Genomic DNA, 57671 nt, shown 5'->3' with positions numbered 1-57671 from the left:
CTTGATCACCGTCTAGTGTATGGGTTCCTGTTTGAAGCTGTACCTTGCCCTTTGTATCTTTTAGAACCTGTTTAACTACATATTCATCCTTGACGTTAATAGAGACCCCGTTTAGTTCATTGACGATCTCTTTAAATGCTTTGAAATTACTTTGGATCACAAAATCAACCGGAATATCTAGTAAATCTTCGACTGTACTTAAAGTTAAATCTGCACCGCCAAATGCGTGTGCATGTGTAATTTTGTCATAGCCATGCCCTGGAATATTCACGTATGAGTCCCTTGGAATGCTTAATAATTTTACGGTTTTATTTGTACGATTGACGGTTGCTAAGACCATCGCATCGCTTCGTGCTTGTTTCACTGTTTCGCCCGGTCTGCTGTCAATACCAAGCAGCAAGACAGAAAAGCTGTCTTTCCCAGGATCGAATGCTTCAATCCGTTTGACAGATTGAGCGCCGCGATCTAAAGATACTTGTGCTTTTTTTGCAGCGCTTGTCACTTTATAGTAGGCATAGCCTGTGACAGAAGCGGTTGTCAGTAAAAGGATACCGACTATAAATAGAGTGACTTTCACCCATGGTTTTAAACGCTTTTTTCCTTTGCGTTTGCTTCTTGATTGATCCATATATTTTAAACCCTCGCTATGATTTTTATAGTAAAGATGTCCTTCTTTTTGCTTACAAACTAAAACAAATATACCTTAAAACGGGATATAGTGCGACGTTTTCTTCACTAACGCTTAATTGACGTTTCCTTATCGTAAAAAGTTTCAATGATACGCAAATGAAATATATTTGTCATAAAACATCGAAATGTTTGAAGTGACAGAAAGTGAGGAAAATGATTTTCCATAGAGAAACATACAGTACATACAGAAACAAAAGAGGGGTTATGAACATGAAAAATCGGAATGGATGGCTTTATTTTTTCGGCGCACTTGGCGGCGCCTTATATGGCTATGATACAGGTGTCATTTCTGGCGCCATCTTATTTATGAAAGAGGATTTAGGGTTAAACGCATTTACAGAGGGACTTGTTGTCAGCTCGATTTTAATCGGAGCGATGCTCGGTTCCTCTTTATCTGGAAAGCTGACAGATCAATTTGGGCGGAAAAAAGCCATCATCGCCGCAGCGATTTTATTTATTATCGGCGGATTTGGTACAGCCCTTGCTCCGAATACGGAAGTGATGGTCTTATTCCGAATTGTGCTAGGACTTGCTGTCGGGTGCTCGACCACGATTGTTCCATTATATTTATCTGAACTTGCTCCAAAGGAATCGAGAGGTGCACTGTCCTCATTAAACCAGCTCATGATCACATTTGGTATTCTTCTCGCCTATATTGTGAATTACTCTTTAGCGGATGCAGAGGCATGGCGCCTGATGCTTGGAATTGCGGTCGTGCCTTCTGTGCTTTTATTATGTGGGATTATGTTTATGCCAGAAAGCCCCCGCTGGCTGTTTGTCCATGGACAGGCAGACCGTGCGAAAGAGATATTATCTAAACTCAGAAAGAGTAAGCAAGAAGTGGAAGAAGAAATTTCAGACATTCAACAGGCGGAAAGTGAAGAAAAAGGCGGTTTTAAGGAATTATTTGAGCCATGGGTACGCCCAGCATTAATCGCTGGTGTCGGTCTTGCCTTTCTGCAGCAGTTTATCGGTACCAATACAATTATTTACTATGCACCAAAAACATTCACAAGCGTTGGCTTTGGTAATTCAGCGGCCATTTTAGGAACCGTCGGAATTGGGGCTGTGAATGTTGTCATGACGTTTGTGGCGATTAAAATCATTGACCGTGTAGGGCGTAAAGCGTTGCTCTTATTTGGGAATGCTGGCATGGTCCTTAGTTTAATAGTCCTGTCAGTGGTCAATCGATTTTTCGAGGGGTCAACAGCTGCGGGATGGACGACTATTATTTGTTTAGGGCTCTTTATCGTCATCTTTGCTGTCAGCTGGGGTCCTGTCGTTTGGGTCATGCTTCCTGAGCTGTTTCCGGTACATGTCCGAGGAATTGGTACAGGTGTCTCTACCTTCCTCCTTCATACAGGGAATTTAATCATCTCGCTTACATTCCCAACTTTACTAAGCGCGATGGGTATCAGTAATCTTTTCCTTATTTACGCGGTCATCGGCGTAGGCGCCTTCTTGTTTGTGAAATATATGGTGACTGAAACGAAAGGGAAAAGTCTTGAAGAAATTGAAGAAGATTTAAAAAAGAGGAACCGTTCCGTTACAGGTGACGAAGGAAAAACGGTGTGAACAATGACCGGCTGCCCGCATGCAGCTGGTTTTTCTTTGTTAAACAAACGTTTAATCAAGAAAGGACAATCTCTCATCTTCTGAACGTGCTGCATATGACATACATATGGAATAGGCGGGCGAAAGGTGGAAATGAGATGAAAGGGAAAACGAGCATTGTCATCCTGACATATAATGAACTGCATTTAACGAAAAAATGTATCGACAGCATCAAGCAGCATACCCGAAGTGACCAATATGAACTCATCATCGTTGATAATGCGTCAACCGACGGGACGAAGGAATATGTGAGAGAGCTGAAAGATGTGATTTTCATAGAAAATGCAGAAAATCGAGGCTTTGCAAAGGGCTGTAATCAAGGAGCAAAAAAAGCGACTGGGGATAGCATTCTCTTTTTAAATAACGACACGATCGTCACGGAAAACTGGCTTTCTCCATTAAAAGAGGCGTTATTTGCATCAGAACGTATCGGGATGGTAGGGCCAGTCTCCAATTATGTGAGCGGTCCTCAAATGGTCGAGCCAACGTATACAGATGTAAAGGAGCTTCCAGCCTTTGCGAAGAATTATACGGCTGCAAAAAAAGGTCAGAGAACTTATGTACATCGGCTTGTGGGATTTTGTCTGCTTGTGAAAAGAGAGCTCATTGAAGAGGTGGGTTTATTTGATGAGAGGTTCGTGTATGGATCTTTTGAGGATGACGACCTTTGTTTGAGATCCTTGCTGAAGGGATATCAGCTTCAAATCGTTCACGATTCATTTGTGCATCATCACGGTCATGCAACCTTTCGAGCGAATCAAGAAACGAACATCTCTACATTGTTTGCAGAGAACAGGCTTCGGTTTTTAGATAAATGGGGCATTGATCTTAATTTGATGACCCCTCATCCGTACTTTGCGGCTCTGCTGCCTGAAGATGCTGTTTGTGTACTGGATGCGGGATGCGGCGCAGGAGCAACAGGGCTTGAACTAATGAATCGGCAGTCTGTTGACATGTACGGAGTAGAGGCTGATCCATTAAAAGCAGCCATCGCAAAGGCATATTACAAAGAAGTCATCGAGGCAAAAGCAGATGAGTACCCGTGGTTAGAGAAAGAGGCTTTTTTTGATGCAATCATTTTTTCGGATGTTTTAGAGCATGTGTCAGATCCTTGGCACATCATTGAACAAGCGCACGCATCTTTAAAGCCAGGCGGTGTGATCATTTGCTGCCTGCCCAACATGATGCATGCGGAGGTGCTTTTTCCGTTAATGACAGGGGATTTTACGTATCAAGATGTAGGAATTTTAGACCGAGGTCACCTGAGGTTCTTCACACCAAATACCATGCGTGCGCTTTTCCCAGACCATTTGTTTGAACGGGTGATCGAGCAGAGGATCAATGTTCCGATTGATCAAAACGTCCAATTGTTTTTTGACGAGGTGGCAAGAGTAGGAGTGTCACTTGGCTTTCAAACAAAAGCGTTGACTGATCAAGTGACTCTATATCAGCTTTTACTTGTCGTGCGTAAAAAAGGCGGCTCCCCTTCGGGATAACCGCCTTTTTGCTTTACCATTTAAAGCTTTTTGTTGCACCTTCTGCACCAAAGTTCAAGATGCTGACTTTGACATCGTAATCAATGGCTGCTTCTTGGAAGAGCCTATCCCACTCGGTACCATGCTGATCCCAATAGTCAGGATATTTCATACGGAATTGCTGGTTAAACAATATGGGATCAACGCCCACTTCTTTTTGCACATGATGGATCGCTTTTTGAATGCGTTCTTTAATGTTATGAGCAAAGATCCGCTCAAATCGTTTGATATACTGCTCATCGAATGAGTTTTCAGGAGGATATTGATCCTCAGACAATTTTCCATTTGTTTGTACGCTAATTTTAAAGGATACCTTTCCATTTTTTAGATAGGGCTCGACCTTCGTTTTTGCTTTTTTGATTTCATACGTTATCGGATAACCTTTGTAGGTGGCAGGTACAACGCCGCCTGAAATTCGGTCCATCACCCAGTTTAAAGATTGGACATCCTTCGCAGGGATGAAACCGATCAGCTTACGTGTTTTTCCGTGAATGATGCCTGCTCCATCATAAATAAGTTCACCGTCTATCGCATCTACACTTTGCACAAGGAAACTAACGCCCATCTGAAAGTAATCAGACGCTCTGCCAATACGTGTTGGCGGTGCGATCTTTCCGTTAAAACTTCGATTTTTGGATGTTTCGAAGATATGCTCAACTGGGACCTTTTGCTGTGATTTCAATTTTTGGTTGATGACTTTTGACGCATCTCCTCGTGTCACGAGGAGATAGCTGCTGCGCCGAACCTCATCATCTCGAATAAAATGATTGAGTGTTCCTTGAATATCGTGATGCTCCGCCTGGGTTTTACCAAACAAAAAGATTTTCAGGTGATCACTATAGATCGGCGGGTCCTTCAAGGCGACATTACTGACAGCCTCCAGCACATTTTTTCCCTTCGAGACAACATTCACATAGCTGGGAGAATCGGCTTCTTGTGTTCCGCCTGTTTTCGGTACAAGGTTTTGGTAGGTCAGCTTAACGCCATCCTCGTCTTCCTCATCAATACCAACACCGCGTACAAACGATAGTTTTTCAATATCCTTTAAATCCCAGCATCCTGCTGATAGAAGAAAAAGGCAGCAGGAAAAAAAGAATAACAGTACACGCCTTCCTCTCATGCAGAACGACCTCCCCATTTTTTGCGTATCATCAGCAGAACAGCTGTAATAAAAGGAATGGCTAAAACCGCGAACAATGCGTAGCCGAGTAAAGTAGAGTAGTAAAAGACTTCATTGATATTTTTCGGAAATAAAGAGAGGGCAGAGGTAATCAAAAACAGCAGCCAAAGCAGTCTCGTTACATTGGTCGTCTTAAAGACTGTGTGGCATCCTTTAATGGCAAATTGGAAAAAGCCAAGCATGCAAATAAACTGCTGGCACGTCCAGATCGTCAGTAAAAAAATATCAAATCTTTCAATGAAGACCCCTTCAAGTTCTAGTGCTTGAATGAGTGAGACAGTGGGCCAGGTAAGGGATTTCGTTTCTCCAACGGTCATGGAACCAATCACAATAAAGAGCGTGAGAGAGTAGATAAGTGAGGTAATTCCGACCCCGATCGCAGCGGCCCATTTCGCCTTCGACCATTTGTCTTTATAAATGAGTGGTACAACAAACAAAATGACCTCAAAGCCTGTAAATTGAATAAATGTTTGAGAGAACAAATTACTGAAATCTTTAAACCCGTGCGCCATCACTGGGCGTAAGTAATCAAAGTTGAATATTTTCAAACTAAACAGCATGAGCCCAATATAAATAATCATCGTCATCGGATATATGTATGTCACCATTTTTACTATTGGAAAAATACCACTTTTCAAATGATAGATCGCCACGAGAAGAAAAATCATCACAATCACTGCCATGGGAGTTGATTCCAGCAGGAAAAACTGAACCACTTCCCCAAGGACACGCGCTTCAAAGCCGACAATGCCTAGTAAATAGGAAATTAGCATTAAATTAAAGATCGTGCCAACGATTGCCCCTGCTCCTTTTCTATTTGACTCAAAAATGGTGTCTGGTGCATTTTTTTCAGCAATCCATCCTAACAAAAAAGCAACGAAAGCAAAGATGACTCCCTGTATTAATACAATGATCCAGCCATCAGGGAATCCTGAATTGGCAGAACTGCGAGGAATGGTTAAAATTCCAGCGCCTATCATTGTAGAGCTGCACAGAATGGTGACTTGTAACAATGATAGCTTCTCAGCTCTGTACATCGTTTAATCTCCTTGTCTTTTGAGATTTTTTATTTTTGCTGTTTTCGGTCTCGATTTAAATAGCCCAATTGGTAAACGTACGTACGTATCCTTTAAATCTGAAAACGGTGAAGACAAAACAGGTGTGAAATAGTCAAAACCAAAGGTCTTTAATTGCATCAGGTGACAAAGCACAAATAAATAACACATGATTAAGCCATATAACCCAAACATCGCTGAACTGAAAATAGCCATAAACCGCAAGATGCGTAGTGGGAAACTAAAGTCATAGGATGGTGCCGTAAAGTCAGCAAGTGCAGTCAGCGACACAATAATCACCATTAAGGCACTGACGATATTGGCTTGGACAGCCGCCTGACCAATGATGACGCCGCCAATGAGCCCAATTGTCTGCCCGATGGCTCTAGGAAGCCGAAGTCCAGCTTCCCGCAGCAGCTCTATCGTAAAAGACATAAGAATCGCCTCAACAACAGGAGGGAACGGAACATTCTGCCGGCTGCCTGCGATGGTGAGTGCCATCCGTGTGGGTAATAAGCCTGGATGATAAGAGACAAGTGCAATGTAAAGCCCAGGTAAAAAAATCGTGAGCAGCACGGCGATATAACGAAGTAAACGTAAAAGAGTCGCGCTAGTCCATCTCTGATAATAATCTTCAGGTGATTGCATCAAGGCTGTAAAGGTCATCGGTAAAATGAGCGCAAAAGGAGTGCCATCGAGTAAAATTGACACTTTTCCTTCAAGCACAGATGCAATCACTCGGTCAGGACGTTCTGTATTTTGAATCTGCGGAAAAATGGAGATGTGGCTGTCCTCAATTAGCTGTTCAATATAGCCGGTTTCAGGGATGTCATCCATTTTGATTTCGGTCATACGTGATAAAACATCTTCTACTAATTTAGGGTCAACAATATCACGAACGTACACAAGGGCTGCGGACTTCTTATTGCGAGTACCTACATTTACCTTTTGAATGACAAGGTTTGGGTCGTTTGCCCGCTCACGGATCAAAGCCGTGTTTTTTTCAAGATTTTCAATAAAACCGATCCGAGGCCCTCTTACAAGGACTTCCGATTGTGGCTCTTCTACTTCTCTAAATTGAAAAAGGTTCGTTTGGAGCGCAAGTGCTTGAGCCGCGCCATCTACAAATAAAATAGCCCTGCCGTTATATAACTGCTCGATGGCAAGGTTCATATCCTCCAGCACGTCATTTTGGATGCCAAAGAACGTTTTAGACAGGGCTGGAAGCGTACTAGAATCAACCTCGGTGATAGCCAGTTCCTTTTGCATGGGTGAAATGATTTGTTTGGAAATCATCTCAAATTCTGTGAGTCCTTCAACGTACATGAGACATGCAGAGATAGCAGAAGGGCCAAATGAAAATGAGTGGAACACGATATCATCACTTTTCCCAGCAAAGCTTTTGACGCGCTTGATGACGGACGCTATATCTTGTTCAATACGACTTTTCATAATACCTCACCCTCATGTCATGTTTTTTATAGAGTGACTCGGATGGTGGAGAATTATGCAAATAGAAAAAAGAGAATCCCTGCAAATAGGAATTCTCTCGTCTGTTTATCTCGCAAGCCAGCCGCCATCAACCGCTAAAATATGACCGTTCATATAATCGGAGGCTGGTGAGCTAAGGAAAACAGCCGCACCGGCTAGATCCTCAGGCTTTCCCCAGCGCCCGGCAGGGATTCGTTTGAGAATCTCTTCATTTCGATTCTCATCGTCCCGAATGGCTTGCGTGTTATTGGTCGCAATGTAACCAGGAGCGATCGCATTCACTTGTATATGCTGGTTCGCCCATTCGTTTGCAAAAGCCTTCGTCAGCCCTGCGACTGCGTGTTTACTTGCTGTATAAGCGGGGACAAAGACGCCGCCTTGAAACGATAGAAGGGAGGCGATATTGACGATTTTCCCTTGCCCATTTTTCAGCATCTGCCGCCCAACCCTTTGGGTGAGGAAAAAGAGACTATTGATATTCACATCCATGACCGTATGCCAATCTTCCTCTGAATAATGAGCGGCCTGCTCTCTTTTAATGGTGCCAGCATTATTGATTAAAATATCGATCGTATGCTTTTGTAACATGGCATCGACAGCCTGCTTTGCAGTTTGAGGGTCGGAAAAGTCAACCTGAACCGCATGAAACGAGCGGCCCGCCTGTTCGACTAGCGCTTTCGTTTCCTCAAGCGGTGTGTGGTGGTATGTGCCAATAATATCTGCGCCTGACCTGGCAAGCGCCACAGCAATGCCCTGCCCAATGCCGGTTCCAGGACCTGTCACAAGGGCTGTTTTGCCTTCAAGAGAAAAGAGGGACGCTACATAGGATGCTATCGTCATCACATTACCTCAGCTGGTCCATTGGGACAAAGTCCATATCTTTAAACGTATAGTTCTCGCCCGCCATCGCCCAAATAAATGAATAATTCGCTGTACCCGAGCCTGAATGAATGGACCAGGCAGGAGAAATGACCGCTTCCTCATTGGCCACAACGAGGTGTCTTGTTTCAGATGGCTCCCCCATAAAATGAAAGACACGAGCATCTTCTTCGATATCAAGATATAAGTACACTTCCATACGTCGATCATGAATATGAGCGGGCATCGTATTCCACGTGTTATTGGTTTCCAGCTGAGTGATTCCCATCATGAGCTGACAGCTTTGGATGCCGTTTGCGTGGATGACTTGATACAGGTTTCGTACGTTTGAAGCAGACGCTTCCCCTAAGTGATTCGGTGTTAATTCAGCGATAGCTGCTTTTTGCGTAGGGTACGCTTGATGAGCCGTGGCGGATACAAGATAGAACTTGGCTCCCTCGCCGGATGAACTAGCAAACTGTACATCTTCGTGTCCAAGCCCAATATATAAGAAATCTTTGTGCTCCAGTACAAAGGCTTCACCATCGACAGTGACTGTTCCTTGACCGCCGACATTTACAATGCCGATTTCTCGTCTTTCAAGGAAATATTCTGTACGTAGAAAGTCGCCGGCATCTAATTTGAGCGGCTCTGTAGATGGCATGACTCCGCCAATCACCACGCGGTCCTCATGTGAATAGTAGAGCTTTAATTCACCGCTGACGAATAGTGTAGGAATATGAAAATGACGACGAAGTTCCTCTGTTGTAAAACGTTTGACCTGCTCAGGATGTACAGCATAACGATTTTCCATTTGAAATAAGCCTCCCTTTCCATCTGAAACAAAGTATGGGTATTTTATTTGGTATCGGTTTCAAGGAAAATTTTAGAGGAAAAAGAGCATGCCGTCAACCGTTATTTTGAAATCGCTTTCTTTTTGTTTATTTAAATGGTTTTTTGTCATCTCCAAGCAAAAAAATCTTCTGGAATTCAAGAAATTATGATATGCTCTTTTTAAGTTATTTGAAATCGGTTTCGAAACAAATGAGAAGACATTGATTGTGGGAGTTTTTTGAATGAAAGAGAAAAAGCAAACGAAAGTGACCATCAACGAAGTGGCCGCTTATGCAGGTGTTTCAAAATCAACTGTATCCAGATATATCAATGGCAGAACAAATGAAATTTCTACTGAAAAGGTCAAAAAAATTAAAAAAGCCATTGAGGAACTGCATTATCGTCCGAGTCAGCTCGCCCAAGGTTTGAAAGTAAGAAAAAGCAAGGTCATTGGGTTTATTGTAGCCGACATTACGAACCCATTCTCTGTAGCGACACTTCGCGGAGTCGAAGAAATTTGTGATGAATATGGATACAGCATCATGGTATGCAACACAGATAACCGACCAGAAAAAGAACGAGAAATGCTCCTCAAGCTGAATGCACATTATATTGAAGGGCTCATCATCAATACGACAGGTCACAACAATGACATTCTGCAGGATTTTAAGAAAAACGGTGTGCCGATTGTCCTTGTTGACCGGAAATTACCTGAACTAAAAGTCGACACAGTGACAACGAATAACCGTGATATCACCATCCAGTTGCTTCAACAAATGTATGAGAAAGGCTATGAGCACATCGCCTTCTTTACTGAACCGGTCGATGGAATCAGTCCTCGTGAAGAACGAAAAGAAGCATATGAACAGACAGCCATGAGTAAATATAAGAAGCCGCTCATTGCAGAAATTGATTTGAAACAAAAGGAACAACTGCGAGAAGAGCTTGTCCATTTTGTACAATCAAGCCAGCAAAAAAAAGCGATTTTAGCAGCCAATGGATTACTTATGCTGAAGCTGATCAGTGAGCTTGTAGAACTCGGGTTAAAGATTCCAGAAGATATAGGCATCGCAGGCTTTGATGATACAGAATGGTATAAGCTGATTGGGCCTGGAATCACAACGGTTGCCCAGCCATCTCATGAAATGGGGAAAGCCGCCATGCAAAAAATCAAGACTCGGCTTGAAGGGGATGAAAGTGCGCCCCAAACCATTCAGCTTGATGGAGAAATCATCGTAAGAAAATCCTTATAAACAGACAGAGAAGAGTATACATACGTGCATGCTCTCTCTTTTTCAACTAATTTGAAACCGGTACCAAGAAAGGGGAGAAATGAGTGAAAGCATTGGATGCGGTCACATTTGGGGAATCAATGGCGATGTTTTACGCAAAAGAAGCCGGAGAGCTTCATCAAGTGCATACATTTCAAAAGGCGCTTGCTGGTGCCGAAAGTAACGTGGCAGTCGGTTTGGCGAGGCTAGGTTTTGATGTGGGATGGATGAGCAAAGTCGGAGCAGATTCACTTGGCACATTTATTTTAGAAGAGCTTCAAAAAGAAGGAGTCGATACAAGTGCAGTGATCCGTTCAAATGATGGGTCTCAAACAGGGATTTTACTTAAATCCAAAGTGATGGATGGAGATCCTGACGTCACGTATTATCGCAAAGGCTCTGCTGCGAGCACAATGAGTCCTAGCGACTTTCCCGCGAATTATTTCAAACAGGCAGGACATCTCCATATGACAGGTATTCCACCTGCATTATCCAATGAAATGAGAGCGTTTTCTTTTCGTGCTCTTCAAAAGATGAAAGAAGCAGGCAAAACCATTTCATTTGATCCAAACCTTCGGCTGCAGCTATGGGAAGAGGAGGAAGATATGATCCATACAGTGAATCAGATCGCTTTTCAAGTAGATTGGTTTTTTCCGGGGCTTGCAGAAGGGCAAAGGCTCACAGGCTATCACGAGCCGGAAGAGATTGCCGATGTTTATTTGCAAAAAGGCGTCAAGCTTGTGGTCATTAAGCTCGGTGCAGAAGGTGCCTTTTATAAAAGTGCAGCCAGTCAGGGGATTGTGAGCGGCTTTTATGTGCCAAATGTCGTGGATACAGTCGGTGCCGGTGATGGGTTTGCCGTGGGGGTTATCAGCGGTTTACTGGACGGTTTATCATATGAAAAATCTGTGATAAGAGCCAATGCTGTAGGGGCTCTTGCGGTGATGTCTCCAGGCGATAAGGACGGCCTGCCTACTCGGGAAGAGCTTCAGGCCTTTATGAAAGACGCCAAACGATATCAGAGACGGGAATATATGAAGGGGGACGAAGGATATGGGAAAGTCAGCAAGTTTGAGCGTTAAAGAACATCTCGCGGCTTGTAAGCTGATCGCAGTGGTGAGAGCGGGGAGCGAAGCAGAAGGCATTCAGATCATAGAGCGTTTAAAGAAAAAGGGCGTTCGTGCCATTGAAGTGACGTATACCACGCCCAATGCGGAACGCATCATCGCATCCTTTCAGCATGAGCAAGATCTGATTGTAGGAGCGGGCACAATCACCACCCTTCAGCAGGCGCAATCAGCCATTGACGCAGGCTCGCAATTTATTGTCAGTCCAGGGTATCTCCCTGTCATTGGAGAGCATCTCTCATTTCACGACACACTCTATGTACCAGGTGTCCTCACCCCAAGTGAAATCATGCAGGCAAAAGCAGCTGGATACTGCTTGCTCAAGCTTTTTCCAAGCGGCTCCTTCGGTTTATCCTATATGAAAAACTTACAAGGCCCATTTCCAGACATTGAATTTATTCCAACGGGTGGGATTCATCCAGCTGATGTGCCAAAATGGCTGAAAGCAGGCGCAGTGGCTGTAGGGGTCGGAAGTCAGCTGGAGAGCAGTACAGCAGAAGAATTACAAGCGGTTCTTTCTTCATAAATAAGCGCTATCAAATGAACAACTGGCAGATGGATGCCGGTTGTTTGTTCGTTTATCTGACATAACAGCAGGTGAATGCTGACTCTTCACGTACAATATTTGTGAAGGAGTGATAGATGTGTACATTCAACAAGATACACTCACGGATGGACAAATAGAGCAGCTGATTACCGCTCATATAGAAGAAATGAAAGAGCATTCCCCGCCAGAAAGCATTCATGCCCTTCCGTTAGCTGATTTGAAAAAGCAAGATGTCACAGTGTGGAGTGTGCGGGATGGAGAAGAGCTTCTTGGCTGCGGAGCGTTAAAGGAGCTGTCAAGTGATCACGGCGAAATCAAATCCATGAGGACCGCAGCTCACCATATGCGAAAAGGTGTAGCAAGGTATATGCTGAACCATCTTCTCCAAGAGGCAAAAAGGCGCGGCTATTCACGTATCAGCTTAGAGACAGGTGCGATGTCTTTCTTCGAGCCAGCAAGAAAACTATATGAGAGTGTTGGGTTTTATATTTGTCCGCCTTTCGGTTCATATCACGAAGATCCAAACAGTTTATTTATGACAAAGGAATTATAGAGGTTGAGAGAGTATGCTTATAAGCAGCTCTTTTTTTATGCGCAATTTTTGAAAGGGGGAGGATGTGGTGAAAGTATCAAAGTGGATCGGGGTGGGTGCCTTTCTCACTTTTTGTGTCGTATCTGTCATTTTTTTAACATCATTAGGTCAAGATTTATTTAAAATTGAAAACGCTTCCGAAAAAGCGTCAACAACTTATCAATATCACTTTGTCCTTGTACCGGAGGAGCTTGATAACGAATATTGGCAGCTAGTACAAAAGGGAGCTGCTGATGCGGCAGCCGCTCATCACGTGTATTTAGAATATTTGGGTCCGAAGCAAGCCGATATAGACGACCATTTGAAAACCATTGATATGGCAATCGCAGGGCATGTCGATGGCATTATGACACAGGGACTTGATGCGAAAAAATACAAACCGCTTTTTCAGAAGGCGAGGGAAAAGGGCATTGATGTTGTCACCGTTGATACGGATGCAGAGGGGAGTAAGCGTCAAGTGTATGTAGGCACGGACAATTATTATTCTGGCTTTATCGCAGGACAGGCACTCATCGCAGATACAAAAGGCGAACAGTATGTAGGAATTGTCACAGGCAGGCTTGATGCCGTTCATCAAAAGCAGCGCGTCAAAGGGTTTCGAGATGCCGTCGCCGCTGAAAAACGCATTCATATTGCTGGAATAGAAGAATCAGCCATTACCAAATCAGGGGCCTCCGGTGCCGCGTATAAACTATTAAACGATCATGCGAAGCTTACCGCATTTTACGGCACGAGTGCATTAGATGGTGCAGGGATTATTCAAGCAACAGCGCAATATCAATCGTCCGCAGATATCTATGTACTCGCATTTGATACGTTGCCAGATACGATTCAGGCGCTCGATGATGGAGAGATTGATGCCGTCGTTGTTCAGCACCCTTATGAAATGGGCTATCAAGCAGTGGAATCGCTTGTGCGTTTGCAAAAAGGTGAAAAAGAAGAACCGCTTCAGTACACAGGAACGAGTGTGATTCGGCGCGAGGATCTGCCGCTGCAGCAAACAGACAGAAGGCAGGGGGTGCAGCCGTGAGAAGGATTCGAAGTAAATTGCTACTGGCATTTTTGACCCTTGTGTTCCTTGGCAATGTGGCCGCTTTTTTCGTCTATTGGAGCAGCTCGAATATCACATCAGAATATAGCAGAAGCTTTCGTTCTTTTCTCCTGCTTAATGATATATCGACAGAGGCAAAAACGATGTATGAAAAGGTCAATGCGTATGCGATTGAAAAGGATCAGCAGTTTGCCAAAGAATATCTAGCTTCAAAACAAAAAATGAAATCCTACGACCAGGCATTGCGAAAAGATGCCGGGCTTCATGCGGCCATTCCTTCTATCGAAAAATACCAATATATGATGCGGACGCTCATCAATGAAAGTGATGCGACCATGACACATGTAAAAGAAGGGAAAATCAAAGAATATGCAGCAAGTGTGAAGGAAGTAAGAACCGTCTCCTCCTACATACAAGAGCAAACGATGACCCTGCTTGATGATGAATTGTCTGAGTATCAAGTACTCTATCAATCTCTGCAAAAAAGACACCAAACCTATGCGCTCTTTACCCTATGTTTGTTTACGCTGTCCATTGGGGTCGCCTTATGGATGGCGTATATGATTGCTGGCGGGATATCAAGACCGATCGTCCATCTCTCTCGAAGCGTAAAGGAAGTATCAGAAGGAAACTTTGATGGAGCGAACTTGCATGTCACCTCAAAGGATGAAATTTCTGTATTAAATGAGGCTTTTCAGCGAATGCGACAAGAGATGAAAATGATGATTGAAGAGATGAAACAAAAGGCAGCCTTAGATCAAAAAATCAAAGACATGAAGCTGAAAACGCTGCAAAACCAAATGAACCCACATTTTTTATTTAATACCTTAAACATCGTCTCACGCATGGCTTACTTAGAATCAGCGGATGCCACATCGAGGTTGATCCAATCTGTTTCCACTCTCATGCGTTATTCGCTGTCAGCTCTCAGTGCATCCGTTACGCTCGAACAAGAAGTAAAAGTGGTCAAAGAATATTTTCATATACAAGAAACGAGATTTGCCGATCGTATCACATGCAAAACGATCATAGATGAATCGTGTTTATCTGTACATATCCCAAGTCTCACCTTACAGCCGCTTGTTGAAAATGCCTTTATTCATGGCGTCGAACCAAAGGAGGAAAACGGGCTTGTCGAACTCTCGATCTATCAAGAAGGCGGCTATGTGATGATTCGGATTCGGGACAATGGGATGGGAATCAACGAACAAGAGAAAAGGAGATTGCTATCAGAAAAAGAAGAGGAAGATCCAAACATCTTGAGTAAAGGGCACTCGACAGGGATCGGTCTTCAAAATGTGATGTCAAGGCTGCATTTGTTTTATGGGGTAAAAGATGTCCTGCAAATTGACTCAAAGCCAAACGAAGGCACCACCATTCAATTGGCTATTCCGATGAAGGAGGGACCATCATGCTGAACGTGCTGATTGTGGATGATGAAAAAATAGAACGGCTAGCGATGCGGAAGTTCATGACGGATTGGCTTCCAGAGTGTCATATCGCAGGAGAAGCTGAAAATGGAAAGAAAGCGGTTGAATTCGTGCGAACTGAGCCCGTTCATCTTGTGCTCATGGATATTCAGATGCCGGGAATGGATGGACTCACAGCGATCAAGCAAATCAAAGCGAGCAGCCCTCATACAAAATTTATTATGCTGACAGCCTACGATACGTTTGATTATGCCAAGCAAGCGATGCAAGAAGGGGTGAAGCAATACCTCGTCAAACCGGCTGACAAAGATGAAACCATCGCCGCCATTCGCACGGTTGCGGCAGAAATTCAGCAGGAGTCGTCTGAGCGGCAGGCGATGGCGGCCGGTCAGCAGTCAAATTGGCTCGAAGCTCATGTCATAAACGGTCAATCCTATACCTCAACGGAGTTTCAACAACTGTTTCATGAATTCGAAGCAGGTCTTGTCATCGCTGTACAGCGGACAATCGGGGATCAGCTGTTGATTGATTTACAGACATCTTCCCTTTTTCATACGGTGCCGATTCAGGTGAGTGGTGAGCTGTTTACATGTCTTATTTATCGTCACCAAGCGCCTGGTCAGTTAAAGGCAGATGTCCTGCAGGCGATTCGAACTGCCACAACAAGCGATCAGCCTTCACCTGTCGTTGGCATAGGACACCCGGTCTCAAATCCGCTTTATCTTCAGAAAAGTGCAGCAGAGGCGAAGCTTGCCTATTATCAGCGGAAAAAGAGCCCCGGCGTTGTTCGTTATGGTTTTTACCAAACAGAAGAACAGTCTCATCCATTGATCCATCTGCCTGAGCTTGCAGACGATATGATGCAGGCAATGGAAGAAGGGAGAAGAGAGGATGCGCTCGCTTTATTCGATGCCTTTGAGCTAGAGGGGGCGACCCTGTCACAACTAAAAGAGCTGCTGATTTTATTTAAATCACGGCTCCGAACAGACTGGCCAATATTAACGATCAGCACCGCTGCTGAATGCCGTCAGTGCTGTGAATATTTATTTGACGTGTACGAAGCAAGAAACCAGACTGTGAATGATATCGAGCGGGCAAAGCGCTACATCAAAACGCATTTTTGTGAACAGATCACGCTGGAGCAGACTGCCGCCTATGTTGATTTAAGTCCAACCTATTTCACAAAACGGTTTAAAGACGAGACAGGGCTGACATTTAAAGAATATGTGACCACCTGCCGGCTGGATAAAATCAAAAAGCTTCTCAAAGACAGCTCGCTTAGTTTAAAAGAAATTACCTATCAGGCAGGATATACAGACCCCAATTACGTCAGCCGTGTGTTTAAGAAGATGGTGGGTTGTTCACCGAAGGAATATCGAAAAAAGACCGTAAAAAAATGAAGAATTTCATAAAAAAGTGAAGAAGTTTGCCTAAAAAAAAGAAAGGATCTGCCATTATACTTATTGTGATAACGCTTACAAAATGAGGATGGGGGATCAATCATGAAGGTTAAATTAGGCTTTACGCTGTTAGTACTCTGTATGCTTATCGTCACTGCCTGTAGTTCATCGACGAGCTCAGATGCGAAAAAAGAGGGCGGAGCAGAGAAGCTCGACATTTTCTCTTGGTGGACTGGAGCAGGTGAGGAGGACGGACTGAAAGCACTCATTCAATTGTTTGAAGAGAAAAATAAAGACATCCCAATTGAAAATGCAGCCGTCGCAGGTGGTGCTGGTACAAATGCAAAGGCTGTTCTGACTAGCCGGATGCAAGGAAATGACCCGCCAGCTACATTCCAAGTACATGGCGGAGCGGAGCTGAATGAGAGCTGGGTCGCAGCAGGCAAAATGGAGCCTCTGGATGATCTATATGAAAAAGAAGGCTGGAAGGACAAATTTCCAGAATCACTCATCGACCTTGTCAGCAAAGATGGGAAAATCTATTCAGTACCAGTGAATATTCACAGGGGCAATGTGCTTTGGTATAACAAGAAGGTATTTGACGATGCAGGCTTAGAGCCACCAACGACCTTTGATGAATTTTTCAAAACAGCAGATGCATTAAAGAAAAAAGGCATTACACCGCTCGCACTTGGGGATAAAGAGCCTTGGGCAGCAACACATTTGTTTGAGAGTGTGCTGCTCGGCGTTTTAGGCGCTGACGGTTATCAAAAGCTTTGGGCTGGCGACATGAAAATGGATGACGCAAAAGTGAAGGAAGCGGCAGACATCTTTGGACGTATGCTTGAATACGTCAATGATGACCACAGCTCACGTAACTGGCAGGATGCCTCGCAGCTCGTAGCAAAAGGAGACGCTGCAATGAATGTCATGGGCGACTGGGCGAAGGGGTACTTTGTGAATGATCTGGATCTGAAGGTGAATAAAGACTTTGGATACGTGGCGACTCCTGGCACAGAGGGAAGCTTTATGGTGATCACCGATACATTTGGACTGCCAAAGGGCGTGAAACAGCCAGAAAACGTGAAGAAATTCTTATCTGTCTTAGGATCTGTGGAAGGACAGGATGCATTTAATCCGCTGAAGGGATCGATTCCAGCACGTGTGGATGCAGATGTTTCTAAATATGATGAATACGGAAAATCGGCGATGAAGGCATTTAAAGAATCAAAGCTGGCGCCGTCTCTCGCACATGGTTCAGCTGCTGAAGAAGGGTTTGTGACAAAAGCGAATCAAGCCGTCAATATCTTCGTCACACAAAAAGACAGCAGCCAGTTTGTTTCATCTTTAAAAGATTCAATGAAATAAAGACGAGGAGGCGGCGACTAAGCACCGCCTCTTTTTTAAAAAGGAGTGTAGCTTCATGCGTATGGATACATCGCCGATCACAAAAGCAGCAACACCCAAAGTCAAACATGTGCGGAAAAAATGGAGTGGGGATCAGCTGCTTGCGCTTCTATTTTTAGCCCCGTCGGCTATTTTATTATTCATCTTTGTTTACGGCTTTATTGGCTGGACTGGGTATGTGTCATTATCAAATTGGACCTCGCTTGTTCCTGATTTCTCTTTCGCAGGTCTTCAAAACTATATCATGCTGTTTCAAGATTTCCGCTTTCAGTCAGATCTTCGAAACACGGTCTTTTTCACTCTATTCTTTATTGGAGCCGTTATTGCCTCTGGGCTCGCACTTGCGATTTTACTAGATCAGAAGATCAAGGGTGAATCTCTATTTCGGAATTTATTTTTCTTTCCAATGGCCCTTTCCTTCGTTGTGACAGGGGTCGTCTGGCAATGGATTTTAAACCCGTCCACAGGGGTGAATCTATTTTTAAAGACGCTTGGTATCCAGCCTAAGTGGTACACGGATACGAACATTTTAGCTGGATTTGTCTGGGGGAAAATTGAGTTTGGTGTCCCTGCAGCAATGATTTCAGTTGTGATTGCAGCTGTTTGGCAGATGACTGGATTTTCTTTAGCAATGTATTTGGCGGGTTTGAGAGGCATTCCAGAGGAAGTAAGAGAGGCTGCTAGAATGGATGGCGCAACCGAGTGGCAGATTTACTGGAAGATTATTTTCCCTCTATTAAAACCGATAACTGCAAGTGTCATTATCATCATGGCTCATATTTCATTAAAGATTTTCGATTTGATTTACTCGATGACAGGACCGGGTGCAAACTTTGTCACAGATGTTCCGGGCGTTTACATGTTTGAAATGACCTTTAGAGGAAACCATTATGCAGGCGGTGCCGCCATCGCGATTGTGATGCTGATCTCTGTTGCGGTCTTTATCGTGCCATATCTCCTGTCGAGCCGGAAGGGGGCGTCATCATGACAGCTAGATGGTTTGTCCGTCCAGTCCTTTATGCATTATTGATTTTGTGCAGTCTGTTTTTTCTAATGCCAGTCTATGTCATGCTCGTCACAAGCTTGAAGCCATTAGGTGAAGTGACCCTTGAGAAAATGTGGGCGCTGCCGTCAACACTCGATTTTTCAAGCTATCAAATCGCATTTGAAAAGCTAGCGCCCAATTTAATGAATTCTCTTTATCTAGTCATTCCGGCTACCTTATTGTCAGCTGTCTTAGGGGCGATGAATGGCTATGTCCTATCAAAATGGCGTTTCAAAGGATCAGAAGTGGTCTTTACGCTGATGCTGTTTGGAATGTTTATTCCATATCAAAGTATCCTCATTCCACTCATTCAATTTTTACGCGAAGTCGGATTGTATAATTCGATTCCAGGTTTGGTGCTTGTCCATGTCGTATATGGACTCCCAATCACAACGCTCATGTTTAGAAACTTCTATGTGAGCATTCCTGATGAAATGATTGAATCGGCAAAAATGGACGGTGCAGGGTTTATCGGGATTTTCAGACATATGATTCTTCCGCTTTCGATCACAGGATTTGTTGTAGTCGCCATTTGGCAGTTCACAAATGTGTGGAATGAGTTCTTATTTGCAGTCACGATGACCACTGCGGAGCATCAGCCAGTGATGGTTGCCTTGCAAAATCTATCGGGCAGTCAAATTGTGCAATGGAACGTCCAAATGGCAGGGGCAATATTGGCCGCATTGCCGACACTCTTGGTCTATATTCTGCTCGGAAAATACTTTGTCAAAGGGCTTCTCGCAGGCTCTGTCAAAGGATGAAACATTTTAGTGTTATCGTTTTCATTTGGTGTACTGAAAGGATTGACTTCTCTTTAGATAGCGTCATAATAAAAGTTGAGACTTGCTAGTTTTCATCAAGCTTGGCAAGGATTATCAAAGGGTAGCAAAGGGAGGAGTCATCCTGAATGAAGCAGTCACCAATTTTTTTACTGCCTGAATTGAAGGAGAGAATATGGGGAGGTACAGCCTTAAGAGATCAATTTGGCTATGATATTCCTTCTGATCAAACGGGAGAATGCTGGGCAATTTCTGCTCATCCAAACGGACCAAGTGTCGTGCAAGACGGTCCATATAAAGGGAAAACGCTGATCGAACTATGGGACAATCACAGAGAATTGTTCGGGGGAATAGAAGGCGATCGATTCCCGCTGTTAACCAAAATTTTAGATGCAAACCAGGACTTATCCGTTCAAGTTCATCCAGATGATGATTATGCGGAAAGACATGAAAATGGCGAGCTTGGAAAAACAGAGTGCTGGTATATCATTGACTGCAAAGAAGGAGCAGAAATGATCTATGGGCACAATGCAAGAACAAGAACTGAGCTTGTGACCATGATGAACAGTGGAGATTGGGAAGGTCTTTTGCGTCGTGTGAAGATTAAGCCTGGTGATTTTTATTATGTGCCAAGCGGTACCATTCATGCGCTTTGCGAAGGAACGCTTGTCCTCGAAACGCAGCAAAGCTCAGATACCACCTATCGGGTATATGATTATGAACGAAAAGATCAGAATGGCAATGAACGTGAACTTCATTTTGCGCAAGCCATTGATGTCACAACGGTTCCCCATGTAGACGGGTATGCAGATGAATCAGTTGAAACACGCCGTGGGCTGACCATTCGAACGTTTGTTGAAGCAGAGTATTTCTCTGTGTATAAATGGGAAATTGATCAAGCAGTGGAGCTTTCGCAAGATTATTCATTTTTGCTGTGCAGTGTAATTAGCGGGGAAGGGGCTTTAACGCATGATGGACATACATATCCACTGCCTAAAGGAGCTCATTTTATCCTGCCAGCTGAAACAGGAAGCTTCTCAATTGAAGGAACTTGTGAGCTGATTGTATCGCATATATAAAGAAAAAGAGGACTTCGAAGGGGTCCTCTATTTTTCTATTGCATAAATAACTTGAAAGAGTACTTGTTTTTGTCGATAAAGAGATTAGTAGACTATTATGCAAAGTAAGAGAGGGACAGTGAACGTGAAAAAAACCATCAAGATTATGTTACTCGCAGCTGCCTTTGGTATGACAATACAGACGGGCAAAGAAGCGCAAGCAGCCTCCTATGTCGATCAATCCATTTATACGATGAGCACCTCAAAAGTATTTACAACAGAATCAGAAGTGAAAAAAGCAGTGGAAACATTGAAGAAGGACAAAAAGTGGACAGCCACTTATCAAACCTCAGGAAACACGTCGACCTATCAGCTCACTGCCTCAGGATATGTGTCACAAGCAGCAGCGAGTGCAAGTGCAGCTGCATTAAAAAAAGAGACGGGTATGAGCGGTACGGTGTCCCCAGTGGGTGACCGCCTTCCATTACAAAAGGTCGTATCTGACCCCGTCAATGATGAAGCTCAGGCGAAAAAGCTCTCACTCGAGCTAACGAAAACATCAGGACTCAATAGCACCTATGAAGTTATCAATCAAAGCAGACCTTCTTATCAGGTCATTTCAGGGACCATTGATTCTGAAACGAAAGTCAAAAATATTCAAACCGAATTACAAAAGCAGGCCGGTGTCACTAGTACATACCAAACTGAAAACAAAGCAGGCACTGTGTATCAGCTGATTTCAGGCGGTATCGTTGGGCAAAGTAAGGCGAATACGATCTTGCAAGGCTTTCAAAAAGAGTCTGGTTTAAAAGCAGTGCTTCAAACGGTGACAGCAGGCAAGCCATATTACATCGTCACATCAGCTGCACAAGCGAACCAGTCAAAAGCACAGACGCTTCTTACCCAGCTCCAAAGAGAAGCAAAGATCAGCGGGAAGATTCAAAAGACAGGCGCTTTAAAAAATGTGTATCGCTTGGAATCAGGCTATTTCAAAGACAACAAACAAGCATCCTCAGCTGCGGCCCAGATTAAGAAACAAACCGGCGCTACAGGGACTGTGCAGCGAGTGGGAAAAACAAAAAATTATATCGTGAAGCTCAATCAACTGAACGATACAGCATACGGAAAAACGGTGGCCTTTTTCAAGAAAAAGAAATGGCGCTACACATCGCAAAAGATCTCTTCTACACAGCCATATCAAGTAGTGACTGGAAACCTATTAGGAGATGATCAAGCGAAAAAAGCAGCAGCTTTCTTCCAAAAGAAAAAGGTATCAGCAACAACGAAAAAAACAGGTAAAGCATCTGACAGCACGTATCGACTTGTCGTCAATCAATCAGCGGAGCAAGCCAAAATAAATAAAGGTGCCGCATATTTAAAAACGCAGAAAGTGACAAGCAGCATTACAACTGGTAAGGGCCAAGCTGTCAGCAAAACGTATAGTCTCAAGACAACACCTGTATATGAGCAAAGTAAAGTCAAGCAGGCTCAAGAGATTATCAAGAAAAATGGCGTTGCCAGCAGTACAAAAACGTTGACAGAAGCGGTTAAACAATACCGGATCACGACAGAGCCGACGGTGAATCAGACTAAACTGAATCAAGCGCTAAGCTATTTAACGAAACAAAAAATGAAAGCAGCTACTCAAAAAACAGGGACAACTGATTATGGTCAATATCAGATCAAAACAGGTGCCATCTCAACAGCTGCATTGCGCGATCAAGGCATGGCATTTTTCAAAAAACGGAATGAACCAGCTGCCTATCAAACAACAACGAAACCAACCTACAAAATCAACATTACGCAGCAATTCACAGGATTACCAACTGTAAATGCAGCGATTGCTTTTGTGAAAAGTCAATATGGCTGGACAGCTACAGCCGTAAAAATCAAAAATGGCCCAATGGTCATGCAAACGAACTACAACCTCACTGTCAATGAGATGGTGAACAAGCAAATGAAGGTGTCACCACAGACAGATGGTGCAGCCTATGTCTATGCACCATATGTTGACACGGCGACGTCAACTGTGAATACGGACGGCTTAAATGTTCGTTCGACACCTGATTCGAGCTCTGCGAGCAACATCGTGGCGCAGCTGAATAAAGGAGCAAAAGTGAAACAGCTTGGGAAAGAAGGAAACTGGATCAAGATCAGCCTTGGCTGGAGAAATGCAAGTTCAGCAGAGGTGCAGAAATATGTAGACCCAGCCAATATTGCTGAGGGCACTCAATCTTATTTTCAATTTCTGAAACTCTCTGAAGCTGCGAATCTCAATCCGGCAGAAGTCAATTCAAAGATTCTAGCAGGCAAAGGGATTCTTGCAGGTAAAGGACAAGCCTTTATTACGGCAGCGAAAACGTATCATATCAACGAAATTTATCTCATTTCTCACGCGTTGCTTGAAACAGGTAACGGAGGTTCCATTTTAGCGAATGGTACGATGTTTAATGGAAAGAAAGTATATAATATGTATGGCATTGGCGCATACGACAGCAATCCGAATTACCTCGGTGCAAAATATGCGTATGAACAGCAATGGTTCACGCCAGAGGCAGCCATTATTGGCGGGGCAAAATTCATTGGCAACAGCTATATCAATCACGCCACATACAAACAAGATACGATTTATAAAATGCGCTGGTCTAGTTCAGCGACTCATCAATATGCAACAGATATTGGCTGGGCATATAAGCAAGTCACTCGTATGTATAGCTTGTATAACTTACTTGATAACTATACGCTCTATTACGATATCCCGGTTTATAACAAATAAAAAAACGTCCGTGCTTCCTAATGAGAAGCCGGACGTTTTTTGTGTAAGAGCTGCTGTTCAATAAAGAATAAGAGCTGCTCACTGGACCTTCCCTTTGAATATTGATTCCATTCCTCGGCGAAGGTTTTAATTCGTTTTAGTTGATCTGATTCATGAAGTAGCTCCTTCAAGAGCATGCTTTGAGTGATACAAGCCTTCCCAGGAATGATGTCCTCATACCGATCGACTAAGCCGCGTTTCTCTCGATAAGTGTCTAAGTCATAAGTGAAGAACAAAACAGGCTTTTCAAGCAGTGCATATTCAAACACAATCGATGAGTAATCTGTGATCAGGACATCGCATGCACAAAGCAATGGATAAAGCGGCTGATCGGACACATCAAATATCCATTCATCGTCTGTTTCCGCCTTCGCTAAATGTTTGACTGCAGGATGAAGCTTGACGAGCAGAATATAATCTCCGTTTAGCTCTGTTTGTAATTGCTCCTTTGAAAAAGGCAGGACAAGACTGTCCATTGCAAAGTCTCGATAGGTCGGTGCATAAAGCAGGATCTTTTTCCCTTTAGGAAAATCATTCGGCTTCAAGGAAGACGGGCGCTGGTCATAGTACACATCCGTCATCGGTACACCTGTTGGTAAAAAACGTTCATCATTCACCCCAAACGAAGACTTAAAAATCTCGCGCATATGATCTGAGCCTGTAACGATATAATCGAAAGACGCATAGACTCGTTTGAACCGTTTGATGTCACGAGGACTTCGTTCCGAATTTGAAGCATCTTCAAGACCGAATTTTTTCAACGCCCCATTGGCATGCCATACTTGAATACAGGTGGTAGAAGGACGTTTTTTGAGTACGCTTGTCATGAGAAAGTAATTATCTGTCACGACAACCTTGCTTTTAAACATCGTATAAATACATTGAATGAGATGGAGAGGATTTTTTTCATGAAAATAGCGAAATGACAGATGAGACTCGTCCTTTTCTATCGCAGAAGCATGCTTCGTATAGAGGACAGTAAGCTTCATCGTCATGTTCGCCTGTTGTTGATAAGTATCAATAAGAGCAGCTACATTCTCTTGAAATGAAACAAGCAGCGTCACCTGGTTTTCCCGTGGTTTCACGCCGCTCATCAGCCATCCAATAAAAGAAACGAAAGCTGCATAGCTTGAAATGATCATTGAGCGTATATTTATCATTGGTCAGTCTCTCACAGCTGCTTCGTCTGATCCTTTACTTGCTCAGGATAGTAACGTTTTTTCCCTTTGTTTTCTTTCAATACGGCAAAAGCGTATTTAGGAATATTCAACATTCGTTTCCATCTCCATGGATTCACAATAAGTCTGTACAGCCATTCTGTATTTGTTTTAATCATCCAGCGTGGTGCACGCTTCACTGTTCCGCTAAATACATCAAAGCTTCCGCCTAAACCGATGCAAACAGCCTGCGGGAATAAATGACGGTATTCATAAATAAAGTTCTCCTGATTTGGATAACCTAAAGCAACGAACACCATATCTGCTTTCGAGCGAGCGATTTGTTTTGCTACGAAACGTTTATCGGCTTGATAACCGTCACAGCTTCCTGCAATGACCACATTTGGATATTCCGTATCAATTCGCTGTTTAACAGCCTCAAGCACTTCTTTTTTCGCCCCATATAAAAAGATACTTTTAGACTGCTTGTTTGCTAGATCAAGCATAGACATGAAGACATCAAAGCCAGCAATTCTTGACTTCAGCGGACTTTGTGTCAAACGTGACATTAAGACGACGCCTACACCATCCGGCAGCACATAATCCGCAGAAGAGACAACTTGATGATACGTCTGATCCTTCATAACAGCATAGCCAATCTCTGGATTGACAGTCGCAATCATGGCGCCTCTTCTTTGAGAAATATGATGGTGATTCATATAGCTAATAAATTCATCTAGGTCGCCATTTACATAAGAAAGGTTAGAGACCACTTCTGTTTGCATTGTTTAGACCTCCTTTTTCATCTTGTTATCTATGAACGTTCATTGTAAATTCATTCTTCGTCTACTCATCATTTTATCACAGATGCTCCATGAAATATTAACAATAACTTTACAAACCTTTAAATTTCATGACATTTTCATCAATTCATAAGGAGGCTGCTGCGAAAAACATTGATTCTTCGGACTTTCGCTTCTGCGCCCAATAAATTGGAAATAGTTTGTCTTTACATCTGCTTAACGTTTGATGGGCGCTGTGATATAATGAGGTTCCGAAGAGCGAAAAAATACGAACGAAGATCATAGGATTACGGATAAACGTTACTGCATGAAAGCAGTTGAATAAGGAATGAAGAAAGGAGTTCATGTTTGCGATGAAGAAAGTTATTACTTACGGTACATTTGATTTATTACACTGGGGGCATATTAAGCTGCTCGAACGTGCAAAGCAGCTTGGAGATTACTTAGTGGTGGCCATTTCGACAGATGAGTTTAACTTACAAAAATCAAAAAAGGCTTATCATAGCTACGAGCATCGAAAGCTCATTCTTGAAACGATTCGTTATGTAGACGAAGTCATTCCGGAAAACAGCTGGGATCAAAAAGTCCGTGACGTGCAAGAGCACGATATTGATGTGTTTGTCATGGGAGATGACTGGGAAGGTAAATTCGATTTCTTAAAAGAGCATTGCGAAGTCGTGTACTTGAAAAGAACAGAAGGCATCTCGACAACACAAATTAAGGAAGAAATTGCTGGACTTTAATAGATCAAAAAAAGTACTTCTTATCTTTTGGTGAGAAGTGCTTTTTCATGTAAAATACAATGAGCAAGTTATCATTATTTTTAAGGAGAGCTTCCTTTGTTTCAAAATTGGATGAAGAAAAAAGTTGAACACACATTGGATCAACCTGAACAACATGAAACAATGACATCAGTTGACATGCCTGATATGGACTACTACTTTATCATGGGTGATGTACCAAAACAGGATGAGCACTTAACGAAGTCTTTAAAAGCGAGATTAAAGCCATTGGCTGACAAACATAAACGTAATGCCATTTTAACTTTGAATTATGATGCAAATGTGAAAGAACATATTCATAGCTTGGAGGAGACCCTTCTGCACCAAGTTGACATCTTGAATGTATTTGAGCACTATATTCTACCGGAAAGCGGAAGTAAAAGGCGTTACTCGGAATTTATCATCGGTACATCTTTTCAATCGATCAATGAAGCAGTGATGCCGGCAGAAGAATCAACAGTGCAGGTGACGAGATATGAACTGCCATCTTCCCCTATTTGTTATATTGATCAATATAATGAAGAGCAGGAATTAGTAAAGAGGGAAGAGTACAATTGGCAGGGCGTTTTGTGCAGAGTACAAAGCTTTGTTCCTCATACAGGTGCCCTATACTTGGAAGAACTAATCAATGACGATGGCAATATCTATATGGAGATCATCTACCCTGGAGATACAAAAAAGAATCCAGTTCGGCATATTAATTGGTATAAAAAAACAGGAATTCAAACTTTTACAAAGAAGACAGATATAAAGCAACGATGGTTATCTAGTATTCAAACACAAAATGACCGTTTGAAACTGATGATTACAGAAGACCGGGATCAAGACCGTCACCTGTTTAAAATCGATCAGCCCGAAACAACGTATTATGCTGCATTTGTACATGACGCACATTATGAAGAAGATCCGCATCAACTCAATTCTCAATATGAAGAATTATTTAAACAAATAAGAAAACAGCAAGTGGATGCCGTCTTCTTTGGAGATACTAAGCATAAGGTAGATGTTGAGAAGGTATTGGGAGAACAAGCCTATTTTTATCTTGTGCCTTCTGATGAAATGTCTCTTTGGAATACAAGGCTACATCATATGCTCGAAAATCGTGAGCGTAAAGATGAACTGAGAAGGATCGTGGACCGCATGAAATGGGTTTTGCGTGATCTAAGCGCTGAACATCATGTTCTTCATCTTCAGCTTAAGCTGAAGGACGAAATGAGTCATGCAGATCATGTGCAAATCGATTTCGCAGGATATGATCGAGTGAATGGAGCTGAAATCATATCTCAAACAATCGATGAAAACCATCAAGTCAGCTTCCCAATTGGGCATTTTCAAACAAAGAAAAACATTGAAACCAATCAAACAAAATACGTTGATTTTTACATTCGTTTTAAAAAAGAAGAACTTCAGGAAGTTTTGCAGCGTCTAGAAGTAGAGGAAGAGCTGCTCACCAATAAACCATCGTCAATCGATGGGTGGTCGTATCAAACGAAACAAGGAAACTATTCTTGGAAAGTAAAATAATGTGACAACACAACGGTAAGATTTCTGAACAGAGGAGATTAACGATTAATGATTGAAGAGGGAATTCATAAGAAGAGTGTCGTTGAAGGGTTAAAAAATCATCATGAGAAACTAGAAATGCTTATTCGCATCGACGATGACATGCCATTAACAGATAGAGAATTTTATTTGTTTATGAGGGAAAGGGTATCAAAACAAGAGCTTTTCCTTCCGCTTGTTCATCAAGAAGACAATCTATTTAAATTGGTATTGAGTGAACCATCGCTTCCGCTTGCATTAGAGCAGGGTCAGACATACAACCTGTATGTGACAGACTATCTGAGTGCAAACAAAGAAGAGGATGAGGACGAGCTTGAGGACTCAGCCTATGATTCTGATTCAGAAGAAGAGGAAGAAGAACTAAAAGAAACGGATCATGCCGAAGTAGAAGAGAAGACGCCATACTATAAACGCCGTTTAAAAATGGAAATAGAGAAGCCAGAGCTGACTTATTTAGAAAATAAAGACGCGATGCTGTATGTCATCCCGTATCGTACGGATAAAGGAAATGCATCGTTTAAAATCAAGCGTGAGCTAAAGGTTGTGAAATTCAATCATATCGAGCTCAGCAAAGAATGTACGTTATCTTTATCTGGTTATGCAGGCGTTCTCAGTGCAGAGCATCCTTATGAAATCAAGGAAGTAAAGCTTCTAGTGAAGAGAAATGGCGAAGAGCCAATTGAGCATCGCTTTCCGGTAAATATGACCCCAATAAAAGATGAAGTGGTCAAATACCGTGATGATCAACAGGTACCTCAGCTTTATCAATTTCTAGCAGAAGTTCCTTTAGAGGAATTGACCTATTCGTTAAACAAACGTTTTGTATATCGTTTCTATTTTGAATTTATTTGCGATGTAGGTGGAGTAGAGGAGACTTTAACGACCACTTCTTTAGTCCTTGGAGATCGCTCAAACAAACTCAAAGGGCTTGTTCAAATTCATAAAAGAAATGATGTACCGATTCGATATGAGGTGTATCGAAAGAAAAAAAGACAAACGCTTGGCATTCGAATTAATGATTATACAATGAAAACACGTGCGAAGTACTATGTCAAAAGCAAGTGGAAGAAGTTCAAAAAGCAAATCGGTAAAATCAAAAAAGTCCGTAACCGTCTTGTAACAAGGACCTTTAAAACGACCTTTCAGCTGGCGAGCAAGCTGTCTGTGAAAAAGAAAACCGTTATGTTTGAAAGCTTTAATGGAAAACAATTTAGCTGTAACCCACGTGGGATCTATGAGTATATGAAAGAAAATCATCCTGAATATACGTTGATCTGGAGCGTGAAAAAAGGGCACGAAGCACCGTTTAAGGAAAAGGATATTTACTATATCAATCGTCTGTCATTGAAATGGATTTTTGCGATGGCAAGAGCTGAGTATTGGGTCGTCAACAGCCGTTTGCCGCTGTGGATTCCAAAACCAGAGCATACAACATACTTGCAGACATGGCACGGTACGCCGTTAAAACGACTGGCGATGGATATGGACGAGGTGCATATGCCTGGAACAAACACGAAAAAATACAAAAAGAATTTCACGAAGGAAGCGTCGAATTGGGATTATCTCATTTCACCAAATGCTTACTCGACTGAAATCTTCACACGTGCCTTCCAATTTCAAAAGACCATGATTGAGTCAGGATATCCGAGAAATGACTTCCTTCACAATCAAAACAATGAAGAAACGATGAGAGCACTCAAACAAAAGATGAACCTGCCGCTTGATAAAAAATTGATCTTATACGCTCCGACATGGAGAGACGATCAATTTTATAAAAAAGGGCAGTACAAATTTGATTTAGACCTTGATTTGCATGAGCTGAGAGCCGCTATCGGAGATGAATATATTATCATTCTGCGTATGCACTATCTAGTCGCTGAAAACTTTGATTTAGGACCATATGAAGGCTTTGCCTATGACTTCTCTCATTACGAAGATATTAGGGATCTTTATATGATTTCTGATCTGCTCATCACTGACTACTCATCTGTATTCTTTGATTATGCAAACCTTAAACGTCCGATGCTATTCTATGTGCCAGACATCGAAACATATCGTGACAAGCTGAGAGGCTTCTACTTCGACTTTGAACAGGAAGCACCTGGACCTCTTGTGAAAGAAACAGCCAGCGTCATTGACTGGGTAAGAGAAACAGAACAGCCAACCTTTACTTTGCCAGCTTCATTCGCACCGTTTTATGAGAAATTCTGTTACTTAGAGAGTGGGGAGTCTTCGAAGCGTGTGGTGGAAGTGGTGTTTTCTGAAAAATAGTTTAAAAAGTACCGTTCTTCACCTTTGAACGGTACTTTTTTGTGTTTTTTATTCCAATGTACACATATTTAAAAGTTATGGTAAAAATAAAAAAACATAGAATTTTAACAGTAAACATGCTAAATTTAGATAAGATTATCCGGTAATGTAAATTTGCTGAAAATAATATAGAGGTGCTTCAATGTACAAACTTTATCATAATTTTTTAGAAATTCTTAATTTAGATGAACACAAGTTAGTTATATATATTGATAACATAGAGAAGTTGTGCACTTTTGAATTTAAAGAGCTAAATGTAAATGAGTCAAAGTGGATTTGTGAAATTGATGTAAAGGATCAGATGATTTTTGAATCCACAATAGACAATTCTAATGAAATGATCTATCTCTATGCAAAGGAGCATAACCTGTATATTGTCAAAGAATGCTCAGACATGATCCAGCCGGATCAAATACTCCCTATTGAAATTAACAATCAATTTGCTGATATTTATGTCAAGCAATTAGGGTTAGATCGCTACGGCTTATACAGCGGCGAAAAGGAATTGTTATTATTTTCAGGGCTGCTGAATGTAGATGAAATCAATTGCAATTATAAAATAGATTTGCCCATCGAAGAGGCAGATAGACGATTTGAGGATATCTCCTTTATTCAATACAGTGCTTTCCACTTTGTGATTACCTATGATTGTCAGAATAAAGAACTAAATGTAAGGAAAATTTTGTTTGATGTGATGCAGGAACATAAAGATATTGAAGTGATTGTGAATAATCGTAATCAAATCAAAATTTTAAATAAAGTGACGGATCAAAAGAAAATCGTCAACTTTAGACTCGTTCCTAGATATCAGCCGCTAAAAGTTTTTGGTAAAGATACCTTAGACCAGTTCAAAGATGACAATATTCTTAATATCTTGGTGATTAATAAGCAAAGATATTACATCTATGTCAGAACGAATGGCGTATACTTAGTGAGAGGAAACCCATATCTCGTTACTAAACATACATCGAGATTACGCATCTTTAGTTTGTTTAATAGTTTTTATGTTTTTGGAAGATTGACGCATTATGCGTATAATTCAGACCAAAAATATGAATATCTTTACATTAGAAACTCTGAACATCAGCTGGCAAAATTTATAAGACCATTTAGAAAAATTAAATTCTTGAAAAGATATGGTTTCTTTAAAATTTCGTTAAATGATCTTGATTTAGACAGCAGAATCCACAATAACTTGTTCGTAGGAAATGATCACCGAATTATCCATAGTTTAAGGTTGAAAAAGAGGGATAAGAAGGTCAAAACATATATCACGAAAAAGAATGGGGACAAGCTGCAAGTCCTAAGAACCAATCTATTTGGAAATGTGACATCAACCATTATTCCTTATTCACAGGAATATTCTTTATTTAGTAAAGTGAAAATAAAAATAGCGAGTATCCTATCATCATTCTATAAAGACAAAAAGTATCGTGTGAATTTGTTTTTTGAGAAAAAGAGTGATAAAGCAGATGAATCAGCTATTAGAGTGTATGACTATGTACAGGAAAATTGTCAAACAGACTCAAAAAATTACTTTATTCTTAATAAGAAATCAAACGCATATCCAGCATTGAAAGCGAAATATGGAAAGGGTATCATACCGAAATATAGTCTCAGACATTATTTAAGTATATTTAATGCCAGTTATTTTATATCAAGTGAATTATCTAACCATGTTCTGAATGATAGGTTGTATATTGACCATCTCAGAGAGAGAATCATGAGTGTCCCACTCGTCTTTTTACAGCATGGCATTATGTTTGCTAAACCGGTTGATAATCCAATGGCCTTTGGATTCCATAAAGACAAGAATCAATACAATATTTATAAATCAGTCATCAGCTCTGAATTAGAGGCCGGTGAATTTTATAAAATGAACTATGATCGTGAGGATTTGATTTTGACAGGTCTGGCAACCTTTGATCATGCCAAATTAGTAGAAGGTGCAGATAAGATCGCCTTTATGCCAACTTACCGATATTGGGAAGAGGGACTTATTTATACGAATAGAATTGAAGAAACATCTTACTATAGAGTTCTAATTAAAATCATCAAAAGCTTTGAAGAAGCAGGTCTTCTTGATCGTCTGTTAATTGTACCGCATAACAAATTTTCACAGTACGTTTATCAAAATCTGCCTCAGTATAAACATATTATTTCTGATAACCCATCGGAAGCGCTAAAAGTGTCAAAAGTGTTTATTACTGATTATTCATCTGCTATTTATGATGCACAATATAGAGGTGCCTACCCTATTTTTTATTGGGAAGAAAAAGATTACTTGATTAGACAGTATAAGGCGATTCCTCCTGTAAACGATGAAAATGCACCAGGACCGATAGCATATAATACACAAGAGCTGATTCGAATCGTGAAACATGCGATCGATTGTCAGTATGTTGTGGAAGATGAATATAAAGAAAAATACCTGAAAATCAACAGCTTTAACGATAATCAGAATACGAAAAGAATTACGGATTTCTTAAAAGAACACCAAATTATCTAATATGTGAGGACCCTCTGAATCAACGATTGAAAGGATTCAGGGGGTTTTTGTCTTCTAGTTTGACGTGCATGACTTTTGTTATAAGATGAAATGTGTATCGTTATCTGTTACAATTATGAGCGGTGCTTTTTAAAAAAGTAATCCCAAAAACTTATATCTAAGGAAGATTAGAATGAACGCAATGTTGACGATATTAAAGGAGCAAATCAGCTCATTTCCGCTGATTATGCGACTTGCTGTTTATGAAACAAAATCAAAATATCAGATGAATTATTTAGGTGTTTTATGGCAGTTTTTAAATCCATTGATTCAAATGCTGGCTTACTGGTTTGTTTTTGGTCTGGGAATTCGCGGAGGACAGCCAATTGTCATTGGAGGGATGGAAGTTCCGTTTATCATTTGGATGCTGGCTGGATTAATCCCTTGGTTCTTCATTAGTCCGACGATACTTGATGGATCAAACAGTGTGTTTAAACGTATTAATATGGTATCGAAAATGAATTTCCCGATTAGTGCGCTGCCGTCTGTAGTGATTATGTCCAACTTGTTCAGCTACTTTGTCATGATGGGTGTCTATCTGATTGTGCTGATTTCCTATGGCATATATCCTGATGCGCATTGGCTACAATATATATACTATCTTATTTGTATGATCGCGTTTATGTTTTCGTTTAGTTTGTTTAATTCCACGATTAGCGTACTCGTGAGAGACTATCAATTTCTTTTACAATCAGTGACACGTTTACTTTTCTTTTTGCTGCCGATTTTTTGGAATATCTCAGAGAAGCTCACTGGAGACAAAGCATGGATCGGGGATATACTAAAATTGAATCCTCTTTTCTACATTATTGATGGTTTTAGAAATAGCTTGTTAAAGGGAGAATGGTTCTTCCATGATGTGAAATATACGCTTTACTTTTGGCTGATCACGCTACTTCTTTTAACAGTCGGTTCATTGCTTCATATGAAATTTAGGGATAAATTTGTCGATTTTCTTTAAAAAGTAAGGAGATTATACGATGAAACTAAAGGTTTCGTTTCGAAACGTATCCAAGCAATACGTCCTATATAAAAAGCAGTCAGATAAGATTAAAGGGCTGTTTTTTCCTAATAAAAATGAAAAAGGTTTCTTTGCTGTTCGTGATGTGTCCTTTGATGTATATGAAGGCGAGACGATTGGTTTTGTAGGGATCAACGGATCTGGAAAATCAACGATTTCGAATCTTCTTGCGAAAATCATTCCACCGACAAGTGGTGAAGTTGATATGGACGGTCAGCCTTCGTTAATTGCCATTGCGGCAGGGCTAAACAACCAATTAAGCGGGAAAGACAACATTCGCCTCAAGTGCTTGATGATGGGGCTGACGAATAAAGAGATAGACGAACTATATGAAAAAATCGTAGAGTTTGCGGATATTGGTGACTTTATTGATCAGCCTGTGAAAAGCTATTCAAGCGGAATGAAGTCACGTCTTGGCTTCGCCATTTCAGCGCATATCGATCCAGATATCTTGATTATTGATGAAGCGTTGTCTGTTGGTGACCAAACCTTCTATCAAAAATGCGTGGATCGAATCACAGAATTTAAAGAACAAGGGAAGACGATCTTTTTTGTCAGCCATTCCATTAGCCAAATTCAAAAAATCTGTGACCGAGTGGCTTGGATGCATTATGGTGAGCTTCGTATGTTTGATGAGACGAAGAAGGTTGTGAAAGAGTATAAGGAGTTTGTTGAATGGTTTAACAAGCTTTCTAAAAAAGAAAAAAAAGAATATCAATTGAAACACAAAGAAGGTCGCAAAGGTGTACAAAAAAAGACAGAGAAGGTGTCTCGATATGATGAGAACGGAAAACGACGTTCCTTTTTTGGACCAGCCTTTCAAGTGACGATAATAGCTGTTTTAACGATTTTACTTGCCTTATCGATGTTTTCGGATCGTCCACTTCGTACACTGGCGACGTTTGGCGCCATCCCAGCAGATAAGACAGAATCGCCTCAGTCAAAGAACCAGCTAACAAAAGGGGCGCCTGATATGAAAAAGGTGGATCGACAGACGCTTGTCACGGCAGATCCACTCACGGTGTACAAAGATCAAGCCATGAAAAAGAAGGCAGGTGTCACTTTGCCATTCGGGCAAGAGATACAAGCTGTCGCTGAAAATAAACAAACCGTTCAAATCAAAACAGCATCAGAGACGTATTTTGTCAAACCTGAAGGGCTTCAACCTGCAGAGGAATTAAAGTCTTTATCCATTGGACCTGGACAGTTCAACTCGTATGTATCGCCCGCATCTGCTGGCTCGTATGAGTATTTACTTTCTTTCCTTGGAAAAGAGGAATCTGTGCTTAAGCAAAAAATGCAAACGCTGAGCTCGATCAAAAGTGATCAAGGCGGTACGATTGAGCGATTGACCACAGAGAAAACTGACTATGTCATTCAAAATGGTCAAGCAAATGCTATTGTCTTTCATGAGGTGATGCCGATCTCTCCTTCGACACTTGGACTGACAGAACAGAAGGTTTGGATGAATGAGAAACAAACGAAATTCGCAGTAAAGGGCGAAAGCAATCTGTTTGTCATTGATAATGAACAGCATACACTGACGATTTCAGTGATGAAATAAAAAGCTGCCGATTCCGACAGCTTCAGCGTGTAGACAAACCCTCGCATTCGTTGTCAGGTCTGCGCGCTGGTGCTCACGAATATTCAATTCGCTCCGCGCCAGTGCTCGCCCTTCCTAGACTTCAAAGGTTTTCTATCACGCTGAAAAGAAGACAAAGTGCTAAAATAAAAATCATTTTAGCACTTTGTCAACAATCTAAAGCTGCCGATTCCGGCAGCTTTTTTTAATTCGCTTCTTCTTTTTCGAGAAGCTGTTTCATAAATGGAATGAGTTTCTTTTTCAGATCCTCATCTTGAAGGGCAAACTCGAGAGTCGTCTCGATGAAGCCTTGCTTCTCACCAACATCGTATCGTTTTCCTTCAAAATCATAGGCGAATACACGCTGGATATCATTCAGCTTTTGGATGGCATCTGTCAGTTGAATTTCCCCGCCTGCACCAATTTCTTGCTGATCAAGGTACATAAAGATCTCTGGCGTGAAAATGTATCGTCCTAAGATGGCTAGATTGGATGGTGCTGTACCTTGCGGTGGCTTTTCCACAAAGTTTTTCACTTGATAGCGGCGTCCTTCTTGTGTAAGAGGGTCGATGATCCCGTAGCGATGCGTATCGCTGTCTGCTACCTGCTGAACACCAATCACAGATGAAAGGGTCTTTTCGTATTCATCCATCAGCTGGCGAAGCCCTGGTGTTTCCGCTTGAACAATATCATCACCTAATAAAACGGCGAATGGCTCATCACCGATAAAGTTGCGTGCGCACCAAACAGCGTGTCCAAGTCCTTTAGGTTCCTTTTGACGTATGTAATGAATGTCAGCAATGTTAGAGGATTTTCTCACCTTCTCTAGAAGCTCGCTCTTCCCTTTTTCCTCTAGGTTGCGCTCTAGCTCTGGTGCAAAATCAAAATGATCCTCAATGGCTCTTTTTCCTTTTCCAGTGACGATAATAATGTCTTCAATTCCTGATTCAACAGCTTCTTCAATAATATATTGAATAGTTGGTTTATCAACGATTGGCAGCATTTCTTTAGGCATAGCTTTTGTTGCAGGGAGGAAACGTGTCCCAAGACCTGCAGCTGGTATAATGGCTTTACGTACTTTTTTCAATGAACTTTGCACCTTCCTTACATAGATAACCGATTTAATCACTCAATGTTTGTTCGTGGTCGTCTGTTTAAAGTGTAACTTACAAATCATAGGAAAGACAAATGATTTCACTAAAATGAATTTTAGATAATTCATATTTTATATGTTAAATGTAAAGGAAAGAGAAATTTAACGTTAATTCAATGTAAATTTCTTTTTTTATACCATTAAATTTATCCTCCAAATTGTGTATAATTGAAAGTACTATACTAGGAAAGAGGATTAAACAAGTGAAAAAACTAAATGTAATGACTATTTTCGGTACTAGACCTGAAGCGATCAAAATGGCACCACTTGTCCTTGAATTAAATAAACATCCACTGATAAATTCGATTGTCACTGTGACAGCCCAGCACAGAGAAATGCTTGATCAAGTTCTTGAGGCTTTTTCAATTACGCCAGATCATGATTTAAACATCATGAAGCAGCGCCAGACATTATCTGAAATCACATCAAATGCACTGTTAAAGCTAGACCAATTATTCCAAGAAGAAAAACCTGATATTGTCCTTGTCCATGGGGATACTACAACAACCTTTGCAGGAAGCTTGGCAGCATTTTATCACCAAATTTCAGTTGGGCACGTCGAAGCAGGATTGAGAACACACAATAAGTATTCGCCGTTCCCAGAGGAATTGAACCGTCAAATGACAGGCACTATTGCCGATATTCATTTCTCTCCTACAGAGGAAGCGAAGCAGAATCTTTTAATTGAAAATAAAAAAGAAGAGACCATTTGTGTGACAGGGAATACAGCGATTGATGCCCTGCAAACTACAGTTACTGAGCATTATCAGCACCCTATTTTAGAGAAAATAGGCACGGATAAAATGATTTTGTTAACGGCCCACCGCAGAGAGAATCTCGGCCAGCCGATGAAAAATATGTTTAGAGCCATTAGACGTGTTGTAGAAGAGTTTGAAGATGTTCAGGTCGTTTATCCTGTTCATTTAAACCCTGCCGTACGTGATGCAGCTCAGACAGAATTTAGCGGTCTCGATCGTGTACACTTAATTGAACCGCTTGAAGTCGTTGATTTCCATAACTTTGCTGCCGCTTCGCACTTTATCTTAACGGATTCTGGCGGTGTACAAGAGGAGGCGCCTTCTCTAGGGAAGCCAGTTTTAGTGCTCCGTGATACAACAGAACGTCCAGAAGGCGTGAAAGCAGGCACACTTAAGCTTGCAGGTACGGATGAAGAGACCATTTACAAAATGGCTAAAGAGCTGCTAGTAGATCAGAAGGAGTATGACAGCATGTCGAAGGCGTCTAACCCTTATGGTGACGGACAAGCATCGAGACGAATTGTCGAGGAGCTCCTCCATCGATTTGGATTAAGTGAAGAAAAACCTGCCCCATTTAAATCATAAAAAAAGAAGACAAAGAGCTAAAATAAAAACCATTTTAGCCCTTTGTCAACAATCTGAGACTACATTTATGTAGTCTTCTTTTTTTACTGCTCCAAACTGTCCTTCAATTCCTTCTTCACTTTAGCCAAACTGCTATCATCAAGCTGATAATAATAGATATTATTGATGCGTGCTCCCGTTCCTTTCAGCTCGTGCTGCTTCACACGCTGTCTTGCGTCACGGTAGTCATTCATCATCGTCCACATATCATCAAATGACATATTAGTCTTCATATTGTTTTCCACGACTTTGAACATATCGCCGAACTTCGTAATAGATGAAATGTTTGCCCCTTTAGCAATGATGCCTTCAATGACTTGACGCTGCCTTTGCTGACGTCCGAAGTCACCCTTTGGATCTTGTTTTCTCATTCTTGTGTAGGCGAGGGCTTGATCGCCATTTAGATTAATTTCTCCTGTACCAAATGAATGACCATCATAGCTGAAAGCAAATGTGCTGTTCACTGTAATGCCGCCAAGTGTATCGACAATATCCTTAAAGCTTTCCATATTGACTTTCACGAAGTAATCAACAGGTACATCAAGCAATTCCTCTACAGTATCAGCTGCCATTTGTGTGCCGCCGAATGCATAGGAGTGGTTGATTTTATCCATTGTGCCTTTTCCGACAATTTTCGTATACGTATCACGCGGGATACTCACCATCTCAGTCGTTTTGGTTTTTGGGTTAACGGTCATGTATATTAATGTATCCGCACGGCCGCGGTCATTTTTTCTTTCATCAACACCCATGACTAAAATAGAAATCGGGTCTTTCTTATTTAAATCGACATCTTTGTCACGCTTATCTGACTTCTTTAAATTCTCCTGAATGCCTGCCACGGTTGATGCTGCTGTATTCCAAAGATGATATGCATATCCGCCAGTTGCTAATACGAATAAGCCAATAATCGATAAAACAATCCAAAGAACCTTTTTCTTCTTTCGTTTTCTTTCAGCTCTCATAATGTCCCTCACCTTTTCTATGATTCTTCCATGATTATAGGTTTACGAATCTTGATAAACAAGTTATTTTTTTACTCTGAACCTAGATATAGACGTTGTAACAAAAAAAAGGTTTCAAAAAACCTTAAATTTACCTTAAAATATTAAGTTATAAGACGATACAAAGACATGAGGTGAAAAAAATGAAGAAAATCGTCGTTTTACCGTTCTTAATACTACTACTTGGTATCGTGCTCACAGCATGTGGAACGGCTGAGCAGTCCTCGGGAGAAAACAACACAAGCAGTTCAACTCCTCAGGTGCTGGAAGAAAAAGCTGAATTTATTGGAATGGCTGATGCACATACAGTCGAAGTGAAAAAAGTGAATACGACCTTAAGCTATGAATTTACGGATAATTTTAAAGATGTGTTAAATGAATTCAAACCAGGAGACAAAGTAGAAATCTCTTACTTTATCAATGACAGTGGTCAAAAGGAAATTCAAAAGATTGAAAAACAGAAGTAAAAAAGATGGGCGGGATGAAAAAAATTGAAGAAAACAGGCTTTACACTTATTGTTCTCATGACAATGACTCTACTAATCGCACCCTTTCAGTCTGCCATGGCTAGCTCGACAATTTCAGTGAAATTGTCTAATTATATCGGAAATAAAAAAACGATGGATCTATCCACAGCTGGAGAATACAAGCTGTCAGGATCGAATGTGGCTGTCACGAAAAGATATGATGGCAAAAATCGATACGAAGTTGCCAATAGCATCGCATCTGCCGGCTGGAAGAATCCATCAACAGTTGTCATTGTGAGCCGTGATGCATTTGATCATGCCATTTCTGTATCACCGTTAGCTTACAAACTAGGCGCACCCATTTTGTATACAAACATTGAAAAACTAACAAAAACAACTGAAAATCAGCTGAAGAAAATGAAGCCGGATAACATCCTGATCGTTGGTAACACGAAAAGTATTTCAACAGCTGCTGAGAAATCTATTAAAAAGTATGGGAAAGTCAGACGCATTAGTGGAAAAGACAAGTTTGAAATCTCCCAAAAAATTGCTAAAGAAATGGGTAACTATAAGCAAGCTGTCGTTGTCGGTGGAAACTCATTTATGAATGGGATTGCGATTGCATCCTATGCATCGAGAAAGGGATACCCAATCCTTTTAACAAAAAAAGATTCCATTCCGTCTTACAAGCTGCCAAGCAAAGTCATCATCATCGGTAGTACGAAAAGTACGGGACAAAAAGTAGAGAATCAAATTAAAAAAACGTCACAGGTAACAAGAATCAGTGGTGCCAATCGCTATGAACTCTCTGTGAATATAATGAAGAAATTAAATATCAATGCAGATAAAGTTTATTTGGCAAAAGCCTCTAGCTATATTTATGCTATGCCGCTGTCTCAATTGGCTGCAAAGTCTAATAGTACTGTTGTGTATGTGAAACCGGATTCTGTCACAGCGTCACTAAAAAAACTGCTGAAAGAAAAGGGTACATATGCTTATCACCTTGCTGGTAGCACAAGTGCGATTAAAGATAGCTTGAAGAACTCATTAGCCAAACAAGTCTATCTGAAAAAAAATCAAAACTACCCATTGAATATTTCTAACGGAAAAATTTCATTAAAAGGCATAAAGACGTATAACAATGTAAGAGTTGTTCCTGAGAAATATTCAACGAAAAATATCCTTCAAATTGCAGGGAAGCCTTACCTAGGCAGCGTCAACTTTGCAATTGAATCAGGTTATATCAGGCCGACTCTCGAAAATATTCCATTTGAAGACTATCTAAAAGGCGTGGTACCAAATGAAATGCCTGCAAGCTGGCATGTTGAAGCGCTAAAAGCACAGGCAGTGGCCGCTAGAACGTATTCAGTGAAAAGTATTGGAAAAGTCGTACCTGATACAACTGCCTTCCAAGTATATGGAGGATATAACTGGTACACAAATTCGACAAAAGCTGTCGATGCCACAAAAGGGAAAGTACTGAAATACAACAATCAGCTCATTTCAGCCACCTATTATTCTAGTAATGGCGGATATACAGAGGCAAGTGAAGAAGTGTGGGCAAATGCACTGCCGTACTTAGTGGCCAAAAAGGATACAAAAGATCCGATCAATGCATGGACATTAAAACTCTCTAAAAAACAGCTAGGCACAACATTGACTGCTAGTACAGCAGCATCTCAGTGGTCTAAGGCAAAAGAGACAAATGCAACGGATCTTGCTGGTCTCAAATCATGGCTGCTCAAAAACAAAGAAACAGCTGCATCTGATATGAAGATTGCATCCATCTCAAGCCTGACGTTCTCAGGAAAAACAAAAGGACAACGTGCGAAGACGGTATCAATCAAGCTGACATATCATCTGAAAAATAAAACAGGCACATATGCAGTAAACAAAAGTACAACGGCAAGTATGAAGATGACCGAGTTTAGATCCATCATGGGCGCAACAAAGGTGAAGAGCACATTTGCGTCAGTCAAAAACAATACAAATGACTTTACGATTTCAGGAAAAGGATATGGTCACGGCATTGGCATGAGCCAATACGGTGCCAAAGCTAGAGCAGAATCTGGAAACTCATATTCTTCCATACTTTCGTTCTACTATCCAGGTACAAAACTAACAAACTATTAAAGGGTTAAAGGAGGACATAGATGATGCGCTCAATCATGAAAACAGCCATCCTCAGCCTCATCGCCATTTTCGTTATTGTTCCAACAGCTTCAGCAGATAATTCAGTCTCACGAATTGATGGCGGAAGCAGATATGCTGTAGCAGCAAACGTAGCGAAAAAGGGATGGGGAACTGCAAGTACAGTCGTAATAGTAGGGAAAACTGCGTATGCGGATGCAACAGCAGGGATTCCACTTGCACACCAAAAAAATGGACCAGTTCTTTATACAAACAGTAAGAGTCTTTCAGGTGATACGAAAAAAGCCCTAAAGGCTTTAAAAACAAAGACAGTGATCGTTTTAGGCAGTACATCAAGTGTGTCAAATAACGTAATCAATGAAGTGAAGAAGATGGGCATCTCTACACAACGTATTTCAGGAAAAAATCGATATGAGCTATCTGCAAATATCGCGAAGAAAATGAAAAAGCCAGCAGGCGTCGTTGTCGTTGAAGGTTCCTTCTATGCTCATGGGATTGCAATTGCACCGGTAGCAGCACAAAAAGGTTTCCCGATTCTCTACACAGATAAAAAGGGACTTCGTTCTGAAATCGCATCTGTTGCAAAAGCAAGCAATGTCAAACAAACCATTGTAGTCGGCGGAGAAAATTACGTCACAAAAGCAGCTTATAATCAATTGAAATCTCCAACACGAATTAAAGGCTCCACTCGTTATGACGTTGCCGCTAATATTGTGAAAAAGTATAATATGAGCACGAACAATACCTATGTAGGAAGAGGGTTTGGCTACGCCACTTCATCTTCTGCTGCAGGGATCGCAGCGAAGCAAAACAAAGCATTGCTTCTAACGAATGAAAAAACATTACCAAAAGTAACAAGAGCAACTATTAGCAGTAAAAAAATCACCAAATTTACTGTCGTAGGCAGTGCAAATACGGTGACACCAACTGTTGTGAATCAATTGAAAAACCCTGTCGTCGGGAAAAAAGTATTCATTGACCCAGGTCATGGCGCACATGATTCAGGAGCTGTAGGCTACGGGTTATATGAAAAGAACTTGAATTTAGATGTAGCTAAGCGTTTAAATACGAAATTAAACAACGCGGGTGCACTTGTTACCATGTCAAGAACATCAGACACATTTGACAGTCTTCAAACACGAGTGAGCAAAGGTGCGTCAGCAAATGCAGATATCTTCATTAGTGTCCATGCAAACTCAAATGATAACAGCAGTGCAAACGGAACAGAAACGTATTATGACAAAACATATGCGTCTGCAAACAGCTTGAAGCTTGCGCAAAACATTCAGCCGAAAATGGTCAGTGCACTTGGTACAAGAGACCGTGGTGTGAAAACAGCTGGATTCTACGTGATTAAATATTCTAAAATGCCGAGTGTTCTTTTAGAAACTGGTTTTGTGTCAAGTCCAGTTGATTCAAACATCTTGAAATCGGCTACGTATAAAGATCGTTTAGCGTCAGGCATTTCAAGCGGTGTGTCAGGTTACTTTAGATAAGAAAAAACAAACATGAGGGGTGCCTCAGATACTCCTCTTAGGCTGCTCGAGAACGTCTCTCGGCAGCCTTTTTTCAAAAGTCTATGAAGTGATCGGGTCGTCAATAATGTGTCAAGTTAAAAATACATTTCATTTCTAGTTATCTTTGTTATAATTGAAACATAAAAGGTGAATGGTTTACGCATGAATCTAAGCGACAGCCAATCGACAAATCATGAAGAGGTGACAATTTTGAAAAAATTAATCACAATGCCGTTTCTAGTATTGCTTCTAGGTGTACTACTCACAGCATGCGGCACAACAAATCAATCAAGCGACAACAATAAGGATGATAGCAAAAAGGAAACAACCGAAGCAGCTGATCAAAAGAAAGAAAATGCTTCAGAGAAAAAGGAAAAAACAGAAGATCAGTCATCAAATGAAAAAGCAGATGATCAAAGCAAAGAAACAGTTGCTCCAAAAGAAGAGCAATCTGGTCAATCTGATGAAGACGCAAAAGACAGCTCAAGTAAAGAAATCACAAAAGAAGAACCTACTAAGGAACAATCAAAAACTGATTCTAAAACAAAGAAAGAATCAACAACAAATAAGAAAAATGAAGTCACCAAGGAAGGCACATATGTCGGCTTGGCTGATGGACATACCATTGCTGTGAACATTGATGGCAAAGAAGTTGCTATTCAATTCGGAAATACGTTTTCTAAACAAGTGAACAGCTTAAAAGAAGAATCAAAAGTGAAAGTCACTTATACAAAAGATGCAAACGGAACCCTTCGATTAAAAACGATCGTATCCGTTAAAGCAAAATAAAAAAAGACCCAGAGACCCGCAGAATTGCGGGTCTTTTTTACGTTGAAAAGGGCATAACTTGATATAAGTGCACATTCTTAACACAGTTTTACAAGACTTAACAGCGCATTTACATTTGCTTAATGTTGCTCTGCTAAACTGACCTTCATAGAACATCTCTTTACACAACAACTACTTTGAATGGTGAGGTGCAGGTCAGTGAGTGCAGAGAAAGCGATGAATCTTTATAGAGAATATGAAGTGAGACGAAACCACTCTTTTGCCTTAACAGAACATATGGTTCGTTATTTATTTGCAAAACGTTTCATAGATTTAATGTTCTCGTTCATCGGATTGATGTTGAGTACGCCAATCATTTTGCTGTTTGCTCTTTTGATTAAGCTGGAAACACCGGGACCAGCCTTTTATATGCAGGAGAGGGTCGGGAAAGACGGTGTTTACTTTAAATTATGGAAGCTCAGATCGATGAGAACCGATGCTGAAAGCGGAGGAGCGAAATGGGCACAAAAAAACGACCCACGTATCACCAAAGTGGGAGCCTTCATTCGTAAAACAAGAATCGATGAACTCCCTCAATTCATCAACGTGTTAAAAGGAGAAATGAGTATCGTAGGTCCGCGTCCGGAAAGACCGATGTTTACCGCAGAATTTAATCGGACGATTCCAGGTTTTACGAAAAGATTAACGGTCAAGCCGGGACTGACAGGTCTTGCTCAAGTAAATGGAGGATATGAAATGAGTCCAAGTGAAAAATTAACACATGACTTACAGTATATTCAAAACTTGACATTTTCTCTCGACACGAAGATTATGGTAAAAACGTTAAAAGTCATCATGACGGGTGACGGAGCCAGATAAGTAAAGTAGGGAAGAGAAATGGCAAGTATGAAAAAACACATGCTGGGCGGGGCAAAATGGACAAGCTTGTCCGCATTTATCATTACGATCATCCAAATTGCACAGTTCGCCTTTTTAGGGAACGTGATGTCACTGAAAGAGTTTGGACTCGTTGGCATGATCACAACTGTCACAATATTTACGCAGATTTTACTTGATCTAGGGATTGGGGCAGCGATCATCCAAAAGGAACAAACAACAGAACGTCAATTATCCACATTATATTGGATCAACTTACTCACTGGCATTATCTTATTCTGTTTACTCATTCTAGTAAGCCCAATGATTGCCGCCTTTTATAACCGGCCAGAGCTGGAGGGGTTGCTCAAACTATTATCGATCATGTTTCTGATTGCACCCATTGGCCAGCAATACCAATACATGATGCAAAAGGACTTAGCCTTTAAAACATTAAGTGCCATTGAAGCCATTGCAACTATGATATCGCTGTTTGTTTTACTCGCTTTGGCCTTCTTCATCAATCCGATTGTAGCCTATGTCATTTCTCAAGTGCTTCTGCAATCTGGAAAAGGGCTTATGTATGCCGCAGCTTATTGGAAGAAGTGGCGCCCAGCACCTGTTTTTGCATTAGGAGAAGTGAAAGAATTTTTCTCATTCGGTACATTCCAGCTCGCATCCAGACTAGTCAATCGAGCAGGATCGAACATAGACATGATTTTAATCGGCCGGTTTCTAGGAGCAGAAGCGTTAGGTATTTATAGCTTGGCGTATCAAATCGTGACGATCCCCGTGCTAAAGATTAACCCAATCGTGACGAGAGTGGCTTTCCCGGTTTTCGCAAAAAGTCAGCGTGATCACTCCATGCTGCGAGAGGGCTTCCTCAGTATGACGAATATGCTCGCATTGATTAGCTTTCCGTTATTAATCGGTCTTGCTGCCGTATCAGATAGCTTTATAGAAGTAGTGTTTGGCGAGAAATGGCTCGTAGCCGTTCCGGTTCTTAATATATTGTGCATTGTCGGCCTTCTGCGTGTGCTGATGAATCCAAACGGGTCAATACTTCTTGCCAAAGGGAGAGCGGACTTAGCCTTTTATTGGGATACGGGGATGCTCATCGTGTATGGATGCACCTTATATGTAGGTGTCAGCACAGGCAGTCTGCTCACAGTAGCTTGGGTTTACTCAGGTGTCAGCCTGCTCAACTTCATTGTCGGCAGATGGCTCATGGCGTATGTCATTCAGCTAGATATGAAGGTTTATTTAAAATCACTTGGCAAGCCTGCTGCTATGACGCTATTGATGGCCGCCTGTGCGGTAGCCCTGCATCAAGGCATGAAGCTGACGTCAGCCGACATTTTACTTCAATTAGGATTGACGATTTGTGTCAGCGCAGCATTGTATGGCTTGCTGCTCATCAAAATGTATCCGCAGGTTGCAGGCAAATTATTGAGAAGAGGTCGTTCGTCATGAAGGTGCTATGGCTGACAAGTGTATATCCTAGTGAAAAACATCCAAGTGAAGGTGTGTTCCATGAAACGCAAGTGCAGGAGCTGCTCAAACAAGGAATACAAGTGACGGTCATCTGTCCCAACCCTGTCAATCCACCGGTTTTGCGGATGCTGAAGGCGTCCTATCGGCAGAAAAAGGATCTGCCCGAACAGGAAGTGAGAAACGGAGTGACCGTATACAGGCCGCCCTATACAGCGCTTCCTGGACAGCTGAAATGGGCACAGCCGAGTAAACGAATAGCTTCTACTGTTCTCGGCGCCATGCAGCGTTACCAGCTGTCACCAGATTTTATCCATGCACACTTTGCGATGCCGTCTGGCGGAGCGGCGGCTGTGATTCAGAAAGAAACGCAAATTCCTTATCTTTTGACCTTACATGGCAGTGATGTGAACGTGTATCCGGGCTATAGCAAAGGGGCACATGCAGCCTTTGAAACGGCGGTGAAACAGGCATCTGCTGTTCTGACGGTGAGCGAGGAGCTTGCTAAAAAGACAAATGACATGACAAAGGTAGAAGCGAAATGCCTCCCGCTCGGTATTCCGCTCCAGTCATTTTCTAAAACGGAAGAAGATCAACAAGTCATCAGGAAAAAGTTAGGCTTACCCCTTCACGACAAGCTCGTTGTCTTCGTCGGGCGATTAGTCAAAGAGAAGGGCTTACTTGAATTAGCTGATGCTATCAGCGGCTTGGATGGTGTGAAAGCAGTTTTTGTTGGAAAAGGCCCCCTTGCAAAGGAGCTCACAGAACGGGCTGGAGCATCCATTCTACTCCCAGGGCAGGTGCCGAATGAGCAGGTGAAAGACTACTTAATCGCATCCGACCTGTTTGCACTTCCTTCTTATAGTGAAGGGATGCCTACCGTCGTCCTAGAGGCGCTCGCTTTAAAAGTACCTGTCATTGCGACACGAGTTGGCGGTCTCCCAACCTTATTTTCTAGCTATCAACACCTGCTCATTGAACCACGTTCGACAAGTCAGCTGAAAAAGGCCATTCACGCCTACCTTTATGAAAACAGATGGAATGAGCAAGTGAAAAGCGATCTTCATCAAATCGTTCATACAGAATATTCATCAGCAAATAATACGAAGCAGCTCATACAGCAATATGAAAAGGTGCTTCATCAATCAAGATCCATCGTTTAAACAAGATGAAATGTGCAAAGAATGATAGATAGATAAACAGCTTGGAACGGACAATATGCTTTTACCGAGAGGATGAAAAATGTTGAAGAAAATTGCTGTGATTGGAACAGGGTATGTCGGGTTAGTATCGGGTACTTGTTTTGCTGATATCGGAAATCGTGTCATCTGCTGTGACATCGATGAATCAAAAATCAACAGCTTAAAAAGTGGTGTCGTTCCCATTTATGAACCGGGTTTAAAGGAATTGATTGAAAAGAATACGGAAGAAGGAAGACTGTTTTTTACAACCAATATTCCTGCTGCTATCCGGGAATCAGAGATTATCTATATTGCTGTAGGGACACCGATGACAGCACAGGGGGAAGCAGATTTAACGTACGTGAAAGCTGTCGCTCAAACAATTGGTGAACATCTAAATGGCTATAAAATCATCGTCAATAAAAGCACAGTACCTGTTGGAACAGGCCGGCTCGTTCAAGCCATTGTCGAAAAAGCATCGCGCAGTAAATATCCTTTTGATGTCGTTTCCAATCCAGAGTTTCTCAGAGAAGGATCTGCCATCCAAGACACGATGAATATGGAGCGGGCAGTAATCGGCTCGACAAGCACCCATGCGTCGACCATCATCAAAAGATTGCATGATCCGTTTCAAACAGAGGTTGTGGAGACCAATTTAGAAAGTGCTGAAATGATTAAGTATGCTGCAAATGCCATGCTTGCCACAAAAATCTCATTCATCAATGACATTGCAAATATTTGCGAGCGGGTGGGCGCTGATGTTGAAAAAGTTAGCGAAGGCGTTGGATTAGACAGCCGTATCGGGCATAAATTTTTAAAAGCGGGCATTGGATTTGGTGGGTCTTGTTTTCCGAAAGACACGATGGCTCTTCTCAAAATTGCCGAAACAGCTGGCTACCGGTTCAAGCTGATCGAGTCCGTGATTGAAACGAACAATCACCAAAGAGCGCACCTTGTCAGCAAATTGATGAGTGTATTCGGTGATATTAGAGGAAAAACCATCTCTGTTTTAGGTCTCGCATTCAAACCGAATACGAATGATATGCGTTCTGCGCCTGCATTAGACATTATCCCAATGCTGAGAGAGCTGGGTGCTTTTGTGAAGGCCTATGATCCGGTTGCTTATGTAGAAGCAGAACGAGAGCTTGGCCCGCAAGCTGTCTTCAGTAATGACCTGTATGAAACAGTAAAAGATACGGATGCTTGCCTCATCCTAACAGAATGGGATGACGTACAGAAGATGGATAAAGATCAAATCAAGCAGCTGCTTCGTTCACCGATTGTAATTGATGGAAGGAATTTGTTTGATCCAGCAGAAATGAAAGAGAGAGGATTTATTTACCAGTCTATCGGCCGCCCAGGCGTATGGGAAGCAGAATTGGTATCAAAGGCACAATAACAGGGGGAGCTTGGATGAAGAAAGTATTGGTTACTGGGGGAAGCGGATTTATTGGATCACACACGGTAGAGGCTTTACTAGAAAAAGGCTACGAGCCCATTGTTCTTGATAACTTTTCAACTGGATCTCGGGGAAATATTGCCCACCTTTCCGTTCAATGCATTGAGGCAGATGTCACAAAAACAGAAACGGTCGATTTGATCAAACAAATAAGACCGGATTATATCATTCACCTTGCAGCACAGGTGAGTGTCGCCGTGTCTGTTCAGAATTTCGTTTATGACGAAGAGGTCAATATCAAAGGGTCCCTGAATGTCATGAAAGCAGCGGCTGAAGCAGGGGTGGAGAAGGTGGTATTTGCCTCATCGGCAGCTGTCTATGGAGATCCAGTGTATTTGCCAGTGGATACCGCTCACCGGCTAAAGCCTGGTTCGCCTTATGGTTTATCGAAACTCACAGTAGAGCGATACTTAGAAATGGCAAAATCACTGTATGATGTGGACTATTGTATTCTTCGGTATAGCAATGTTTATGGTCCGCGACAAGATGCACTTGGCGAAGGCGGGGTTGTCTCTATTTTCTCTGATAAGTTTGCAAAGGATGAGGCTCCTTTCATTTTCGGAGACGGGGAACAAACAAGAGATTTCATCTATGTAGGTGATCTAGCAGCAGCGAATGTTGCGGCTTTAACAGCTCAATCAAACGTTTGTTTAAATATCTCATGTGGTGATTCAATCACTGTGAATGAGCTGTTTCAAACGATGAAGCGAGTGACGAGGTCACATCTTGAACCAATTTACAAGCCGCAGCGTGCAGGAGATATTGTGCATAGTACATTGGCAAATGAGGAAACGAAACAAGTCTTAGCATGGGAGCCTGTTGTGAGTTTACAGGAAGGTTTGGCTCGTACCATTTCCTACTATGAACAGGAAGTCAAGGCTTAATCCCTCAAATCGGATGGGTTGCTTAGGAGGAAAATGGGTATGAGTGTGAAGCATACAGCATGGCAAATCATGATTGGATGTATATTGTTTGCAGCAGGGATCGGTCTTGTACAAATGGCAGCAGAGCAGCCCGTCGGGTTAAAGAAGATGGTGGCTGTTCCGGCTATACTTCTGATCCTGTCGGTTGCTCTCGTGTTGATGAAGCTGTACATGAATGGTGAGCAAATCTTCATGTCAGTCATCTATCTTTTGATTACATTGACCTTTCTCAACAACGCTTTCTTTTCTATTAGTGCAGGATTCTTTAGTCTTTTTCTCTACCGTATCATGCTCATCGCCGCCTTTGCTTTATTTATATGGCGGATGAGAGATCAGGGGACGTACATATCGCAGTGGCAGCAGATTCGTGTCAAAGGAATTCTTGGTTTTTTCGCTGTATGGTTTCTTTACGGTCTCATCTCACTGCTTTGGGCTCATTCGGTCACAGACGGCCTGAAATATATGTCCCTTCTGGCAATGGGGATGGGATTTGTCTTTCTAGTCGTCATGTATATTCAGCGAATGGATCAAGTGGTGACCTTTTATAGCATTTGGCTGGTCATGACTGTGTTTGTGATGGGGATTGGGTTCTATAATCACTTTACATTGAACCATTTACCGAATACCTCATTGTATCTAGGGCCAGCGTATAAACAGCACTATCCTACATCTGTCTTTTTTAATCAGAATGACTTTGCAACGTTTTTATCGATTAGTTTCTTCTTATATCTAGCATGCATGCGTCAAATGAAAAACGGTTACATCAAAGCGTTTGGATTATTAGGTGCAATCGCCGCGCTGTATCTCATTTTGTTAACCGAATCCCGCGCTAGTCTGCTTGGGATATTTGCAGGAGTGGCGATCTATGTGTGGCTGCTGCTGCCGCGTTTTCTCAAAAAGTGGTCAATCATTGCAGCAAGCGGACTTGTCGTCATCGGTATCGCTGTTTTTTCAGCTAAGATTTATTCGGTCTTTTATGACTTGTTTCTCGCTTCTCAGGTCGCGCATTCTTTTAGTGAACCACTCCCGTCTAACATCGCGAGAGCGAATTTAATCAAAAATGCTTGGCACTTCTTTACGAATTCATACGGATTCGGAGTTGGAGCGGGGAATGTGTCTTACTACTTAGCTCACTTTTCGATCTTTGACACAGACCAGGTCGTAGAAGTGCACAATTGGCTGCTGGAATTGATGACGAACTTCGGATTTGCAGTCATGCTGGGCTATATCTCTGTATACGCCTATCTCATGTTCACACTGTACAAACAATACCAATGGGCTGACACAAGATCGGCAAAAATGATCATTGAGGGGTTGTTTGCAGCCATGCTGAGCTTTCTCGTTTCAAGTATCAGTCCTAGCTCTGTCTCGAATTTATATTTCCATTGGGTATTTTTAGGACTGGTGATCGCAGCGGTGAATATGTTGAAAAACAAACAACGACTCAAGCTATGGTAAACCGTGTGTGATGCTGCGTTTGTATGGCTACACTAGTGAAAGAGCAAATACGTCAATGTTGGGAGAATGAACATGTCTGGTTTCATATCTAGGATAGGGAAGCGAATCAAAAAGTACATCGTATGGCTCATACTGCTGCCTGTCGTATTAGGTGCCTTTGGTTTCTTTTTTGCTAAAGGAACTACGCAGCAATCTAGTTACACAGCTGCTGTTACCCTCACTCTCGGTAAATATGATGATGGGGTGTATAACAACATGGCAGAAGTGACATCTCTATTAAAAAGCGATGCATTTCTAAATGAAGCACTCAGTGATGTGAAAGAAGAAGAAAGACAGGATGTGAAAACTCGTCTCATCCTTACCAATCAATCAGATACACAATTACAGCTGTCTTTCACGGATGCCGATAAGGCTCATGCTTTGGCTGTCGTGAAGCAGGTGTCGGATACATTTCTCAAGCAAGATAAAGCATTATTTACAAAAAGGCAGCAGGTGATTGAAAGTAGATTAGCTGCTCTTGAAGACGAATCGGTCAGCAATGATTCCAAAGTCGATAAAGAACGATTCTTATATGAATTGGAGTCAACAAAGCTTGGAATGAAGCAGGCAAAAATTGTTGATCCTGCACAAGTACTTGATGAAGGCAATAAAGGCATGTCAGCCAAAAAACGGGCACTTCTTGGGCTTGTCATTGGCTTTAGTATCTCGCTTATGTTTGTGGTCTTACCCGAAGTGTTCAAAGAATCTTAATAATGAACTGGAGATGAGTCTTAGGTGAACAATCAACCGTTAGTATCCATCATTACACCTGCGTATAATGCGGAACGTTATTTAACGGATACAGTTCATTCCGTCCTTGCCCAAACCTATTCCAATTGGGAGCTGATCATTGCAGATGATTGTTCTACAGATGGAACTAGAAAGCTATTAGGGGATTTAAGTCAAGCGGACGACAGAATCAACGTCATTTATTTAGAGGAAAATGGGGGAGCTGCCATTGCTAGAAACGCAGCCATCAAACAGGCAAAAGGATGCTTTATCGCTTTTTTAGACAGCGATGATATGTGGAAAGAGACGAAGCTTGAAAAACAGGTAGACTTCATGCTGACAAATGATTATGCCTTTACATTTACGGCATATGACATCATTGCAGAAAACGGAGAACCATTAGAAAAAACCGTCACTGCGCCAGCGAGATTAGACTATAATGAAGCCCTGAAAAACACCATTATCGGCTGTTTAACGGTCATGCTTGATCTTCAAAAGGTAGGACATGTGGAAATGCCGAACATTCGCACAAGGCAGGATTTAGCTACATGGCTGTCTATATTAAAAAGAGGATTTACAGCCTATGGTATGAGTGAACCGCTCAGTGAATATCGCATCGTTGGGAACTCCATCTCTAGTAACAAGTGGAAAGCAGCGAAAAAAACGTGGTTTGTCTACAGAGAAATTGAGCAGCTTCATTTTGTCAAAGCGTCTTGGTGTTTTATGCACTATGCGACAAATGCTGTGAAGAAGCGCTTATAAACAGAAGGGAAAAAAGGTGATAAAGGTGAAAGCAGACTCGATCATACATGTTGTCGTAGCGACGGGAGAATGGGGACAGGACGGACTGAGGTACAGACGGCATCGGCTGGCCGAATTTCTAGCATCTGATCCAGAAACAAAAGAGGTCATCTGGGTATGCCCGTCATCATCTCGTCATACAGCTCCCTTTCAGCCCATAACAGATCGAATGAAGCAATTGACCATTCCTGATGTGCTCAAGAGCAAATTATTTCGCTTTGGTCGATATCAAGACATGTTCTATATTCATAAATTATCCCCTCTCCTTGAACATTTGCGGCATGAGGAGAAGAAGGGGATCGCTGTTTGTTTATGGTATACGTTTCCGGGCTTTCCGCTCTTATCTTCTTTATTTGAATGGAAACATATTGTCTATGATTGCAGTGACCTGTGGGGAGAGCCGATAAGCGGCAACCATAACATCCTTTCTTATATGAGGCAGCGTGTCATTGTCAAAGCAGAAAATCGAATCATTAAATACGCACACAGCATTACATGCTCTTCTCAATATTTACACGATCAAATCAAAAAACGTCTTATGGGAGAACCGAAAGATGTGTTTACGGTGGAAAATGGCGTCGAATACGATGTGTTTGCGAAAAGCAATCTTCCGTGCAAAGAAGATGTGCTGGAAGGAAGAGAAGGGACTGTGCTTGGTTTTATCGGAGGAATCAAGCCAAAGCTCGATTTTGACATGATGGCTGAAGCTGCTCGTATGCGGCCTGATTGGACATTTTTATTTGTCGGTCCGGATGGAACGAATGGAGATCCATCTTTTCAGCATGCACTCAAACTGCCTAATGTGATTTGGACAGGTGCTGTTGCTCCAGAAGAAGTGCCTGCTTATATGAAGCTGATTGATGTAGGTATGATGCCATATAAACAATCCCCTTATAATCAAGCGGTGTTCCCTCTCAAGCTTTATGAATTTTTAGCCGCTGGAATACCGGTTGTCGGTTTAAATCTCCCATCAACGGAAAGGCTAAAAGAGAAGGATGTGTATGAATATTTAGAGGGCGACGATCCTGCGCTCTTCGTAGAAGCCTGCCTGAAAGTGATCAGTAAAAAAGACGACACGAGCTATAGACATCTAAGACAAAGCCGAGCGAAGAAAAAAGATTGGCACGCGCTGTTCACAAACATGGTGGAACTAACGAATATTAAAGAAAACGCATAATTCATTCGGGATTGTGCGTTTTTATTTGTTTCTTCCTCACAGGGGGAGCTTGTGATCATCCTCTATTCAATTGTATAATGGAAAGAGCGGCCAATATACAAAATACAGATTTCAATTTAGAAGGAGACTGACCTATGGATTACGAACGCGCCTTATTAGCGTTTTTTGTCTCTCTGGCTACAGTTTTAATTGTGACACCAATCGTCAAAAAGTTTGCAATTAAGATTGGTGCAGTGGACCAGCCGAATAAACGAAAAGTTCATGATAAAGTAATGCCTCGAATGGGTGGTTTGGCAATTTTTATTGGAGTAGCGGCTGGAGCATTAGCAGGCGGGCTGTTTCTACATAATAAAATTACAGCAATTTCAGTTGGTGCCGTACTCATCGTCATTTTAGGTATATTTGATGATAAATATAATTTAAGTGCAAGATTTAAATTTCTCGTACAAGTCCTAGTTGCTTGTTTGATTGTGAGCACGGGCTTAAAAATGGACTTCTTCTCTGTTCCTTTTTTAACAGATCGAATTGAGTTAGGCTGGATGGCATATCCCCTCACCGTGCTATGGATTGTGGGTATCACAAATGCCATTAATTTAATTGACGGCCTTGATGGACTAGCTGCCGGTATTTCTGTCATCGGTTTATCAACGATTGCAGTGATGGCATTTTCTGCTGATAAGATTCTGATTCTTTCTTTATCTCTTGTCGTCATTGGCAGTACGATCGGCTTTCTCTTTTACAACTTCCATCCAGCGAAGATTTTTATGGGAGATACCGGTTCGCTATTTTTAGGCTATATGATTTCGGTGCTGTCACTTTTAGGGTTATACAAAAGTGTCACTTTGTTTAGTGTTGTTGTTCCTGTGATCATTCTAGGTGTTCCTATATTTGATACGACCTTTGCAATCATTAGACGCATATTAAACAAACAGCCCATTTCATCACCGGACAAATCTCATATTCATCATAGACTAATGGCCTTTGGCTTGTCCCATCGCATGGCTGTCATCGTGATTTACATGATTGGCTTAGTCTTTAGCTTAAGTGCGATTTTGCTGACAAGCGCGACCATTTGGTTATCGCTGATCATTATCTTTTTACTGGTGATGTTTATGCAAGTGATTGCGGAAGTCACGGGTTTGGTCAACGAAGAGTTCAAACCATTTACGAAATTCTATAAACGAATGGTGAAAAGACAATAAAAAACAGCCCGTTCCTAGGAACTGGGCTGTTTTATTATTGTCCTGATGTGCTGGAAGGATTAGTTGTATCACTTGATCCTGTTTCACCAGAGGATGGATTGGTTTGTGAATCTGTTTCAGTCGAAGATTCAGTAGGAAGCTTTAAATGCGTCCGTAATGCATTTTGTACGTTAGCTAGATTGGTTTGATCTGGCTCAAAGTAATACGTTCGATTTGGTCCTAAATAAAGATCCGACCCTTTAATAGAAAGTGTTTCTGTGTCGTCTCCCTTAAACCCGCTGTAGATTTGCTGAAGCGCTAGACCTTCTGTGATACGGAAGTTGGTCGTAATATGATCACTGACTTCTTTAGCGATATTATCCACGTTCGCGATGTTATTTGCCTTCGACATTTGATCAATCATTGCACGTAAAATTTGTTTCTGACGATCATTACGTCCGAAATCACCGCGTGGATCTTGTTTTCTCATCCGCGCGTAAGCAAGTGCTTCTTCCCCGTTTAAATGCATATTGCCTTTTTTGAAATAAATCTTTTTCGATTTTTTCACATCACTTTTTTCATTGAAGTCAAATGGAACATCGATATCAATTCCACCGACTTCATCAATGACATCCTTGAATCCGTCAAAATCAACGGTCGCATATTTATCAATCGGAATATTCAAGAATTGTTCGACAGTTTCAATCGTTTCGTCTTTACCGCCTTTAGCATATGCTGCATTGATCTTTTCTTTACTTCCTGTCGTGTCACTTGCAAGCTGTACGCGTGTGTCACGGGGGATACTAACCATTTTCATCGTTTTGTCTTGAGGGTTAATTGTTGCGACAATAAGTGAATCTGAACGGCCATGATCACCATCTGTGGCATAATCCTCAATTCCGACAAAAAGTACAGAGAAGGGTTTCTTTTTAATATCAATGACCGCATCACGAAGCTTCGATTTCTCTCCGCGGTTTAGTTCGTCATATGTTTTGTCAGCGGCTTGAAGTGTATTGACTATTTTATAGACTGCAAATCCGCCCATGCAGATGATAAGAAGCAAAAATAAAACCAGGATACGTTTGAAAATTTTCTTCTTCTTACTCTTTTTCTTTCGTACACGCACTTTTACTCGTTGTGCCATTCATCTGTCTCCTTTATCGGACCAATGTCCTTTTCTAAATAAATCAGTTCGCCTTCTTTTGTAACACTCTTTCCATTTGTCAGCTCAGTCATCCATTCAATGAACTGCTCTGTTTGTGTTTCTTCTACATACGTCTCAAAAATAACATCTTCTGCATAATGAATTTCTTTTAGCTGAAAAGATGAGGCTCTAAGCTCATTCTCTACCTTTCCAAGCCATGTATAATCTATTGTTGTGTGCATCGTACGCATTAAACAGCGCTCTACCATCCCAACATGGTTGATGGCTTCTGATACAGATTTTCCGTAGGCACGAATCAAACCACCGGCGCCTAGCTTAATACCGCCGAAATAACGAGTGACTACTACGACTGTATCTTTCAGCTTCCGTTTTTTTAACACTTCAAGCATTGGCACACCTGCTGTACCACTTGGTTCACCATCATCATTCGCTTTTTGAATCAGGTCATGTTCTCCAATGAGATAGGCAGAACAATTATGTGTGGCATTCCAATGTTGTTTTTTAATGGATTGTATAAATGCTTGTGCTTCTTCTTCTGAGACAGCACGCTGTATATGACAAATAAAACGTGATTTTTCAATGACGATCTCATGCTCGCCACGACTTTTTACTGTAAGATAGCGATGCAGCAAAAGACATACCCTCCTGAAAAGCAAATTGTAAGACTAGAGAAAATTTGCATTGATTTTAGAATTTTACAGCGTATTTTGTTATGATGATAGGGGTAGAAAAAGGGTCGTCATAAAAACTTCATGATTTATACGCATTCTTTCATTATAATTCGACATAAAATGCAGATCAATGACATTTATAATAAAAAAAGATGACATCACTGTTACGGGAGGGAAAAGCCATGACAACACCTAAAATGGATCCGAAATTATTGGATTCAATCATCATGAAAATGCTTAGTACAGTTGATGGCAGCAAGGACGAAGTATTTAGGATAGGCGAACAGTCCCGTCAACAATATGAAAGCCTTGTAGAAGAGCTGAAGCAAATCAAGCAGCAAGTAAACGAAGTAATTGATTTTGGGGATAAACTAGAAGTCCATACGAGACATGCTAGAAATCGCTTATCTGAGGTCAGCAGAAACTTCAACAAATTTAGCGAAGAAGAAATACGGGAGGCCTACGAAAAAGCACATAATCTGCAAGTGGAACTCACTATGATCCAGCAGCGCGAAAAGCAGCTGAGAGAAAGA

At 41.6% G+C, this 57671-nt stretch carries 48 protein-coding genes (2 of these 48 running past the window's edge); 36 read left to right on the top strand and 12 right to left on the bottom strand.

Annotated elements, in window-relative coordinates; genetic code table 11:
• A protein-coding gene (locus tag NSS78_RS17145) for an LCP family protein (protein WP_003212964.1) crosses the window boundary here: on the bottom strand, nucleotides 1-628 show its 5' portion. The gene continues 338 nt to the left of window position 1, outside the view; the window shows 628 of its 966 coding nt (coding positions 1-628); the start codon lies at nucleotides 626-628; its stop codon lies off the left edge, out of view.
• A 272-nt stretch (nucleotides 629-900) separates the two neighbouring features.
• On the opposite strand from NSS78_RS17145, the gene NSS78_RS17140 reads away from it, so the two are divergent.
• Together NSS78_RS17140 and NSS78_RS17135 are read left to right on the top strand one after the other, a co-directional pair.
• A complete protein-coding gene (locus NSS78_RS17140) occupies nucleotides 901-2265 on the top strand; it encodes a sugar porter family MFS transporter (RefSeq protein WP_106035676.1) in 1365 nt (454 codons plus the stop codon).
• Nucleotides 2266-2402: 137 nt separating this feature from the next.
• Nucleotides 2403-3800 carry a bifunctional glycosyltransferase family 2 protein/class I SAM-dependent methyltransferase gene (locus tag NSS78_RS17135; RefSeq protein ID WP_253622097.1) on the top strand — a complete coding sequence of 466 codons (1398 nt, stop codon included), beginning with the start codon at nucleotides 2403-2405 and terminating at the stop codon, nucleotides 3798-3800.
• Nucleotides 3801-3813: 13 nt separating this feature from the next.
• Here NSS78_RS17135 and NSS78_RS17130 read toward each other — a convergent pair whose 3' ends face one another.
• From NSS78_RS17130 to kduI, 5 genes are all read right to left on the bottom strand, one after another.
• A complete protein-coding gene (locus tag NSS78_RS17130; RefSeq protein WP_137054313.1) occupies nucleotides 3814-4959 on the bottom strand; it encodes a Ger(x)C family spore germination protein in 1146 nt (381 codons plus the stop codon).
• Nucleotides 4956-6056 carry a GerAB/ArcD/ProY family transporter gene (locus NSS78_RS17125; RefSeq protein WP_309216011.1) on the bottom strand — a complete coding sequence of 367 codons (1101 nt, stop codon included), beginning with the start codon at nucleotides 6054-6056 and terminating at the stop codon, nucleotides 4956-4958. The genes NSS78_RS17130 and NSS78_RS17125 overlap by 4 nt, the downstream gene beginning before the upstream one ends.
• A 3-nt stretch (nucleotides 6057-6059) precedes the next feature.
• Complete coding sequence (locus NSS78_RS17120; protein ID WP_050944386.1) at nucleotides 6060-7526, bottom strand: spore germination protein; 1467 nt, start codon at nucleotides 7524-7526, stop codon at nucleotides 6060-6062.
• Between the two features lie 105 nt (nucleotides 7527-7631).
• Nucleotides 7632-8405, bottom strand: a complete 774-nt coding sequence (kduD, locus tag NSS78_RS17115) for a 2-dehydro-3-deoxy-D-gluconate 5-dehydrogenase KduD (protein ID WP_212045608.1) — start codon at nucleotides 8403-8405, stop codon at nucleotides 7632-7634.
• Nucleotides 8406-8409: 4 nt separating this feature from the next.
• The gene (kduI, locus tag NSS78_RS17110; protein ID WP_309216010.1) at nucleotides 8410-9237 is read right to left on the bottom strand and encodes a 5-dehydro-4-deoxy-D-glucuronate isomerase; all 828 of its coding nucleotides are present in this window, start codon (nucleotides 9235-9237) and stop codon (nucleotides 8410-8412) included.
• Between the two features lie 262 nt (nucleotides 9238-9499).
• Between kduI and NSS78_RS17105 the strand changes: the two genes are divergently transcribed.
• The 12 genes from NSS78_RS17105 (at nucleotide 9500) to NSS78_RS17050 (ending at nucleotide 23740) form a co-directional block, all read left to right on the top strand.
• The gene (locus NSS78_RS17105; RefSeq protein WP_309216009.1) at nucleotides 9500-10510 is read left to right on the top strand and encodes a LacI family DNA-binding transcriptional regulator; all 1011 of its coding nucleotides are present in this window, start codon (nucleotides 9500-9502) and stop codon (nucleotides 10508-10510) included.
• 83 nt (nucleotides 10511-10593) lie between these two features.
• A complete protein-coding gene (locus NSS78_RS17100) occupies nucleotides 10594-11610 on the top strand; it encodes a sugar kinase (RefSeq protein WP_309216008.1) in 1017 nt (338 codons plus the stop codon).
• The gene (locus tag NSS78_RS17095) at nucleotides 11582-12181 is read left to right on the top strand and encodes a bifunctional 4-hydroxy-2-oxoglutarate aldolase/2-dehydro-3-deoxy-phosphogluconate aldolase (protein WP_309216007.1); all 600 of its coding nucleotides are present in this window, start codon (nucleotides 11582-11584) and stop codon (nucleotides 12179-12181) included. The genes NSS78_RS17100 and NSS78_RS17095 overlap by 29 nt, the downstream gene beginning before the upstream one ends.
• A 118-nt stretch (nucleotides 12182-12299) precedes the next feature.
• Nucleotides 12300-12755, top strand: a complete 456-nt coding sequence (locus tag NSS78_RS17090; protein WP_050944379.1) for a GNAT family N-acetyltransferase — start codon at nucleotides 12300-12302, stop codon at nucleotides 12753-12755.
• A 67-nt stretch (nucleotides 12756-12822) separates the two neighbouring features.
• Nucleotides 12823-13824, top strand: a complete 1002-nt coding sequence (locus tag NSS78_RS17085; protein WP_212045605.1) for a sugar-binding protein — start codon at nucleotides 12823-12825, stop codon at nucleotides 13822-13824.
• Complete coding sequence (locus tag NSS78_RS17080) at nucleotides 13821-15263, top strand: histidine kinase (protein WP_309216006.1); 1443 nt, start codon at nucleotides 13821-13823, stop codon at nucleotides 15261-15263. Before NSS78_RS17085 ends, NSS78_RS17080 begins: the two co-directional genes overlap by 4 nt.
• The gene (locus NSS78_RS17075) at nucleotides 15257-16675 is read left to right on the top strand and encodes a response regulator (RefSeq protein ID WP_309216005.1); all 1419 of its coding nucleotides are present in this window, start codon (nucleotides 15257-15259) and stop codon (nucleotides 16673-16675) included. The genes NSS78_RS17080 and NSS78_RS17075 overlap by 7 nt, the downstream gene beginning before the upstream one ends.
• 102 nt (nucleotides 16676-16777) lie before the next feature.
• A complete protein-coding gene (locus NSS78_RS17070) occupies nucleotides 16778-18043 on the top strand; it encodes an ABC transporter substrate-binding protein (protein WP_268459201.1) in 1266 nt (421 codons plus the stop codon).
• A 55-nt stretch (nucleotides 18044-18098) separates the two neighbouring features.
• The gene (locus NSS78_RS17065; protein WP_309216003.1) at nucleotides 18099-19070 is read left to right on the top strand and encodes a sugar ABC transporter permease; all 972 of its coding nucleotides are present in this window, start codon (nucleotides 18099-18101) and stop codon (nucleotides 19068-19070) included.
• On the top strand, nucleotides 19067-19888 hold the full coding sequence (locus NSS78_RS17060; protein ID WP_050944374.1) for a carbohydrate ABC transporter permease: 822 nt from the start codon (nucleotides 19067-19069) through the stop codon (nucleotides 19886-19888). Before NSS78_RS17065 ends, NSS78_RS17060 begins: the two co-directional genes overlap by 4 nt.
• Before the next feature lie 146 nt (nucleotides 19889-20034).
• Nucleotides 20035-20985, top strand: coding sequence for a mannose-6-phosphate isomerase, class I (manA, locus tag NSS78_RS17055; protein ID WP_003212875.1), 951 nt, complete (start codon nucleotides 20035-20037; stop codon nucleotides 20983-20985).
• Nucleotides 20986-21109: 124 nt separating this feature from the next.
• Nucleotides 21110-23740 carry a glucosaminidase domain-containing protein gene (locus tag NSS78_RS17050; RefSeq protein WP_212045600.1) on the top strand — a complete coding sequence of 877 codons (2631 nt, stop codon included), beginning with the start codon at nucleotides 21110-21112 and terminating at the stop codon, nucleotides 23738-23740.
• Nucleotides 23741-23757: 17 nt separating this feature from the next.
• Here the strand turns inward: NSS78_RS17050 and NSS78_RS17045 are convergent, their stop codons facing one another.
• A complete protein-coding gene (locus NSS78_RS17045) occupies nucleotides 23758-24939 on the bottom strand; it encodes a CDP-glycerol glycerophosphotransferase family protein (protein ID WP_309216002.1) in 1182 nt (393 codons plus the stop codon).
• A gap of 11 nt (nucleotides 24940-24950) precedes the next feature.
• Nucleotides 24951-25721 carry a WecB/TagA/CpsF family glycosyltransferase gene (locus tag NSS78_RS17040; RefSeq protein ID WP_212045598.1) on the bottom strand — a complete coding sequence of 257 codons (771 nt, stop codon included), beginning with the start codon at nucleotides 25719-25721 and terminating at the stop codon, nucleotides 24951-24953.
• A 371-nt stretch (nucleotides 25722-26092) separates the two neighbouring features.
• Here NSS78_RS17040 and tagD point away from each other — a divergent pair, with 371 nt between their 5' ends.
• The 6 genes from tagD (at nucleotide 26093) to tagH (ending at nucleotide 35527) form a co-directional block, all read left to right on the top strand.
• A complete protein-coding gene (tagD, locus tag NSS78_RS17035) occupies nucleotides 26093-26482 on the top strand; it encodes a glycerol-3-phosphate cytidylyltransferase (RefSeq protein ID WP_008343212.1) in 390 nt (129 codons plus the stop codon).
• Nucleotides 26483-26578: 96 nt separating this feature from the next.
• The gene (locus NSS78_RS17030) at nucleotides 26579-28045 is read left to right on the top strand and encodes an alpha-glucosyltransferase N-terminal domain-containing protein (protein WP_342468237.1); all 1467 of its coding nucleotides are present in this window, start codon (nucleotides 26579-26581) and stop codon (nucleotides 28043-28045) included.
• A gap of 48 nt (nucleotides 28046-28093) precedes the next feature.
• Nucleotides 28094-30355 carry a CDP-glycerol glycerophosphotransferase family protein gene (locus NSS78_RS17025; protein ID WP_212045596.1) on the top strand — a complete coding sequence of 754 codons (2262 nt, stop codon included), beginning with the start codon at nucleotides 28094-28096 and terminating at the stop codon, nucleotides 30353-30355.
• Between the two features lie 181 nt (nucleotides 30356-30536).
• On the top strand, nucleotides 30537-32903 hold the full coding sequence (locus tag NSS78_RS17020) for a CDP-glycerol glycerophosphotransferase family protein (RefSeq protein WP_212045595.1): 2367 nt from the start codon (nucleotides 30537-30539) through the stop codon (nucleotides 32901-32903).
• 172 nt (nucleotides 32904-33075) lie between these two features.
• Nucleotides 33076-33903 carry an ABC transporter permease gene (locus tag NSS78_RS17015; protein WP_003213689.1) on the top strand — a complete coding sequence of 276 codons (828 nt, stop codon included), beginning with the start codon at nucleotides 33076-33078 and terminating at the stop codon, nucleotides 33901-33903.
• A gap of 19 nt (nucleotides 33904-33922) precedes the next feature.
• Entirely contained in the window at nucleotides 33923-35527 is a 1605-nt protein-coding gene (gene tagH / locus NSS78_RS17010; protein ID WP_327839583.1) for a teichoic acids export ABC transporter ATP-binding subunit TagH, read from the top strand.
• A 223-nt stretch (nucleotides 35528-35750) separates the two neighbouring features.
• On the opposite strand, the gene galU is transcribed toward tagH, so the two are convergent.
• Nucleotides 35751-36632, bottom strand: coding sequence for a UTP--glucose-1-phosphate uridylyltransferase GalU (gene galU / locus NSS78_RS17005; protein ID WP_034318540.1), 882 nt, complete (start codon nucleotides 36630-36632; stop codon nucleotides 35751-35753).
• A gap of 269 nt (nucleotides 36633-36901) precedes the next feature.
• On the opposite strand from galU, the gene wecB reads away from it, so the two are divergent.
• Nucleotides 36902-38041: a UDP-N-acetylglucosamine 2-epimerase (non-hydrolyzing) gene (gene wecB / locus NSS78_RS17000; RefSeq protein ID WP_050944364.1), complete on the top strand. Its 1140-nt coding sequence runs from the start codon at nucleotides 36902-36904 to the stop codon at nucleotides 38039-38041.
• An 83-nt stretch (nucleotides 38042-38124) separates the two neighbouring features.
• Here wecB and NSS78_RS16995 read toward each other — a convergent pair whose 3' ends face one another.
• On the bottom strand, nucleotides 38125-39045 hold the full coding sequence (locus NSS78_RS16995) for a LytR family transcriptional regulator (protein ID WP_050944362.1): 921 nt from the start codon (nucleotides 39043-39045) through the stop codon (nucleotides 38125-38127).
• A 182-nt stretch (nucleotides 39046-39227) separates the two neighbouring features.
• Here NSS78_RS16995 and NSS78_RS16990 point away from each other — a divergent pair, with 182 nt between their 5' ends.
• The 14 genes from NSS78_RS16990 (at nucleotide 39228) to NSS78_RS16925 (ending at nucleotide 55323) form a co-directional block, all read left to right on the top strand.
• Nucleotides 39228-39551 carry a hypothetical protein gene (locus NSS78_RS16990; protein ID WP_003212891.1) on the top strand — a complete coding sequence of 108 codons (324 nt, stop codon included), beginning with the start codon at nucleotides 39228-39230 and terminating at the stop codon, nucleotides 39549-39551.
• Nucleotides 39552-39575: 24 nt separating this feature from the next.
• Nucleotides 39576-41684: a SpoIID/LytB domain-containing protein gene (locus NSS78_RS16985; protein WP_327839587.1), complete on the top strand. Its 2109-nt coding sequence runs from the start codon at nucleotides 39576-39578 to the stop codon at nucleotides 41682-41684.
• A 23-nt stretch (nucleotides 41685-41707) separates the two neighbouring features.
• Nucleotides 41708-43198, top strand: coding sequence for an N-acetylmuramoyl-L-alanine amidase (locus tag NSS78_RS16980; RefSeq protein ID WP_044140362.1), 1491 nt, complete (start codon nucleotides 41708-41710; stop codon nucleotides 43196-43198).
• A gap of 231 nt (nucleotides 43199-43429) precedes the next feature.
• Nucleotides 43430-44008 (top strand): hypothetical protein, encoded by a 579-nt coding sequence (locus NSS78_RS16975; RefSeq protein ID WP_342468236.1) that lies wholly within the window; start codon nucleotides 43430-43432, stop codon nucleotides 44006-44008.
• A 198-nt stretch (nucleotides 44009-44206) separates the two neighbouring features.
• Nucleotides 44207-44866, top strand: a complete 660-nt coding sequence (locus NSS78_RS16970; protein ID WP_044140051.1) for an exopolysaccharide biosynthesis polyprenyl glycosylphosphotransferase — start codon at nucleotides 44207-44209, stop codon at nucleotides 44864-44866.
• An 18-nt stretch (nucleotides 44867-44884) separates the two neighbouring features.
• Complete coding sequence (locus tag NSS78_RS16965) at nucleotides 44885-46336, top strand: MOP flippase family protein (RefSeq protein ID WP_342468235.1); 1452 nt, start codon at nucleotides 44885-44887, stop codon at nucleotides 46334-46336.
• The gene (locus tag NSS78_RS16960; protein WP_342468234.1) at nucleotides 46333-47517 is read left to right on the top strand and encodes a glycosyltransferase; all 1185 of its coding nucleotides are present in this window, start codon (nucleotides 46333-46335) and stop codon (nucleotides 47515-47517) included. Before NSS78_RS16965 ends, NSS78_RS16960 begins: the two co-directional genes overlap by 4 nt.
• A 79-nt stretch (nucleotides 47518-47596) precedes the next feature.
• The gene (locus tag NSS78_RS16955) at nucleotides 47597-48934 is read left to right on the top strand and encodes a UDP-glucose/GDP-mannose dehydrogenase family protein (RefSeq protein WP_137054332.1); all 1338 of its coding nucleotides are present in this window, start codon (nucleotides 47597-47599) and stop codon (nucleotides 48932-48934) included.
• Nucleotides 48935-48948: 14 nt separating this feature from the next.
• A complete protein-coding gene (locus NSS78_RS16950) occupies nucleotides 48949-49878 on the top strand; it encodes an NAD-dependent epimerase/dehydratase family protein (RefSeq protein WP_342468233.1) in 930 nt (309 codons plus the stop codon).
• 39 nt (nucleotides 49879-49917) lie between these two features.
• A complete protein-coding gene (locus NSS78_RS16945; protein WP_342468232.1) occupies nucleotides 49918-51375 on the top strand; it encodes an O-antigen ligase family protein in 1458 nt (485 codons plus the stop codon).
• Between the two features lie 72 nt (nucleotides 51376-51447).
• On the top strand, nucleotides 51448-52125 hold the full coding sequence (locus NSS78_RS16940) for a hypothetical protein (protein ID WP_284907381.1): 678 nt from the start codon (nucleotides 51448-51450) through the stop codon (nucleotides 52123-52125).
• 24 nt (nucleotides 52126-52149) lie between these two features.
• Nucleotides 52150-52905: a glycosyltransferase family 2 protein gene (locus NSS78_RS16935; protein ID WP_342468231.1), complete on the top strand. Its 756-nt coding sequence runs from the start codon at nucleotides 52150-52152 to the stop codon at nucleotides 52903-52905.
• Between the two features lie 25 nt (nucleotides 52906-52930).
• The gene (locus NSS78_RS16930) at nucleotides 52931-54121 is read left to right on the top strand and encodes a glycosyltransferase (RefSeq protein WP_226805380.1); all 1191 of its coding nucleotides are present in this window, start codon (nucleotides 52931-52933) and stop codon (nucleotides 54119-54121) included.
• A 134-nt stretch (nucleotides 54122-54255) separates the two neighbouring features.
• Complete coding sequence (locus tag NSS78_RS16925; protein WP_003212692.1) at nucleotides 54256-55323, top strand: MraY family glycosyltransferase; 1068 nt, start codon at nucleotides 54256-54258, stop codon at nucleotides 55321-55323.
• A gap of 34 nt (nucleotides 55324-55357) precedes the next feature.
• Here NSS78_RS16925 and NSS78_RS16920 read toward each other — a convergent pair whose 3' ends face one another.
• Together NSS78_RS16920 and NSS78_RS16915 are read right to left on the bottom strand one after the other, a co-directional pair.
• Nucleotides 55358-56446 (bottom strand): LCP family protein, encoded by a 1089-nt coding sequence (locus NSS78_RS16920; RefSeq protein WP_212045589.1) that lies wholly within the window; start codon nucleotides 56444-56446, stop codon nucleotides 55358-55360.
• Nucleotides 56431-57099, bottom strand: coding sequence for a YigZ family protein (locus NSS78_RS16915; RefSeq protein WP_003212936.1), 669 nt, complete (start codon nucleotides 57097-57099; stop codon nucleotides 56431-56433). The genes NSS78_RS16920 and NSS78_RS16915 overlap by 16 nt, the downstream gene beginning before the upstream one ends.
• A gap of 221 nt (nucleotides 57100-57320) precedes the next feature.
• Here NSS78_RS16915 and NSS78_RS16910 point away from each other — a divergent pair, with 221 nt between their 5' ends.
• A protein-coding gene (locus NSS78_RS16910; protein ID WP_003213166.1) for a sensor histidine kinase crosses the window boundary here: on the top strand, nucleotides 57321-57671 show its 5' end (the start). 825 nt of this gene lie beyond the right edge of the window; only the first 351 of its 1176 coding nucleotides appear in the window; it begins with the start codon at nucleotides 57321-57323; its stop codon lies beyond the right edge, outside the window.

It is taken from the genome of Bacillus sp. FSL W8-0920 (genome assembly GCF_038593215.1).
Lineage (GTDB): Bacteria > Bacillota > Bacilli > Bacillales > Bacillaceae > Bacillus > Bacillus pumilus.
The sequence above is the reverse complement of the archived record's forward strand: the minus strand, read 5'-3'. Positions and strand labels throughout refer to the sequence as shown.

Excerpts from the sequence above, each read along its gene's own strand:
- NSS78_RS17040 (WP_212045598.1), bottom strand. The coding sequence starts at position 25,721 with ATGCAAACAGAAGTGGTCTCTAACCTTTCTTATGTAAATGGCGACCTA.
- tagH (WP_327839583.1), top strand. The coding sequence starts at position 33,923 with ATGAAACTAAAGGTTTCGTTTCGAAACGTATCCAAGCAATACGTCCTA.
- NSS78_RS16965 (WP_342468235.1), top strand. The coding sequence starts at position 44,885 with ATGGCAAGTATGAAAAAACACATGCTGGGCGGGGCAAAATGGACAAGC.
- NSS78_RS17045 (WP_309216002.1), bottom strand. The coding sequence starts at position 24,939 with ATGATAAATATACGCTCAATGATCATTTCAAGCTATGCAGCTTTCGTT.
- NSS78_RS17060 (WP_050944374.1), top strand. The coding sequence starts at position 19,067 with ATGACAGCTAGATGGTTTGTCCGTCCAGTCCTTTATGCATTATTGATT.
- NSS78_RS17135 (WP_253622097.1), top strand. The coding sequence starts at position 2,403 with ATGAAAGGGAAAACGAGCATTGTCATCCTGACATATAATGAACTGCAT.
- NSS78_RS16940 (WP_284907381.1), top strand. The coding sequence starts at position 51,448 with ATGTCTGGTTTCATATCTAGGATAGGGAAGCGAATCAAAAAGTACATC.
- kduD (WP_212045608.1), bottom strand. The coding sequence starts at position 8,405 with ATGACGATAGCATCCTATGTAGCGTCCCTCTTTTCTCTTGAAGGCAAA.
- NSS78_RS17105 (WP_309216009.1), top strand. The coding sequence starts at position 9,500 with ATGAAAGAGAAAAAGCAAACGAAAGTGACCATCAACGAAGTGGCCGCT.
- tagD (WP_008343212.1), top strand. The coding sequence starts at position 26,093 with ATGAAGAAAGTTATTACTTACGGTACATTTGATTTATTACACTGGGGG.
- NSS78_RS16925 (WP_003212692.1), top strand. The coding sequence starts at position 54,256 with ATGGATTACGAACGCGCCTTATTAGCGTTTTTTGTCTCTCTGGCTACA.
- kduI (WP_309216010.1), bottom strand. The coding sequence starts at position 9,237 with ATGGAAAATCGTTATGCTGTACATCCTGAGCAGGTCAAACGTTTTACA.
- NSS78_RS17015 (WP_003213689.1), top strand. The coding sequence starts at position 33,076 with ATGAACGCAATGTTGACGATATTAAAGGAGCAAATCAGCTCATTTCCG.
- NSS78_RS16990 (WP_003212891.1), top strand. The coding sequence starts at position 39,228 with ATGAAGAAAATCGTCGTTTTACCGTTCTTAATACTACTACTTGGTATC.
- NSS78_RS16920 (WP_212045589.1), bottom strand. The coding sequence starts at position 56,446 with ATGGCACAACGAGTAAAAGTGCGTGTACGAAAGAAAAAGAGTAAGAAG.
- NSS78_RS16995 (WP_050944362.1), bottom strand. The coding sequence starts at position 39,045 with ATGAGAGCTGAAAGAAAACGAAAGAAGAAAAAGGTTCTTTGGATTGTT.
- NSS78_RS17120 (WP_050944386.1), bottom strand. The coding sequence starts at position 7,526 with ATGAAAAGTCGTATTGAACAAGATATAGCGTCCGTCATCAAGCGCGTC.
- NSS78_RS16955 (WP_137054332.1), top strand. The coding sequence starts at position 47,597 with ATGTTGAAGAAAATTGCTGTGATTGGAACAGGGTATGTCGGGTTAGTA.
- NSS78_RS17025 (WP_212045596.1), top strand. The coding sequence starts at position 28,094 with ATGATTGAAGAGGGAATTCATAAGAAGAGTGTCGTTGAAGGGTTAAAA.
- NSS78_RS16950 (WP_342468233.1), top strand. The coding sequence starts at position 48,949 with ATGAAGAAAGTATTGGTTACTGGGGGAAGCGGATTTATTGGATCACAC.
- NSS78_RS17075 (WP_309216005.1), top strand. The coding sequence starts at position 15,257 with ATGCTGAACGTGCTGATTGTGGATGATGAAAAAATAGAACGGCTAGCG.
- manA (WP_003212875.1), top strand. The coding sequence starts at position 20,035 with ATGAAGCAGTCACCAATTTTTTTACTGCCTGAATTGAAGGAGAGAATA.
- NSS78_RS17130 (WP_137054313.1), bottom strand. The coding sequence starts at position 4,959 with ATGAGAGGAAGGCGTGTACTGTTATTCTTTTTTTCCTGCTGCCTTTTT.
- NSS78_RS17070 (WP_268459201.1), top strand. The coding sequence starts at position 16,778 with ATGAAGGTTAAATTAGGCTTTACGCTGTTAGTACTCTGTATGCTTATC.
- NSS78_RS16980 (WP_044140362.1), top strand. The coding sequence starts at position 41,708 with ATGCGCTCAATCATGAAAACAGCCATCCTCAGCCTCATCGCCATTTTC.
- NSS78_RS17095 (WP_309216007.1), top strand. The coding sequence starts at position 11,582 with ATGGGAAAGTCAGCAAGTTTGAGCGTTAAAGAACATCTCGCGGCTTGT.
- NSS78_RS17065 (WP_309216003.1), top strand. The coding sequence starts at position 18,099 with ATGCGTATGGATACATCGCCGATCACAAAAGCAGCAACACCCAAAGTC.
- NSS78_RS17020 (WP_212045595.1), top strand. The coding sequence starts at position 30,537 with ATGTACAAACTTTATCATAATTTTTTAGAAATTCTTAATTTAGATGAA.
- NSS78_RS17140 (WP_106035676.1), top strand. The coding sequence starts at position 901 with ATGAAAAATCGGAATGGATGGCTTTATTTTTTCGGCGCACTTGGCGGC.
- NSS78_RS17125 (WP_309216011.1), bottom strand. The coding sequence starts at position 6,056 with ATGTACAGAGCTGAGAAGCTATCATTGTTACAAGTCACCATTCTGTGC.
- NSS78_RS16945 (WP_342468232.1), top strand. The coding sequence starts at position 49,918 with ATGAGTGTGAAGCATACAGCATGGCAAATCATGATTGGATGTATATTG.
- NSS78_RS16960 (WP_342468234.1), top strand. The coding sequence starts at position 46,333 with ATGAAGGTGCTATGGCTGACAAGTGTATATCCTAGTGAAAAACATCCA.